Annotated in this window: 48 protein-coding genes and 3 tRNA genes (1 of these 51 cut by a window edge); 24 read left to right on the top strand and 27 right to left on the bottom strand. The window is 64.1% G+C overall.

Annotation, left to right across the window (positions count from 1 at the left end; translation table 11 throughout):
- On the bottom strand, positions 1-1,341 hold the 5' portion of the coding sequence (locus PSEWESI4_RS23625; RefSeq protein ID WP_187673687.1) for a fatty acid cis/trans isomerase. Its footprint begins 933 nt before the window's first position; only the first 1,341 of its 2,274 coding nucleotides appear in the window; it begins with the start codon at positions 1,339-1,341; the stop codon falls past the left edge of the window.
- A gap of 178 nt (positions 1,342-1,519) precedes the next feature.
- Here PSEWESI4_RS23625 and metH point away from each other — a divergent pair, with 178 nt between their 5' ends.
- On the top strand, positions 1,520-5,212 hold the full coding sequence (metH, locus tag PSEWESI4_RS23620; protein WP_187673686.1) for a methionine synthase: 3,693 nt from the start codon (positions 1,520-1,522) through the stop codon (positions 5,210-5,212).
- 50 nt (positions 5,213-5,262) lie between these two features.
- Here the strand turns inward: metH and PSEWESI4_RS23615 are convergent, their stop codons facing one another.
- On the bottom strand, positions 5,263-5,553 hold the full coding sequence (locus PSEWESI4_RS23615) for a DUF1883 domain-containing protein (protein WP_187673685.1): 291 nt from the start codon (positions 5,551-5,553) through the stop codon (positions 5,263-5,265).
- 80 nt (positions 5,554-5,633) lie between these two features.
- Between PSEWESI4_RS23615 and PSEWESI4_RS23610 the strand changes: the two genes are divergently transcribed.
- The 3 genes from PSEWESI4_RS23610 to PSEWESI4_RS23600 all read left to right on the top strand — a co-directional run bounded on the left by PSEWESI4_RS23610 (position 5,634) and on the right by PSEWESI4_RS23600 (position 7,523).
- Positions 5,634-5,963: a cupin domain-containing protein gene (locus tag PSEWESI4_RS23610; protein WP_187673684.1), complete on the top strand. Its 330-nt coding sequence runs from the start codon at positions 5,634-5,636 to the stop codon at positions 5,961-5,963.
- A gap of 56 nt (positions 5,964-6,019) precedes the next feature.
- Positions 6,020-7,060, top strand: a complete 1,041-nt coding sequence (locus tag PSEWESI4_RS23605) for an RNA methyltransferase (RefSeq protein WP_187673683.1) — start codon at positions 6,020-6,022, stop codon at positions 7,058-7,060.
- Between the two features lie 241 nt (positions 7,061-7,301).
- On the top strand, positions 7,302-7,523 hold the full coding sequence (locus tag PSEWESI4_RS23600) for a DUF2970 domain-containing protein (protein WP_187673682.1): 222 nt from the start codon (positions 7,302-7,304) through the stop codon (positions 7,521-7,523).
- Positions 7,524-7,528: 5 nt separating this feature from the next.
- On the opposite strand, the gene PSEWESI4_RS23595 is transcribed toward PSEWESI4_RS23600, so the two are convergent.
- Positions 7,529-8,614, bottom strand: coding sequence for an ABC transporter substrate-binding protein (locus PSEWESI4_RS23595; RefSeq protein ID WP_328821946.1), 1,086 nt, complete (start codon positions 8,612-8,614; stop codon positions 7,529-7,531).
- A 484-nt stretch (positions 8,615-9,098) separates the two neighbouring features.
- On the opposite strand from PSEWESI4_RS23595, the gene PSEWESI4_RS23590 reads away from it, so the two are divergent.
- Entirely contained in the window at positions 9,099-10,757 is a 1,659-nt protein-coding gene (locus tag PSEWESI4_RS23590; RefSeq protein WP_187673681.1) for a nitrite/sulfite reductase, read from the top strand.
- Complete coding sequence (locus PSEWESI4_RS23585) at positions 10,741-11,238, top strand: DUF934 domain-containing protein (RefSeq protein ID WP_187673680.1); 498 nt, start codon at positions 10,741-10,743, stop codon at positions 11,236-11,238. The genes PSEWESI4_RS23590 and PSEWESI4_RS23585 overlap by 17 nt, the downstream gene beginning before the upstream one ends.
- An 87-nt stretch (positions 11,239-11,325) precedes the next feature.
- Here PSEWESI4_RS23585 and PSEWESI4_RS23580 read toward each other — a convergent pair whose 3' ends face one another.
- The gene (locus PSEWESI4_RS23580) at positions 11,326-11,907 is read right to left on the bottom strand and encodes a TetR/AcrR family transcriptional regulator (protein WP_187673679.1); all 582 of its coding nucleotides are present in this window, start codon (positions 11,905-11,907) and stop codon (positions 11,326-11,328) included.
- A 107-nt stretch (positions 11,908-12,014) separates the two neighbouring features.
- Between PSEWESI4_RS23580 and PSEWESI4_RS23575 the strand changes: the two genes are divergently transcribed.
- Positions 12,015-12,452, top strand: coding sequence for a hotdog fold domain-containing protein (locus PSEWESI4_RS23575; RefSeq protein ID WP_187673678.1), 438 nt, complete (start codon positions 12,015-12,017; stop codon positions 12,450-12,452).
- Positions 12,453-12,507: 55 nt separating this feature from the next.
- Here the strand turns inward: PSEWESI4_RS23575 and PSEWESI4_RS23570 are convergent, their stop codons facing one another.
- Both PSEWESI4_RS23570 and sohB read right to left on the bottom strand, forming a co-directional pair.
- Complete coding sequence (locus PSEWESI4_RS23570) at positions 12,508-13,500, bottom strand: YhdH/YhfP family quinone oxidoreductase (protein ID WP_187673677.1); 993 nt, start codon at positions 13,498-13,500, stop codon at positions 12,508-12,510.
- An 18-nt stretch (positions 13,501-13,518) separates the two neighbouring features.
- Positions 13,519-14,538, bottom strand: a complete 1,020-nt coding sequence (gene sohB / locus PSEWESI4_RS23565; RefSeq protein ID WP_187673676.1) for a protease SohB — start codon at positions 14,536-14,538, stop codon at positions 13,519-13,521.
- 221 nt (positions 14,539-14,759) lie between these two features.
- Between sohB and PSEWESI4_RS23560 the strand changes: the two genes are divergently transcribed.
- From PSEWESI4_RS23560 to PSEWESI4_RS23545, 4 genes are all read left to right on the top strand, one after another.
- The gene (locus tag PSEWESI4_RS23560) at positions 14,760-15,467 is read left to right on the top strand and encodes a histidine phosphatase family protein (RefSeq protein ID WP_187673675.1); all 708 of its coding nucleotides are present in this window, start codon (positions 14,760-14,762) and stop codon (positions 15,465-15,467) included.
- Positions 15,468-15,523: 56 nt separating this feature from the next.
- Positions 15,524-15,838, top strand: coding sequence for an SCP2 sterol-binding domain-containing protein (locus tag PSEWESI4_RS23555; protein ID WP_187673674.1), 315 nt, complete (start codon positions 15,524-15,526; stop codon positions 15,836-15,838).
- A gap of 197 nt (positions 15,839-16,035) precedes the next feature.
- On the top strand, positions 16,036-17,103 hold the full coding sequence (locus tag PSEWESI4_RS23550) for a phosphotransferase family protein (protein ID WP_187673673.1): 1,068 nt from the start codon (positions 16,036-16,038) through the stop codon (positions 17,101-17,103).
- 23 nt (positions 17,104-17,126) lie between these two features.
- Entirely contained in the window at positions 17,127-17,894 is a 768-nt protein-coding gene (locus tag PSEWESI4_RS23545) for an SDR family oxidoreductase (protein WP_187673672.1), read from the top strand.
- Between the two features lie 211 nt (positions 17,895-18,105).
- Here PSEWESI4_RS23545 and PSEWESI4_RS23540 read toward each other — a convergent pair whose 3' ends face one another.
- Entirely contained in the window at positions 18,106-18,756 is a 651-nt protein-coding gene (locus PSEWESI4_RS23540; RefSeq protein WP_187673671.1) for a hypothetical protein, read from the bottom strand.
- Between the two features lie 100 nt (positions 18,757-18,856).
- Here PSEWESI4_RS23540 and PSEWESI4_RS23535 point away from each other — a divergent pair, with 100 nt between their 5' ends.
- A complete protein-coding gene (locus PSEWESI4_RS23535; protein ID WP_187673670.1) occupies positions 18,857-19,642 on the top strand; it encodes a TSUP family transporter in 786 nt (261 codons plus the stop codon).
- On the opposite strand, the gene nudC is transcribed toward PSEWESI4_RS23535, so the two are convergent.
- The 8 genes from nudC to PSEWESI4_RS23495 all read right to left on the bottom strand — a co-directional run bounded on the left by nudC (position 19,610) and on the right by PSEWESI4_RS23495 (position 29,589).
- Positions 19,610-20,443 carry an NAD(+) diphosphatase gene (nudC, locus tag PSEWESI4_RS23530; protein ID WP_187673669.1) on the bottom strand — a complete coding sequence of 278 codons (834 nt, stop codon included), beginning with the start codon at positions 20,441-20,443 and terminating at the stop codon, positions 19,610-19,612. The two genes, PSEWESI4_RS23535 and nudC, sit on opposite strands and share 33 nt — an antisense overlap.
- Positions 20,443-22,119 (bottom strand): ferrous iron transporter B, encoded by a 1,677-nt coding sequence (locus PSEWESI4_RS23525; RefSeq protein WP_187673668.1) that lies wholly within the window; start codon positions 22,117-22,119, stop codon positions 20,443-20,445. The genes nudC and PSEWESI4_RS23525 overlap by 1 nt, the downstream gene beginning before the upstream one ends.
- Before the next feature lie 55 nt (positions 22,120-22,174).
- Positions 22,175-22,987 (bottom strand): crotonase/enoyl-CoA hydratase family protein, encoded by an 813-nt coding sequence (locus PSEWESI4_RS23520; protein ID WP_187673667.1) that lies wholly within the window; start codon positions 22,985-22,987, stop codon positions 22,175-22,177.
- A gap of 211 nt (positions 22,988-23,198) precedes the next feature.
- Positions 23,199-24,551, bottom strand: coding sequence for an amino acid permease (locus tag PSEWESI4_RS23515; protein WP_187673666.1), 1,353 nt, complete (start codon positions 24,549-24,551; stop codon positions 23,199-23,201).
- A 16-nt stretch (positions 24,552-24,567) separates the two neighbouring features.
- Positions 24,568-26,823, bottom strand: a complete 2,256-nt coding sequence (locus PSEWESI4_RS23510; protein ID WP_187673665.1) for an Orn/Lys/Arg family decarboxylase — start codon at positions 26,821-26,823, stop codon at positions 24,568-24,570.
- Between the two features lie 802 nt (positions 26,824-27,625).
- The gene (gene dnaQ, locus PSEWESI4_RS23505) at positions 27,626-28,366 is read right to left on the bottom strand and encodes a DNA polymerase III subunit epsilon (protein ID WP_187673664.1); all 741 of its coding nucleotides are present in this window, start codon (positions 28,364-28,366) and stop codon (positions 27,626-27,628) included.
- Positions 28,359-28,811: a ribonuclease HI gene (gene rnhA, locus PSEWESI4_RS23500; protein ID WP_187673663.1), complete on the bottom strand. Its 453-nt coding sequence runs from the start codon at positions 28,809-28,811 to the stop codon at positions 28,359-28,361. Before rnhA ends, dnaQ begins: the two co-directional genes overlap by 8 nt.
- 19 nt (positions 28,812-28,830) lie before the next feature.
- The gene (locus PSEWESI4_RS23495) at positions 28,831-29,589 is read right to left on the bottom strand and encodes a class I SAM-dependent methyltransferase (RefSeq protein ID WP_187673662.1); all 759 of its coding nucleotides are present in this window, start codon (positions 29,587-29,589) and stop codon (positions 28,831-28,833) included.
- A gap of 68 nt (positions 29,590-29,657) precedes the next feature.
- On the opposite strand from PSEWESI4_RS23495, the gene gloB reads away from it, so the two are divergent.
- From gloB to fabI, 8 genes are all read left to right on the top strand, one after another.
- A complete protein-coding gene (gloB, locus tag PSEWESI4_RS23490) occupies positions 29,658-30,437 on the top strand; it encodes a hydroxyacylglutathione hydrolase (RefSeq protein ID WP_187673661.1) in 780 nt (259 codons plus the stop codon).
- Between the two features lie 100 nt (positions 30,438-30,537).
- A complete protein-coding gene (locus PSEWESI4_RS23485; protein WP_187673660.1) occupies positions 30,538-32,106 on the top strand; it encodes a LysM peptidoglycan-binding domain-containing protein in 1,569 nt (522 codons plus the stop codon).
- A 93-nt stretch (positions 32,107-32,199) separates the two neighbouring features.
- Positions 32,200-34,029: an extracellular solute-binding protein gene (locus PSEWESI4_RS23480; RefSeq protein WP_187673659.1), complete on the top strand. Its 1,830-nt coding sequence runs from the start codon at positions 32,200-32,202 to the stop codon at positions 34,027-34,029.
- A complete protein-coding gene (locus tag PSEWESI4_RS23475; protein ID WP_187673658.1) occupies positions 34,026-35,867 on the top strand; it encodes an extracellular solute-binding protein in 1,842 nt (613 codons plus the stop codon). The genes PSEWESI4_RS23480 and PSEWESI4_RS23475 overlap by 4 nt, the downstream gene beginning before the upstream one ends.
- Positions 35,868-36,953 carry a microcin C ABC transporter permease YejB gene (locus tag PSEWESI4_RS23470; RefSeq protein ID WP_187673657.1) on the top strand — a complete coding sequence of 362 codons (1,086 nt, stop codon included), beginning with the start codon at positions 35,868-35,870 and terminating at the stop codon, positions 36,951-36,953.
- A 1-nt stretch (position 36,954) separates the two neighbouring features.
- A complete protein-coding gene (locus tag PSEWESI4_RS23465) occupies positions 36,955-37,986 on the top strand; it encodes an ABC transporter permease (protein WP_187673656.1) in 1,032 nt (343 codons plus the stop codon).
- A 4-nt stretch (positions 37,987-37,990) separates the two neighbouring features.
- Positions 37,991-39,598 (top strand): ABC transporter ATP-binding protein, encoded by a 1,608-nt coding sequence (locus PSEWESI4_RS23460; protein ID WP_187673655.1) that lies wholly within the window; start codon positions 37,991-37,993, stop codon positions 39,596-39,598.
- Between the two features lie 18 nt (positions 39,599-39,616).
- The gene (gene fabI, locus PSEWESI4_RS23455) at positions 39,617-40,414 is read left to right on the top strand and encodes an enoyl-ACP reductase FabI (RefSeq protein WP_187673654.1); all 798 of its coding nucleotides are present in this window, start codon (positions 39,617-39,619) and stop codon (positions 40,412-40,414) included.
- Positions 40,415-40,504: 90 nt separating this feature from the next.
- On the opposite strand, the gene PSEWESI4_RS23450 is transcribed toward fabI, so the two are convergent.
- The 9 genes from PSEWESI4_RS23450 to PSEWESI4_RS23410 form a co-directional block, all read right to left on the bottom strand.
- Positions 40,505-42,379 carry a SurA N-terminal domain-containing protein gene (locus PSEWESI4_RS23450; protein WP_187673653.1) on the bottom strand — a complete coding sequence of 625 codons (1,875 nt, stop codon included), beginning with the start codon at positions 42,377-42,379 and terminating at the stop codon, positions 40,505-40,507.
- A gap of 208 nt (positions 42,380-42,587) precedes the next feature.
- Positions 42,588-42,860, bottom strand: a complete 273-nt coding sequence (gene hupB / locus PSEWESI4_RS23445) for a nucleoid-associated protein HU-beta (RefSeq protein ID WP_003282502.1) — start codon at positions 42,858-42,860, stop codon at positions 42,588-42,590.
- A gap of 136 nt (positions 42,861-42,996) precedes the next feature.
- Entirely contained in the window at positions 42,997-45,393 is a 2,397-nt protein-coding gene (gene lon, locus PSEWESI4_RS23440; RefSeq protein WP_187673652.1) for an endopeptidase La, read from the bottom strand.
- Between the two features lie 150 nt (positions 45,394-45,543).
- On the bottom strand, positions 45,544-46,824 hold the full coding sequence (clpX, locus tag PSEWESI4_RS23435) for an ATP-dependent Clp protease ATP-binding subunit ClpX (protein ID WP_187673651.1): 1,281 nt from the start codon (positions 46,822-46,824) through the stop codon (positions 45,544-45,546).
- 107 nt (positions 46,825-46,931) lie between these two features.
- Entirely contained in the window at positions 46,932-47,576 is a 645-nt protein-coding gene (gene clpP / locus PSEWESI4_RS23430) for an ATP-dependent Clp endopeptidase proteolytic subunit ClpP (protein ID WP_187673650.1), read from the bottom strand.
- A 90-nt stretch (positions 47,577-47,666) separates the two neighbouring features.
- Entirely contained in the window at positions 47,667-48,977 is a 1,311-nt protein-coding gene (gene tig, locus PSEWESI4_RS23425; RefSeq protein ID WP_187673649.1) for a trigger factor, read from the bottom strand.
- A 136-nt stretch (positions 48,978-49,113) separates the two neighbouring features.
- Positions 49,114-49,198, bottom strand: a tRNA-Leu gene (locus PSEWESI4_RS23420).
- 52 nt (positions 49,199-49,250) lie between these two features.
- A tRNA-His gene (locus PSEWESI4_RS23415) sits at positions 49,251-49,326 on the bottom strand.
- A gap of 37 nt (positions 49,327-49,363) precedes the next feature.
- Positions 49,364-49,440 (bottom strand) — tRNA-Arg (locus PSEWESI4_RS23410).
- A gap of 277 nt (positions 49,441-49,717) precedes the next feature.
- Here PSEWESI4_RS23410 and folD point away from each other — a divergent pair.
- Positions 49,718-50,572, top strand: coding sequence for a bifunctional methylenetetrahydrofolate dehydrogenase/methenyltetrahydrofolate cyclohydrolase FolD (gene folD / locus PSEWESI4_RS23405; RefSeq protein ID WP_187673648.1), 855 nt, complete (start codon positions 49,718-49,720; stop codon positions 50,570-50,572).
- Between the two features lie 123 nt (positions 50,573-50,695).
- Here folD and cysS read toward each other — a convergent pair whose 3' ends face one another.
- Complete coding sequence (gene cysS / locus PSEWESI4_RS23400; RefSeq protein WP_187673647.1) at positions 50,696-52,081, bottom strand: cysteine--tRNA ligase; 1,386 nt, start codon at positions 52,079-52,081, stop codon at positions 50,696-50,698.
- Complete coding sequence (locus PSEWESI4_RS23395; protein WP_187673646.1) at positions 52,081-53,766, bottom strand: glutamine--tRNA ligase/YqeY domain fusion protein; 1,686 nt, start codon at positions 53,764-53,766, stop codon at positions 52,081-52,083. The genes cysS and PSEWESI4_RS23395 overlap by 1 nt, the downstream gene beginning before the upstream one ends.
- Before the next feature lie 119 nt (positions 53,767-53,885).
- On the opposite strand from PSEWESI4_RS23395, the gene PSEWESI4_RS23390 reads away from it, so the two are divergent.
- Positions 53,886-54,377, top strand: a complete 492-nt coding sequence (locus PSEWESI4_RS23390; protein WP_187673645.1) for a peptidylprolyl isomerase — start codon at positions 53,886-53,888, stop codon at positions 54,375-54,377.
- A gap of 131 nt (positions 54,378-54,508) precedes the next feature.
- Positions 54,509-55,231 carry a UDP-2,3-diacylglucosamine diphosphatase gene (gene lpxH, locus PSEWESI4_RS23385; protein WP_187673644.1) on the top strand — a complete coding sequence of 241 codons (723 nt, stop codon included), beginning with the start codon at positions 54,509-54,511 and terminating at the stop codon, positions 55,229-55,231.
- A 10-nt stretch (positions 55,232-55,241) separates the two neighbouring features.
- Here lpxH and miaE read toward each other — a convergent pair whose 3' ends face one another.
- The gene (gene miaE / locus PSEWESI4_RS23380; protein ID WP_187673643.1) at positions 55,242-55,844 is read right to left on the bottom strand and encodes a tRNA-(ms[2]io[6]A)-hydroxylase; all 603 of its coding nucleotides are present in this window, start codon (positions 55,842-55,844) and stop codon (positions 55,242-55,244) included.
- Positions 55,845-56,002: 158 nt separating this feature from the next.
- Between miaE and PSEWESI4_RS23375 the strand changes: the two genes are divergently transcribed.
- Positions 56,003-56,866, top strand: a complete 864-nt coding sequence (locus PSEWESI4_RS23375) for a universal stress protein (RefSeq protein WP_187673642.1) — start codon at positions 56,003-56,005, stop codon at positions 56,864-56,866.
- Positions 56,867-56,971 lie beyond the last annotated feature (105 nt).

Here is a 56,971-nt window from a genome sequence, read left to right as displayed (position 1 = left end):
CAGCAGCGCGTTGTCGTTGCCGCTCCAGATATGCGACCAGTCGGGCGCCGGCGCGTCGGCATAGGTGTCCAGGCGCAGCTTCTCATAGGCGTTGCGCTTGTCGCGGTAGGTCCGCCACAGCCCCAGCAGGTCGCCGATCTCGTCGAACTGGCCGGGCATGGCCAGCAGCGGCGTGACCTTGGCGCGGTACTCGGCATCGGTGAGGTAGAGATCGTGCTCCGGGTCCTGGAACAGCGTCCAGAAGTTGTCGCGGATAACGTCGGTGGCGATCTGTCCGCGACAGACAGGGCCACGGATGAAGGTGCGCACGAAGTATTCGGCGTTATCCAGCATGAACTGGTAGCGCGCCCCAGCCGGGATCGCCTGGAAGGTCTCGAACGGGTTGGCGCGGCGCTGGGCGCCGTAGCCGGGCACCGCGTCGGCGGTCCAGTCGCCGCTGAAGAACAGTTCCCTGACACGCGCCAGCTTCTGCCTACTCAACGGATAGGTGATATGGGTCTTGTGGACGATCACCCCCTGGATCGGCCACAGCCGATAGTAGAACTCGCTGCCCGGATCGTCGTTGGGCCGCCGGGTGGCGATCGGGTCGATGGGCTGGCCGCTCGGCGTGCGCGAACGCACGAGCTGGAAGAAATGCCCGGCCTCGCCACCTTCGAAATACAGGTGGGCGAGGAACAGGTGCTCGAACAGCCAGCGGCCGACCAGCGCCTCGCGGGCGCCGGGCGCGTTGAGCAGCTTTTCCCACTCGGCGATCTGCCGCTGCTCGGCGGCGGTCGGTCGTAGCGCCTGTTCATCGACTGGCGCGCCCTCGGCCAACCATCGCTGCAGGGTTTCATATTCGGCGTCGCTCAGCCCGGCCACGGCGAACGGCATGCCGGCGTGGGCGAACTGCTTCGCGTAGGCGTCGAACTCGCCGGGCAGCGGGCACTGGTTTTCCCGGTTGATGGAAATCTCCAGGTCGGCCGGCAGCTTGGCATTGGGCGGCGGCGGGTTGGCGCGGCCGAGTTCCAGCATGCGTGCCATCAGCGAAGCCTGGCCGTCGAGCACCGAGTTGAAGCCCCTGCTCCGCCAGGCCTCCTCGCCGATGGCGTCGAAGTACAGGCGAGTGGTCTCCTGCGCCTTGGTACGCGCGCCGTCGTACACCGGCTGCTTGCTCGCCCCGCGCAGCACACCCTCGCCGCTGCCCAGGTTGAGCTGGCACGGCGCGTCGTAGCAGGCGTGGCAAGCCACGCACTTCTCGGTGAGGATCGGCTGAATGTCCCGACTGTAGGAAATCCCTTGCGCAAAGATCATGAAGGGCGCGAACAACAGCGAGAAAGCGACAAGCGCTCGTGACGACATGGGCAACTCCGGATCATCGGGACGGCTGGAGTCTAGCGGTCCAGGCGGTATCGAGACGAGCCCGGCGATCGCCACGAACATGAGCAGGATTCATGAACCTGGCGGCAAGGCTCGAAAAGACTAGGGTTTTGTTATCATCCCGGCCCTTTGTCACGCATCCCCTCAGGTAGCTCCTCCCATGTCCGATCGCGCCGCCCGCCTCCATGCTCTCCAGCAAGCCCTCAAGGAACGCATCCTGATCCTCGATGGCGGCATGGGGACCATGATCCAGAGCTACAAGCTCGAAGAGGCCGACTACCGTGGCGAACGCTTCGCCGACTGGCCGAGCGACGTGAAGGGCAACAACGACCTGCTGCTGCTGAGCCGCCCGGACGTCATCCAGGCCATCGAGAAGGCCTACCTCGACGCCGGCGCGGACATCCTGGAAACCAACACATTCAACGCCACCCAGGTGTCCCAGGCCGACTACGGCATGGAAGAACTGGTCTACGAACTGAACGTCGAAGGCGCGCGCCTGGCCCGCGAAGTGGCCGACGCCAAGACCGCCGAGACCCCGGACAAGCCGCGCTTCGTCGCCGGCGTGCTCGGCCCGACCAGCCGCACCTGCTCGATCTCCCCGGACGTCAACGACCCCGGCTACCGCAACGTCACCTTCGACGAACTGGTGGAGAACTACAGCGAAGCCACCCGTGGCCTGATCGAGGGCGGCGCCGACCTGATCCTGATCGAGACCATCTTCGACACCCTCAACGCCAAGGCGGCGATCTTCGCCGTTCAGGGCGTCTACGAAGAACTCGGCATCGAGTTGCCGATCATGATCTCCGGCACCATCACCGACGCCTCCGGCCGCACCCTGTCGGGACAGACCACCGAGGCGTTCTGGAACTCGGTGCGCCATGCCAGGCCGATCTCCGTGGGCCTGAACTGCGCCCTCGGCGCCAAGGACCTGCGCCCCTACCTGGAAGAGCTGGCCAACAAGGCCGAGACCTATGTCTCCGCGCACCCCAACGCCGGCCTGCCGAACGCCTTCGGCGAATACGACGAGACCCCGGCGGAAATGGCCGAGGTCGTCGAGGAGTTCGCCGCCAGCGGCTTCCTCAACATCATCGGCGGCTGCTGCGGCACCACCCCGGCGCACATCCAGGCCATCGCCGAGGCAGTGGCCAAGTACCCGCCGCGGGTGATCCCGGAAATCCCCAAGGCCTGCCGCCTGTCCGGTCTTGAGCCGTTCACCATCGATCGCAGCTCGCTGTTCGTGAACGTCGGCGAGCGCACCAACATCACCGGTTCGGCCAAGTTCGCCCGGCTGATCCGCGAGGAGAACTACACCGAGGCCCTGGAAGTCGCCCTGCAGCAGGTGGAAGCCGGCGCCCAGGTGATCGACATCAACATGGACGAGGGCATGCTCGACTCCAAGGCGGCGATGGTCAGGTTCCTCAACCTCATCGCCGGCGAGCCGGACATCTCCCGCGTACCGATCATGATCGACTCCTCCAAGTGGGAGGTGATCGAGGCGGGCCTCAAGTGCATCCAGGGCAAGGGCATCGTCAACTCCATCTCCATGAAGGAAGGCGTCGAGCAGTTCAAGCACCACGCCCGCCTGTGCAAGCGCTACGGCGCGGCGGTGGTGGTGATGGCCTTCGACGAGGCCGGCCAGGCCGACACCCAGGCGCGCAAGGAAGAAATCTGCCAGCGCAGCTACGACATCCTGGTCAACGAAGTGGGCTTCCCGCCGGAAGACATCATCTTCGACGCCAACATCTTCGCCGTGGCCACCGGCATCGAGGAACACAACAACTACGCGGTCGACTTCATCAACGCCTGCGCCTACATCCGCGACAACCTGCCCTACGCGCTGTCCTCGGGCGGGGTGTCCAACGTGTCCTTCTCGTTCCGCGGCAACAACCCGGTGCGCGAGGCCATCCACTCGGTGTTCCTCTACTACGCCATCAAGAGCGGCCTGACCATGGGCATCGTCAACGCCGGCCAACTGGAGATCTACGACGAGATCCCGAAGGAGCTGCGCGACGCGGTGGAGGACGTGATCCTCAACCGCACCCCGGAAGGCACCGAGGCCCTGCTGGCGATCGCCGACAAGTACAAGGGCGACGGCGCCGCCAAGGAAGTCGAGGACGAGGAGTGGCGCGCGCTGCCGGTGGACAAGCGCCTGGAACACGCGCTGGTCAAGGGCATCACCGCGTTCATCGTCGAGGATACCGAGGAGTGCCGGCAGCAGTGCGCGCGGCCCATCGAGGTCATCGAGGGCCCGCTGATGAGCGGCATGAACGTGGTCGGCGACCTGTTCGGCTCGGGCAAGATGTTCCTCCCGCAGGTGGTGAAATCCGCCCGGGTGATGAAGCAGGCGGTGGCCCACCTGATCCCCTTCATCGAGGCGGAGAAAGGCGACAAGCCCGAGGCCAAGGGCAAGATCCTCATGGCCACGGTGAAGGGCGACGTGCACGACATCGGCAAGAACATCGTCGGCGTAGTGCTGGGCTGCAACGGCTACGACATCGTCGACCTCGGCGTGATGGTGCCGGCGGAGAAGATCCTGCAGACCGCCATCGCCGAAAAGTGCGACATCATCGGCCTGTCCGGGCTGATCACGCCGTCGCTGGACGAGATGGTCCACGTCGCCAAGGAAATGCAGCGGCAGAACTTCAGCCTGCCGCTGATGATCGGCGGCGCCACCACCTCCAAGGCGCACACGGCAGTGAAGATCGACCCGCAGTACAGCAACGACGCGGTGGTCTACGTCACCGACGCCTCGCGCGCGGTGGGCGTGGCTACTTCGCTGCTGTCCAAGGAGCTCAAGGCCGAGTTCGTGCAGAAGACCCGCGAGGACTACGCCGTGGTCCGCGAACGCACCGCCGCGCGCAGCTCGCGCACCGAGCGCCTCTCCTACGCCGACGCGCTGGCCAACAAGCCGCAGTTCGACTGGGCCGGCTACAGAGCACCGAAGCCGAGCTTCACCGGCGTGCAGGTGCTCGAAGACATCGACCTGGAGACCCTGGCCCAGTACATCGACTGGACGCCGTTCTTCATCTCCTGGGACCTGGCCGGCAAATACCCGCGCATCCTCACCGACGAAGTGGTCGGCGAAGCGGCCACCTCGCTGTTCAACGACGCCCAGGCGATGCTGAAGAAACTGATCGGCGAGAAGCTGATCAAGGCGAAGGCCGTGTTCGGCTTCTGGCCGGCCAACCAGATCAATCATGACGACATCGAGGTACGCGACGACCACGGCAAGGTGATCGCCCACCTGCACCACTTGCGCCAGCAGACCATCAAGCCGGACAGCAAGCCGAACCTGTCGCTGGCCGACTTCGTCGCACCGAAGGAAAGCGGCATCACCGACTACGTCGGCGGCTTCATCACCACCGCCGGCATCGGCGCCGAGGAACTGGCCAAGGCCTACGAGGCCCAGGGCGACGACTACAACGCGATCATGGTCAAGGCCCTGGCCGACCGCCTCGCCGAAGCCTGCGCCGAATGGCTGCACGAGCGTGTGCGCAAGGAGTACTGGGGCTACGCGCCGGACGAGCACCTGGACAACGAGGCGCTGATCAAGGAGCAGTACAAGGGCATCCGCCCCGCGCCCGGCTACCCGGCCTGCCCGGACCACACCGAGAAAGGCACCCTGTTCAAGCTGCTCGACCCGCAGGGCGTCAGCGGCGTGACGCTGACCGAGCACTACGCCATGTTCCCCGCCGCCGCCGTCAGCGGCTGGTACTTCGCCCATCCCGAGGCGCAGTACTTCGCCGTGGGCAAGGTCGACAAGGATCAGGTGGAAAGCTACAGCAAGCGCAAGGAGCAGGACCTGAGCGTCAGCGAGCGCTGGCTGGCGCCGAACCTGGGCTACGACAACTGATGGTGGGCTGAAGCCCCGGTGGAAAACGCCAAAGGCTTTTCCACCGGGGCTCAAGCCTGCCGCCGCACCAGCCTGATCGAGTACTTGAAGTCCGGCTTGCGCGTCACGCTGATCGCCCGGCGGGTGACGGTATCGAGGGTGATGTTCCAGAAGCCGCTGGCCGGCACCCTGACTTTCGCCGGGAAGCGCACGAAGGCACCACCGTGGTAGCTGTGCCGCCCGCCGTTCTTGAAGGCGCGGAAGTTGGCGTCGTTCATCAGGCGGATATTGCAGGGCTGCGAGCACTCGATGACGACCAGATCGCCTTCGTTCAGTTGCTCGCGCTGGTGGATGAACTTCATCGGCCACTCCAGGCTGGGCAGGGACAAGGCGCGACGATACAGCACTATGCTTTCGACTTCGCGCCAAAAGAGAGAACAGGATGCCACCGCCCATCACCAACCTCTTCCTTCCGGCCGCCGGCGAACAGCCGGGCGAAACCTTTCACACGCTGCTGCAGGCGGCACGGGTACGCATCGAGCAGATCGTCTCGCGCGGCCAGGCCAGCCCACCGGGCTTCTGGTACGACCAGGACGATCCCGAATGGGTGGCGCTGCTATGCGGCCAGGCGATTCTCGCCTTCGACGACGGTGACCAGCCGCTACAGGCAGGCGACGCACTGCTGATTCCCGCCCATTGCCGGCACCGGGTCGCCAGTTGCTCCGACGACGCCGTGTGGCTGGCGGTGCATTTCCGTGACGCGGCCGAATGACGCCGCTCATCGCCGCCCTACGCCTTGTCCGCGCCCAGTGGTAGCATGCGCGCCCCATGCGTATCCATGACATCCACCAACGCCTCGCCGACCTCGGCGCCAAGCCACTGCACAGCCGGCGGATCGTCCGTGCCTGGCTGCACGGCCAGCCGCTGGACAGCGGCACCCGCCACCAGCCCAGCGAGAGCTTCCTGCCACTCGCCGTGCGCGAAGCCCTGCCTGCTCTGGGCGAGGAACTGGACGGCCTGGCTCGCCTGCGCTCCGAGCATCCGGGCTCCGACGGCTCGGCGCGCCTGCTGGTGGAGCTGGCCGACAAGCAGATGGTGGAAAGCGTGCTGCTGCCGCGCGACGGCCTGTGCGTGTCCACCCAGGTCGGCTGCGCGGTGGGCTGCGTGTTCTGCATGACCGGCAAGAGCGGCCTGCTGCGCCAGGTCGGCAGCGCCGAAATCGTCGCCCAGGTCGCCCTCGCCCGCCGCTTCCGAGCGGTGAAGAAAGTGGTGTTCATGGGCATGGGCGAGCCGGCGCACAACCTCGACAACGTGCTGGAGGCCATCGACCTGCTCGGCAGCGAGGGCAATATCGGCCACAAGAACCTGGTGTTCTCCACGGTCGGCGACCTGCGCGTGTTCGAGCGCCTGCCGCAGCAACGGGTCAAACCGGCCCTCGCCCTGTCGCTGCACACCAGCCGCGCCGACCTGCGCGCCGAACTGCTGCCCAAGGCGCCACGCATCGCCCCCGACGAACTGGTCGAACTGGGCGAGGCCTACGCGCGCACGGTCGGATATCCGATCCAGTACCAATGGACGCTGCTCAAGGGCATCAACGACAGCCGGGAGGAAATGGACGGCATCCTGCGCCTGCTCAAGGGCAAGTACGCGGTGATGAACCTGATCCCCTACAACAGCCTGGAAGTCGACGACTACCAGCGCCCGGACGGCGAACGGATCGTCGAGATGGTGCGCTACCTGCACAGCCGTGGCGTGCTGACCAAGGTGCGCAACTCCGCCGGCCAGGACGTCGAAGGCGGCTGCGGCCAGTTGCGCGCCCGCGCGGTGGATGTGGTGAATACCCGGCGTTTGCGCAAACCTGCGCACTGACACCCGCCATCAGGTTCTGTACGAAAAGTCGTCGAGCGAAGGTCAGGCAAGGCAAAAAGCGGCGAGAAAGCGGCGTTTACGGTTGTAAATGAGCATGACTCGCTTCGCTCACCCCTTCGGGGCCGCCCTGAAGGGCGTTAGCCGCAAGCGGCTTCCGAGCCGCTTTTTAACGCAGCATCACCGAGCGCAGGCACTTTTCGTACAGAACTAGCGACTAAGCTGAAGACAACAGGAGGTGTCCATGAGCGACCAGCAGAACGACGACAAGCCCCTCACCTTCGGCCAGATGCTGCACAGCGTGCTGGCCGCGGCCTTCGGCGTGCAGAGCGGCAAGAACCGCGCGCGGGACTTCAGCAAGGGCAGGCCCAGCCAGTTCATCCTGCTCGGCCTGCTGTTCACGGCGATCTTCGTGGTGGTGCTGTTCGGGGTGGTGAAGCTGGTGCTGCACCTGGCCGGTGTCTGACGGCATCAATCCAGCAGCGGCTGCACCGAGAAGCGGTAGTCCCGCATCCCCTTGCGGCCAACGGCACTGAAGCGCCGGAAATCCAGATCGGCGCCCCGCCCCTGCACGAGCCGCAGCAGCTTCCTGGCCTGCTTCTCGTCGAACAGCGCAAACAGACGCTCCTGGCGATCCTTGCCGCCACGCTCGGCGAAGTCCAGCCCGGCATGGTGGTCGTGCAACAGCACCATGGCCCACGCACCCAGGGTGAAATGACCGCTGGCCAGCGCCGAGACACGCCCATCGATGCGCGCCTCGAGCACTTCCGGCGAGTTGTTCAAGGCCGAGAACAGCACGTCCCGCCCCGGCTGTCCGCCCAGTTCCCGCAAGGCGCGCATGGCGCCGAAGGCCATCTCGTCGTTGGCCGACCAGACCAGCCGTACATCCGGATACCGCTGCAGCAGCAACTGCGCCTGCTCGTAGGCACGCGGCTCGCTCCAGTCGCCCTGCACCACCTGTCGCAGTCGAACGTCGGCGTGCTCGGCCAGCGCCTTGTGCATACCCCGCTCACGGGCCTGGCTCGCCGGGGTATTGCGCATGCCGGCGAAGGCCAGCATCTCCACCGGACCATCGCCATGTCGGGCCCGGTGCTCGCGGATCAGCTCCGCCGCCATCAGGTAGCCCGCCTCCTCGTCGTTGGCCACCAGGCTGCCGATCCAGTCGGGGTATTTCTCGCGGGAAGCACCCAGCCGCTTCTGCTGGTCGGCGGTCAACCGGTTGTGCAGCATGAACAGCTTGACGCCGCTGTGCTCGGCCAGCCGCAGGATTTCCGGCGCGGCGTATTCCTCGTTGACCAGCACCAGGTAGTCGGGACGTTGCACCCCGGTCACCACCTGCCTGGCCTGGCTGATCATCCGCTCGCGGTCACGCTCAGCGTAGATGACCTGCAATTCCATGCCCAGGCTGCTGGCCGCCGCCTGCATGAACTGCGCATAGGTCACCCAGAAGGTTTCGTCGGAACGACCGGGGTTGAGGAACACGACGCTCGCCGCCTGCGCCAAGGCGGCACCGCAGAAACACCAGAGAACCAGCCCCAACCGAAGCACCGCTTTCAATTTCGAGCATCCGCGCTATAAATGGCGGCGCATTATAACCGTCCAACTGATAGCAGATTGACGCCTTTCATCCCTCCTCTCGCAAAAACGCCGTGACCGCCCCTCGGACGGTCACGGCGTCCTGGCCCGCGACGGTTACTGGTGGCTGACCCAGTACACCGCCGTAGCCACTACCAGCAGGATCAGTACGAAAATGGCGCGCGCATCGACAATGCTGTCGCGATCATGGTCATCGGGCCCGGAATGTTCGGACATGGCTTCCCCCTTATTGTGATTATCGGTGGCTTGCCCTTGCAGTTAAGACCAGCCCGGAGCCCTGCTCAAGCATGGAAACGGCGCCGCGCGTGCTTATCACCATGAGTTTGATTCATATGCTAAAACTTCACTTTTGCGCATATTCCCGAACTGGTATCTTGCCCGGCTCCGCCAGGAGTGCGCGGCCGTGCGCGTATTTCAGCAGCAAGTAGCCTGAGAACAGGAATATATGTACGTATACGACGAGTACGATCAACGGATCGTCGAGGACCGCGTCAAGCAGTTCCGCGATCAGACCCGCCGCTATCTGTCTGGCGAGCTGAGCGGCGAAGAGTTCCGCCCGCTGCGCCTGCAGAACGGCCTCTATATCCAGCGCTACGCGCCGATGCTGCGGATCGCCGTTCCCTACGGCCTGCTGAACTCCACCCAGGTCCGCAAGCTGGCCCAGATCGCTCGCGACTACGACAAGGGCTACGCCCACATCAGCACCCGGCAGAACGTGCAGTTCAACTGGCCGGAACTGGAAGACGTGCCGGAAATCCTCGCCGAACTGGCCACTGTACAGATGCACGCCATCCAGACCAGCGGCAACTGCATCCGCAACACCACCACCGACCAGTTCGCCGGCGTGGCCCGCGACGAGATCGTCGACCCACGTCCCTGGTGCGAGATCATCCGCCAGTGGTCGACCTTCCACCCGGAATTCACCCATCTGCCGCGCAAGTTCAAGATCGCCGTCAACGGCGCAGCGGGCGACCGCGCGGCCATCGAGGTGCATGACATCGGCCTGGAAGCGGTGAAGAACGCCGCCGGCGAGCTGGGCTTCCGCGTCGCTGTCGGTGGCGGCCTGGGCCGTACCCCGATCGTCGGCAGCTTCATCAACGAATTCCTGCCCTGGCAGCACCTGATCAGCTACCTCGACGCCATCCTCCGCGTGTACAACCGCTATGGCCGTCGCGACAACAAGTACAAGGCGCGCATCAAGATCCTCGTCAAGGCGTTGACCCCGGAAGTCTTCGCCGAGAAGGTCAATGCGGAGTGGGCCCACCTGAAGGACGGCCCGACCACCCTGACCGAGGCCGAAGTCCAGCGCGTCGCCCAGCACTTCGTCGACCCGGTCTACAAGGCCCTGGAAGACCAGGACACCGCCCTCGCGGCCCTCGACGCCGAGCACCCGGGCTTCGCCCGCTGGCGTCAGCGCAACACCTTCGCCCACAAGAAGCCCGGCTACGTCGCCGTGACCCTGTCGCTGAAGCCCACCGGCGTGGCGCCGGGCGATGTCACCGACAAGCAACTGGACGCCATCGCCGACCTGGCCGACCGCTACAGCTTCGGCGAAGTGCGCAACAGCCATAACCAGAACATCATCCTCGCCGACGTCGAGCAGAGCGAACTGTTCACCCTCTGGGGCGAACTGCGCGAGCTGGGCTTCGCCACCCCCAACGTCGGCCTGCTCACCGACATCATCTGCTGCCCGGGCGGCGATTTCTGCTCGCTGGCCAACGCCAAGTCGATCCCGGTGGCGGAAGCCATCCAGCGCCGCTTCGACGACCTTGACTACCTGTTCGACATCGGCGAGCTCGAGCTGAACATCTCCGGCTGCATGAACGCCTGCGGCCACCACCACGTCGGCCACATCGGCATCCTCGGCGTGGACAAGAAGGGCCAGGAGTTCTACCAGGTGTCCCTCGGCGGCAACTCCGGCCGCGAGGCCAGCCTGGCGCAGATCCTCGGCCCATCCTTCGCCCAGGAGGAAATGGCCGACGTGATCGACAAGATCATCCGCGTCTACGTCGAACAGCGCACCGAGGACGAGCAGTTCCTCGACACCTTCCGCCGCATCGGCATCGACCCGTTCAAGGAGCGCGTATATGCAGCGAATCATTAAGAATGGCCAGGTGATCGACGAAACCTGGCACCTGCTGCCGAAGGACGCGACCCTCGACGGACTGAGCAACAGTGACGACGTCATCGTGCCGCTGGCCCTGTGGCGCGAACACAGCCACGCCCTGAAAGCCCGCGACGGCGGCCTGGGCGTATGGCTGGACGCCGACGAGGAGATCGAGGAGATCGCCGATGAGCTGGAGCACTTCCAGGTCATCGCCCTGAACTTCCCGGCCTTCACCGACGGCCGCCACTACTCTACCGCCGCCCTGCTCCGCCAGCGCTACGGCTACAAGGGAGAAGTACGCGCCATCGGCGACGTGCTGCGCGACCAGTTGTTCGCCATGCGCCGCTGCGGCTTCGACGCCTACGCCCTGCGCGAGGACAAGGACCCGTACGACGCGCTCAAGGCCTTCGAGGACTTCTCCGAGGTCTACCAGGCCGCCGTCGACCAGCCGCTGCCGCTGTTCCGCCGCCGCGCCTGACCGGCAGGCACAGGCACACAAGAACGCCGCGCTCCCTCATCGGAGGCGCGGCGTTCTGCTGCAAGGTGCCTTTTCCATGGTTCGCATCTACCCCGCTCTGACGCTTTCCCAAGCCACCTGCGCGAACAGCTCGCGACACTCTCGCAGATCGCTCTGCGTACGCCCCGCCAGCCAGTTGCGGGCGAAATCCTGCGACGGCCCGATCACGATCGAGGCGAAACAATCCTCCGGCAGCGGCCTGAGCAGCCCCTGCTCGCGGTAACCGGCCAGCGCCTGGAGGATTCGCCCATAGTGCAGTCGGTTCGCCTCGCGCAACTGATCGCCCAGCTCTCCCGCCTCCACCCGCCCGCGACTGTGCAGGACGAAACGCGCCCAGTCGGGATTGGCCGCAACCCAATCGATGTAGCTGGTCACCAGCAGCTTCACGCACGCCTCGGCGCTGTCCGCCGTCCGGAAACCCTCGTCCAGCATCCCGGCGTACTCACCGACACCCGCGAGGTAGAGCGCGCCGATGATGCGCTCCTTGTTGCCGAAATGGTGATACAGGCTACCGATGCTGGCCCCGGAGCGGTCGCGGATCATCTCGATGGTGGTGGCATCCACGCCATGCTCGGTGAAGCAGGCCAGAGCGGCCTGGAGGATTTCATGCTTGCGGGAAGGACGGCCCATGGAGTTCCTTGTGAATTTCTAGAATATTTTTCTAGAATTAATTTCTAGTCTTCGTATACTGCCCAGGCGCGCGCTCATCTTCAATCCCGAAGCCATTGGAGTTCTTCATGAGTCAGATGATGCAGATGTACCAGCAAGCCGGCCCGGAGCAGTTCAGCGCCCTGATCGGCCAGGTCGCGCCCTACTTCGCCAGCATCGCGCCGAAGTTCGTCGAGCTGCGCCCCGGCTACGCCGAAGTCACCTTTCCCAAGCGCCGCGAGGTGCTCAACCATATCGGCACCGTGCATGCCATCGCCCTGTGCAACGCCGCGGAACTGGTGGCGGGCACCATGACCGACGTGTCCATTCCCACCGGCCGCCGCTGGATTCCACGCGGCATGACGGTGGAGTACCTGGCCAAGGCCTCCGGCGACGTGCGCGCCGTGGCGGATGGTGGCGAAGTGGACTGGAACGTCGTGGGCGACATCAAGGTCCCGGTGCGGGCCTACGTCGATGACAAGCCGGTGTTCCGCGCGGAAATCACCATGTACGTCAGCGAGGCGTGAGCATCCGTCCCTCACCCTGCCCATCTTCCAAGGGGAGAGGGCCAGGGTGAGCGACTCAGTCCAGCCGTACCAGCACCCGCCCGACCTGCTGGCCGGCGAGTATCTTGTCGATCTCCCCGGGCAGTTCGTCCAGGCCGACTTCGCGCGCCAGGGATTCCAGGTTGTCGAGCTTCCACTGCAGCGACAGGCGATCCCACATAGACGCCTTGACCACCAGCGGCAACTCCACCGAGTCGACGCCGAGCAGATTCACGCCGCGCAGGATGAAGGGCAGCACGCTGGCCTGGAAACCCGTGCCGGCGGTCAGACCGCAGCAGGCGACGCTGGCGCCGTAGCGCAGCGACTTGACCACGTTGAACAGGATGTCGCCGCCGACCGTATCCACCGCGCCGGCCCATTGCTCCTTGAGCAACGGACGCTCGACGCCCTCCTCCAGGGTCGCTCGCTCGACGATCTGGCTGGCGCCCAGCCTGCGCAGGAAGTCCGCCTGGTCGGCCTTGCCGGTGGCCGCCGCGACCTGATAGCCGAGGCGCGACAACAGGGCCACCGCGACGCTGCCCACGCCACCGGTGGCGCCGGTAACCAGTACCGGACCGGCCGCCGCGTCGAGCCCGGCCTGTTCCAGCTTGTCGACGCACAGTGCGGCGGTCAGGCCCGCGGTGCCGAGCAGCATGGAATCGCGCAGGCCCAGCCCTTCCGGGCGCTTGATCGCCCAGGCGGCCGGTATGCGGATGTACTGGCCGAAACCGCCGGAGGTGTTCATCCCCAGGTCGTAGCCGGTGACGATCACCTCGTCGCCCGGCGCGAACTCCGCCACCGAGGACTCGGCGACCACGCCGGCGGCGTCGATGCCCGGCGTGTGCGGATAGTTCCTAGTGACGCCACGGTTGCCGCTGGCGGACAGCGCGTCCTTGAAGTTCAACGAGGAGTAGCGCACACGGATCAGCAACTCACCGGCCGGCAGCTCGGCAGCGTCTCGCTCGACCACCTGGCGAATGAATGTTCCGGACTCGTCCTGACTGGCCAACAGGGCCTTGAACTTGCTCATCTAGCCTCCTCGAATGATTTACCAGAACCGCTGGTTGAGCCGGCTCACCCAGTTCAGCAACAAACGGTCGACCGCCAGGCTGGCGGCCAGGCCAACGCGTTCCTGCAGGGACTTCTTCTGTACGTAATGCAACTGGAACAGCTCCGCCGTCCTGGCCTTCTCGGCCAGGTACTCGTCGCTGGTCTTGAGTTCGTCCACCAACTGCTTGCCGAGGGCTGCCTGGCCGAGCCAGACCTCGCCGGTGGCGATCTCGTCGATCGACAACTGCGGCCGATAGTGGGCGACGAAATTCTTGAACAGCCGGTGAGTGGTTTCCAGGTCTTCCTGGAACTTCTCCCGCCCCTTGTCGGTGTTCTCGCCGAACACCGTCAGCGTGCGCTTGTACTCGCCGGCGGTGAGCACCTCGAAATCCACCGCGTGCTTCTTCAGCAACCGGTGGACGTTGGGCAACTGCGCCACCACGCCGATCGAACCGAGGATGGCGAAAGGCGCGGAAATCACCTTGTCGCCGATGCACGCCATCATGTAGCCGCCGCTGGCGGCGATCTTGTCGATGCACACGGTCAGCGGCACGCCGGCCTGGCGGATGCGCGCCAGTTGGGAAGCGGCCAGGCCGTAGCTGTGGACCATGCCGCCGCCGCTTTCCAGGCGCAACACCACCTCGTCCTTGGGCGTCGCCATGCTCAGCACGGCAGTAATCTCGTGGCGCAGGTGATCGGTGGCCGACGCCTTGATGTCGCCATCGAAATCCAGCACGAACACCCGTGGCTTGTGCTCGCCGGCCTTCTTCGCCGCCTTGGCGAGCCTGGCTTCGTTCTTGTGCGCCAGCTTCAGGCGCGCCTTGTCCAGCACCGCCTGTTCCAGGCGATGGTGCAATCCTTTGTAGAACTCATTGAGCTTGTGCACCTCCAGGTGCCCGCTGCCCTTGCCGCGCCCCTTGCTGCGCAGTGCGGCGACGGCCGCCAGGATCACCAGGGCGGCCACGACCACAGTCACTGTCTTGGCCAGGAAGCCCGCATAGTCGGCTAGAAACTCCACGCTTTTCCCCTTCTGTCGACGCCGCTCGCCGGCGCCCTCGCGACGCCCAAGCATACCCACGTGCCTGGCTCGCGACCAGCGCCGGGCAAGGCTGCGTCCGGGCGCGAGCGCCTCATATGAAAGGCTTGCGCCGATTCAAACAAGCGTATGTTTTTTCGTTGACAGTCCCTATCTATCCTCATACCCTCGCGAAACTTTCACCTTCTAAGGATGAGCCGGACGTGGGCAGCATCTACCTGATTCGACACGGTCAAGCCTCGTTCGGTGCCGATGACTACGATGTCCTCTCGGCCACCGGAATTCGCCAGGCCGAAATACTGGGCAAGCACCTCGCCCAGCTCGGCGTCAGCTTCGACCGCTGCCTGAGCGGCGACCTGCGCCGCCAGCGGCACACGGCGCAGTCCGCCCTGGCCCAGTTCGGCGCCGCCGGCCTGCCGGCCCCGGAAGTCGAGACCGACCCGGCATTCAACGAATTCGACGCCGACGCGGTGATCCATGCCCTGCTCCCCGGGCTGCTGGCCGAAGAACCCGGCGCCCTCGACGTGCTGCGCAACGGCGCGCAGAACCGCGCCGAGTTCCAGCGCCTGTTCGCCCTGCTCATCGGCCGCTGGACCGCCGGCGAGCACGACGACAACCTGACGAGCTGGCAGAGCTTCGTCGACACCGTCCGCGACGGCCTCGAACGCATCCTCACCCAGGCCGACAACCGGCAGAACATCGCCGTGTTCACCTCCGGCGGCACCATCACCGCCCTGCTCCACCTGATCACCGGCGTGCCGGTGAACCAGGCCTTCGAGCTGAACTGGCAAATCGTCAACACCTCGCTCAACCGCCTGAAGTTCCGCGGCAGCGACGTGACCCTGGCTTCTTTCAACAGCTACGCGCACTTGGAGTTGTTGAAGGCCCCGGAGCTCATCACCTACCGCTGAGCCCACCCCCTGGCCCCCAAGGCCGCTGGAACCCCAAAACTACAAAGGATAAAACCATGACCACCGTTGCTGACATCGTCAAAACCATGCAGTCCAAGTTCAACGCCAGCGCCGCCGCCGGTCTGGACCTGGTCTTCCAGTTCAACATCGAAGACGGCGAAAACCACTACCTGGTCGTCAAGGATGGCACCTGCGACGTGCAACAAGGCGACGCCGCCAACCCGAACGTCACCCTGATCATGGACAGTGAGACCCTGAAGGGCATCACCAGCGGCGAAACCGACGGCATGCAGGCTTTCATGGCCGGCAAGCTGCGCGCCGAAGGCGACATGATGCTGGCCATGAAGCTGGGCGAACTGTTCCCCGTCTAAGCTTTCCAGGCGGCATGAAACACCGAAAACCGGAGTCGCTCGACTCCGGTTTTTTTTCGCCCGCAAAGAGCGATCAGGCAGGTTGATCAAGCGGCAACACGCTCGCCAATAAGAGCACGTGCGGCTTGTGAGGCCTAGGTAGCGGAATTAGATTAGCCAATGATCTAAGCCCCTCATCATAATCAAAAGGGATAAGCATGGCGCTTACTGACCAGTCCACCCGCATCCGCGAGGGCGAAGAGCTCGACGCAGCGGTGATCGACGCCTATCTCAAGCAGCACATCCCCGGCCTCGGCGGAACACCCCGGATCAGCCAGTTCCCGGGTGGAGCCTCGAACCTGACCTACCTGCTGGAATACCCGGAGCAGGAATTCGTCCTGCGCCGCCCTCCGTTCGGGCACAAGGCCAAGTCCGCCCACGACATGGGCCGCGAATTCCGCATCCTCAACCAGCTCAACAGTGGCTTCCCGTACTGCCCGAAAGCCTACGTGCACTGCACCGACGAGTCGGTGATCGGCTCCGAGTTCTATGTCATGGAACGGGTCAAGGGCATCATCCTGCGCGACAAGCTGCCGCCGGATCTCAGCCTGGATGCCGACCAGACCCGTACGCTGTGCAAGAGCTTCATCGACCGCCTGGTCGAATTGCACAACGTCGATTACACCGCCTGCGGCCTGGCCGACCTGGGCAAGCCGGAAGGCTACGTTCAGCGCCAGATCGGCGGCTGGAGCGACCGCTATGAAAAGGCCATGACCCCCGATGCCCCGCACTGGAACGAGATCAAGGCCTGGCTGAAAGACAAGATGCCGGCGGACCATCACAAGCCGGGCATCGTTCACAACGACTACCGCTTCGACAACGTGATCCTCGACCCGAACGACCCGCTGAAGATCATCGGCGTGCTCGACTGGGAGCTGACCACCATCGGCGACCCGCTGATGGACCTGGGCAACACTCTGGCCTACTGGATCGAGGCCAATGACCCGCAGCCGCTGCACATGATGCGCCGCCAACCCAGCCACCTGCCGGGCATGCTGACCCGCCGTGAGTTCGTCGACTACTACGCCGAGCGCGCCGGCATCCGGATCGACAACTTCGACTTCTACTACACCTACGGCCTGTTCCGCCTGGCCGGCATCATGCAGCAGATCTACTACCGCTATTACCACGGCCAGACCAAGGACCAGCGTTTCGCCCAGTTCATCCACGGGAACAAGACGCTGGAACAGTTCAGCCTGCAGATCATCGAAAAGTCCCGGCTGTAATCGCCCATAACAAGGGGAACCCCATGTCCAAGACCCATCTGTTCGACCTCGACGGCAAGATCGCCTTCGTCTCCGGCGCCAGCCGTGGCATCGGCGAAGCCATCGCCAAACTGCTGGCCCAACAGGGCGCCCACGTGATCGTCTCCAGCCGCAAGATCGACGGCTGCCAGGCGGTTGCCGACGCGATCATCGCCGAAGGCGGCAAGGCCACCGCCATCGCCTGCCACATCGGCGAGATGGAGCAGATCCAGAGCGTGTTCGCGCAGATCCGCGAGCAGTTCGGTCGCCTCGACATCCTGGTCAACAACGCCGCCACCAACCCGCAATTCTGCAATGTGCTGGACACCGACCTGTCGGCCTTCCAGAAGACCGTCGACGTCAACATCCGCGGCTACTACTTCATGTCCATCGAAGGCGCCAAGCTGATGAAGGAGAACGGCGGCGGCAGCATCATCAACGTCGCCTCGATCAACGGCGTCTCGCCCGGCGAGTTCCAGGGCATCTACTCGGTGACCAAGGCGGCGGTGATCAGCATGACCAAGGTGTTCGCCAAGGAGTGCGCGCAGTTCGGAATCCGCTGCAACGCCCTGCTGCCGGGCCTCACCGACACCAAGTTCGCCTCGGCCCTGGTGAAGAACGACGCCATCCTCAACCACGCCCTGCAGCGCATCCCGCTCAAGCGCGTGGCCGACCCGAGCGAAATGGCCGGCGCCGTGCTGTACCTGGCCAGCGACGCCTCCAGCTACACCACCGGCGTGGCGCTGAACGTGGACGGCGGCTTCCTTTCCTGAAGCCTTCGCGCCCATGAAAAAGGGACCCTGCGGGGTCCCTTTTCTTTGTCGAGTCTCCCCGTCACCCCCGCGAACGCGGGAGCCCAATAACCTAACACCCAGGCACCAACCCCGGTTTCTGGGTCCCCGCGTTCGCGGGGACGACGAAGGTTCGGGGAGCCTGGCAGCCAGCAGGATGGGTCCAGCGCAGCGATACCCATCCTACGGAGGTTCAGCGCCACTCCTTCAGGGCCTGCTCGGCGGCCTTGTTCACCGGCTGGGCGAGCAGCCCGGTCGGCGTCAGGCTCACCGCATAGACGGCGCCATCGACCATCGGCAGGTAGGTGACCCGCAAGGCCTGCGCGTCGAACACCAGCAGGTCACGCTGCCCCATCCGCAGCCAGCGCCACAAGTCGATGCCATAGGGGCTCTGCGCCAGGGTCGCCTGGGCATGCTGGGCCATTTCCTGCTGTTCGATGGCGAGGAACCGGCCGGACAGCTTCTCCAGCCGGTAGCCCGGGTCGAGGCCTATCAATGCCGCCAAGCCTTTCCAGCGGAACATCCGCGCATCCAGTTGCCAGAGATCTCCCTCCAGGGTCACGCTGCGCTCCTCGCCCCCTTCCAGCAGGCCGACCCGGTAACGCTGCGGTCCTTCGGCCTGGAAGCTCAGGGTCACCACCGGCTTGCCTTGCGGTAGCGCGCTGTAGCTCATCAGGTCGTAGGCGACCACGCCCACCAGCGCGGCCAGGGCGAGAAACGCCAGGCCGAAGGTGCCACGCAGCCAACCGAGGAACCAATGGCGATTGAAGAGAATGCGCGCAGCAACCAACAAGGCCAGCAGTGCAAGCAATGCGATGCACCAGGCCAAACCGTCATACTGCATAAGCCCATTTCCTTGCGCTGAAAATAGCCGGCATTATGCGCAGCGAGCAGCACAGCGACTAGCTGCCGCACCCCACAATCGGACACAAGTCGAACTTTTTATGCCCTTCCCCTTCGAGCTCGCCATCGACCCTCTCACGTTGGCGATTCTCGCCGGCGTCGCCTTCCTTGCCGGCTTCATCGATGCCATCGCCGGAGGCGGTGGCCTGCTGACCATTCCCGCCCTGCTCACCGCCGGTCTGCCACCGCACCTGGTGCTGGGCACCAACAAGCTGTGCGCCACTTTCGGCTCGGCTACCGCCGGCTACACCTTCTACCGGCGCAAGTTGTTCGACCCTCACCAGTGGCGCAACGCCTTGTTCGCCACCCTCATCGGCGCCTTGCTCGGCGCACTGGTGGCCCATTCGCTGCCAGCCTCCTGGCTGAACCAGATGCTGCCGGTGGTGGTGTTCGCCTGCGGCCTGTACCTACTGTTCAGCCGCACACCCACGGCTCCGCTGGTCTCCGACAAGCCGATCGCCCGTGGCAGGCAATGGCCGCAAGGTTTCGGCCTGGGCTTCTACGACGGGGTCGCCGGGCCGGGCACCGGTGCGTTCTGGACGGTCAGCAGCCTGCTGCTCTACCCGCTAGACCTGCTCAAGGCGAGCGGCGTGGCGCGCAGCATGAACTTCGTCAGCAACGCCGCGGCGCTGGCGGTGTTCATCGTCGCCGGCCAGGTGGCCTGGGTACTTGGGATCTGCATGGGCCTGGCGCTGATGGCCGGCGCCTTCCTGGGCGCGCGCACGGCGATCCACGGCGGTGCGAAGTTCATCCGCCCGGTGTTCATCCTGGTGGTGTTGGCGCTGACCGCGCGCCTAGCGTGGCAGCACTGGTTCGGGATGGCCTAGACGACGCGCCAGGTAGAGGTCGATCAGGTAACGGGCGATGGAGCGCGGCATCGGCAGCGGCGGTAACTGCTCGATGTGGAACCAGCGCGCATCCTCGATCTCGTCGACCTGCGGGGTGATGTCGCCCCCGGCGTATTCGGCATGGAAGCCGAGCATCAGCGAATGCGGGAACGGCCAGCCCTGGCTGCCCAGGTACTGCAGGTCGCTCACCTCGACCCCGACTTCCTCGCGCACTTCGCGCGCCACGCACTCCTCCACCGATTCGCCGGGCTCGACGAAACCGGCCAGGGTGCTGTACATGCCCGGCACGAAGCGCGGCGAACGGGCCAGCAGGATTTCATCGCCACGGGTGACCAGCACGATCATGCTCGGCGAGATCCGCGCGTAGCTGTCCAGGCCACATTCCGGGCAACGCATGCAGCGCTCGCCGGGAACCTGCCGGTTGCGGCTGCCGCAACGTCCACAGAAACGGTGATTGCTGCTCCAGCTACCGATCTGCTCGGCGAAGGACAGCATGCGGAAGGTCGGGTAGTCGGCCTGCAACATGAACTGTCGCAGCCCCTGCCAATGGCAGCCCGGCACATCGGCCGGCTGGTCCAGCACCAGCAACCAGACCGGTTCGCCATCGAAATAGCCCAGGCCATGCTCGGCTACATGGGGCAGCTCCTGGCGTTTCAGCCACTCGCGGGGAAACAGCACACCGTTGCTGTCGGCCAGGAATCCTTGCGAGCAGCGGGCCAGTACCCAGCCGCCCGGCTGGGCGTTGTCGAGCGGCGGCGTGGTCTGCCAGCCCGCCGTCATCAGGCCGCCACCGGCAGGCCCAGCGCGCGCACGCTCTCGGCAGCGAGATCGAGCACGCTTGGGGTGGTTTCCGGCCGCAATACAGCGCCGCCCTCGAGGTAGTACTCGAGGCTGGTCAGTGCGTCGGCCAGGGTTTCGAGCATCTGCTCGGACGGCATCTGCGAGTTTTCCAGCATCTGCTTCTGGATGTAGTCGGCGCACGCACCGATCAGTTCGGCGGCACGTTCCTGGCCGAGGAACCACAGTCCGCCGCGTACCGCTTGCAGGCTGAAGGGCACATTGGCCAGGTGCAACTTGTCACCACCGGCTTCCAGGTAGGAGGTGATCGCCCGCTTGGCCAGCGCCAACCCGGCCCGGGCCTCGTCCACCACCACGATGCGCGCCTCGATCAACTGGTGCTGGGCGAAGGACTCCACCTCGTCGCCCATGACCGCCGTCTGCCGGGCCTCGCGCCGCTCTCCACGTTCGAGATTGCCCACCATGCTTTCCACGAACAGGACAGCATCGGCCAGCTTGTTCATCGCCGGGAAATCCGCTGCCTGCGTCTCGATCCAGCCACTGACCGTCGGCAACTGCCCGCTGAGTGCGGAGCTGGCCGAACTCAGGCCAACCATGCCCAGGGTCTTGCTCAGCTTGGCCAGTTGGGCGTGCAGGGAAACGAAGCTGTCCGCCCCCGTGGTGCCGCGCTCGATCAGGTCGACCAGATCCTTGACGCTGGCCAGCTCCTCGCGAATCGCCGACGACAGCGAGCGCATCACCGCTTGCCCAGGCCCGGAAAGACGCTGGTACTCCTCCTCCAGCAACTGGTCGGTGAACGGCAACGGCGCCAGGCCGAACACGCCGCGCACTTCGTTCGCCAGAGGGCCGTGGCTGTCGGCCAGGGCGACCAGGTAGAGCAGCTCCTTGAGCAGGTTGCGCGGCGCCTCGTATTGGGCATTGCCGAGCAGTTGCTTGAGTTCGCGGTCCAGGCGCGAGAACAGTTGCTTGCGCGACTTGCGCGGCAGCAGTTGGCCGTCGCGCTGGGCTTCGAGCGCCGCCGCGGCAATCCAGATCAGGCGGCCGCCCGGCTCGCTGGCGAACAGGCTGTCCAGCCGGGCAAACGCCCGTGCCATCAGCTTGATGCCTGCCTGTGGGTTCTGGTCGCGCAGGAAGCCCAGCAGGCCGACCTGGTACATATGGCGCAACTGCCGCACCTGGGCGGCACGGACGGCGGCATCGACCTTCCTGGCGGCGACCGGCGGACGAACCTGGTCGAGGCGCGCACTGAAGAAGAAGCTTTCCGGCAGCGGTGCCTGGCCACCGGCCTGGCGCAGATCGTTGATCGCCGGCAGCAGCAGCTCGGGCAACTCCTGGCGATGGCTCTCGATGTTCTCCAGATAACGGCGCAGCACATGCAGGGCATTGCTCAGCGCGGCCAACTGGCCATCACGCTCCTCGCCGGCACCGGCGGGAATGTCCGTGGCTTGCTGGAGGATTTCCTGGGCCAGCAGCTCGGCACCGGCCAACTCGATCAGGCTCAGGATGCCGCGCACCTGCTGCAGGTTATCCACCGCCTGCTGCAACGGTGCGCCATTGTGCCGTTCGGCAATGAACTGTTCGAGACTCTGCTCGGCCTCATCCATGGTGGCGAACAGCTCGTCACGCACCAAACTCAGGGATGTAGCTCCAGAAACCATGCCTAGTGCGCCTCCCGCGCGGGATTGACGGATTGCAACGGATGCCCTGAACGACTCAATCGGCAAAATCCGGCTTCTGCTTGCTCATGAATGCGGCCATGGCCACCCGCACGTCGGCGGATTGCAGCATGGCCGCGTTCCAGGTGGCGACGTACTCCAGGCCGTCGTCGATGCTGTGGTCACGCATGAAGGACAGCATGCGCTTGGTGCCACGCACGGCCACCGGCGATTTGCCAGCGATCTCCCCGGCGATTTCGAAAACGCCATCGATCAAGGCGTCGTAGTCGGCGTAGGTGCGGTTGACCAGCCCGATGCCGCGCGCCTCTTCACCGCCGATGGTACGGCCGGTGTAGGCCAGTTCGCGCGCCAGACCGTCACCGATGATCCGCGGCAGGCGCTGCAGGGTTCCGACGTCGGCGGCCAGGCCCATGTCGACCTCGCGGATGGAGAGCTGTGCGTCGACGGTGGCGTAACGCATATCGCAGGCGGTTATCAGGTCGATCCCGCCGCCCAGGCAGTAACCGTGGACCGCCGCGAGCACCGGCTTGCGGCAGTTGTCGACGGCGTTGAACGAGCCTTGCAGCTCGAGGATCCGTCGACGCATCAGGTCGGCGTTACGCGCGGCATCCGGACCGAACTTCGTTGCGGTCTGGGCCAGCATGGCCACGTCGATACCGGAAGAAAAGTGCTTGCCCGCGCCGGAGATGACCACCACCCGAACCTCGTCGGTGTCGTCGACCCAGCGGAAGATATCGATGATTTCCGTCCAGAAATCGGCGTTCATGGCGTTGAGCTTGTCCGGACGGTTGATCACCACGTGGGCGATCTTGTCCTTCAGCTCGACACGAAAGGCTTTGTAATCAGACATGACGCATCCTCGAACAGCGCGGGCGCGATAGACATTGTTATAGGTAGGGTCTGCTGACGTTTCGTCACGGCCGCGACGGACCCCGGAACCGCTCAACTATAACAAGCAGGCCATAAATGTCGATGCCGGCAACTGTGATGCAGGACACGCCGCACAATTCATGTGGGATATTGGCTTCAGTCGTTAACTAGTTGATCTGACAGGAAGCCGCCTAGAGAGGATGCCCCAGCGCCTCGGCTTCCAGCCGATTCTTCCATTGCCGCCAGGTATACAGCGGGATGCCGGCGACCAATACCAGGAAGCCCCAGAAGATCGCCTGTTCGCCGGTGCCGTAGAGCGCCCACATCGAATAGACGAAGCCGAGGATGCCCAGCAAGGCCACCGCGCTGCGCTCGCGGGCCTTGAAGTTCTGCGGGGAGACCGCGAGCATCTGCAGCAACGCCGCGGTACAGAAGGCATAGGGCACCACCCCGGTCATGGTGCCGAGCAGGATGATCACGTTGAACACATCCACCAGGTCGCCCTGGCCATCGATCAGCACCAGCGCGGTGACCAGCACGGCGGAAACCAGCAGGCCGTTGGCCGGCACGTTGTACTTGTTGGTCTTGGCCAATGACTTGGGCAGCAGACCATCGCGCGCCGTGGCCATGGGGATCTGCCCCTGCAGCAGCACCCAGCCGTTCAGCGCGCCGAGGCAGGCCACCACGGCACCGCCCGCCACCAGATAGTAGCCCCAGGGCCCGAGCAGGACCTGGGCGGCATCGGCGAACGGCGCACTGGAGCGCGACAGCACCTCGGGCGCCAACACCCCCTGCACCGCTGTGATCGACAGGATGTAGACGCCCGCCGCCACCAGGGTGCCGAACACCGTGGCGCGCGGAATCGTGCGTTTCGGGTCACGCACGTGCTCGGCCGGCACCGTGGCCGATTCCAGGCCGATGAACGACCACAGCGTCAGTGCCGCGGTGGTGGCAATCGCCTGGGCGTATCCTCCTCCGGGAATGTCCTGGGGCTCGGGTATCGCCAGGTATTCCGGGTGGAAAGAAAACCAGCCGAGCACGCCGATCAGCAGCAGCGGCAGGAGCTTGAGGACCGTGAGGATGTTCTGCGCCAGGCCGAAGGCGCCGATTCCGCGCAGGTTGATGAAGGTGCACAACCAGATCGAGCCGATGGCAGTGGACACCGACAACACCGGGTCCCTGAGCGCGGGAATGAACACCGTCAGGTAGCCGACCAGCGTCACGGCGATCGCCGCGTTGCCGATCCAGGCGGCTTTCCAGTAGGTCCAGGCGCACAGGTAGCCGGCGAAGCTGCCGAAACCGTCGCGGGTGTAGGCATAGGGGCCGCCGGCACCGGGGTTGAGCCGGGAAAGACGCGCGAAGGTCAGCGCCAGGATCACCGCCCCCACGCTGGAGACCAGCCAGCCGAACAGGCTGAGTCCGCCGAAGGCGGCCAGAGTGGCCGGCAACAGGAACACCCCGGACCCCACCATGTTGCCGACCACCAACGCGGTGCAAGTCCAGAAGCCCATGGTTCCCGCCTTGCCCGCTGATCCTTGAGTCATGTTTTCCCCGGCTTGGCTACTCCCTGATGCAATCAACTGTATAGCAGCGCTCGCCGTTTAGTTCCTCATGCTGCAAGCCATGAACGTCCGCGTCGAAGCCGGGGAAGCAGCTATCGAAGGCCCGGGCGAACTCCAGATAGTCGATGATCGAGCGGGTCGCCTGGGTGAAACGCTCGCCCGGCATGATCAGCGGGATGCCCGGCGGATAAGGCACCAGCATCACCGCGGCGATGCGCCCTTCCAGGCGGTCGATCGGCACCGCCTCCACTTCGCCACGCACCAATTGGTCGTAGGCATCGGCGGGTTTCATCGCCACTTCGGGGAGTATCGTGTACATGCGCTTGAGCGCCTTGGCCGTGGCGTTCTCGCGGTAGCAGGCGTGCAACTCCTCGCAGAGGTCGCGCAGCCCCATCCCGACATAGCGCGAACCACCGGCCCTGGCGATGCTCGGCAGGGCTTCGGCGAGCCCCACGTTGGCATCGTAGAGGCGCTTGAATTCGAGCAGTTCGGTCAGCAGCGTGCTCCACTTGCCCTTGGTGATGCCCATGGAGAACAGCACCAGGAAGGAATACAGGCCCGTCTTCTCCACCACTAGGCCGCGCTCCCAGAGGAACTTGCTGACCACGGCGGCGGGGATGCCGTGCTCGTCCAGCTTGCCGCCGGCAGTCAGGCCGGGGGTGACCAGGGTTACCTTGATCGGATCGAGCAGCACGTAGTCGTCGGCCACCTCGCCGAAACCGTGCCAGTCGGCATTCGGCTCCAGCACCCAGTCCTGGGTGGCGATGCTCTCGGCGCCCTCGGTGCGCGGCGGCTGCCAGATATCGAACCACCAATCATCCGCCGGCAGGTTCTGCCGCAGGTTGGCCAGCGCGCGGCGGAAGCTCAGCGCCTCGTCGAAGGTCTCCTGGATCAGCGAGCGTCCCGCCGGGCCCTCCATCATCGCCGAGGCCACGTCCAGCGAGGCGATGATGCTGTACTGCGGCGAAGTGGAGATGTGCATCATGAAGGCTTCGTTGAAGCGATGGCGGTCCAGGCTACGCATTCCGCCATCCTGCACGTGGATCATCGACGCCTGGCTGAAGGCCGCCAGCAGTTTGTGGGTCGAGTGGGTGGTGAATACCATCGGCGAGTTCGGCTCGCGACGGGTGCCCATGCCGTAGCGACCCTCGTAGAACTCGTGGAAGGCGGCATAGGCGTACCAGGCCTCGTCGAAATGCAGCACCTCGACGCTGTCGCCAAGCGCCTGCTTGACCATCTCCGCGTTGTAGCAGAGGCCGTCGTAGGTGGAGTTGGTCACCACCGCCAGCTTGACCTTCGGCTCGCGCCCCTTGGCCAGCGGGCTGGCGTCGATCTTGGCCTGGATCGACTCGCGGGAAAACTCACTGAGCGGGATCGGCCCGATGATCCCCAGCTCGTTGCGTTCCGGACACAGGTACAGCGGGATCGCGCCGGTCATGATGATCGAGTGGAGGATCGACTTGTGGCAGTTGCGGTCGACCAGCACCAGGTCGTCGCGGCCGACCATCGAATGCCAGACGATCTTGTTGGCCGTCGAGGTGCCGTTGATCACGAAGTAGGTGTTGTCGGCGCCGAAATTGCGCGCGGCCCGGGCCTCGGCCTCGGCCAGCGGCCCGGTGTGGTCGAGCAGCGAGCCCAGCTCGGGCACCGATACCGAGAGATCGGAACGTAGCGTGTTCTCACCGAAGAACTGGTGGAACGCCTGCCCTACCGGGCTCTTGCGGTAGGCCACCCCACCACCGTGGCCCGGCGTGTGCCAGGAGTAGTTGGACTGCGCGGTGTGCTCGACCAGGGCGCGGAAGAACGGCGGCAGCAGCCTTTCCAGATAGCCGCGAGCGGCACGCGCCACCTGGCGGGCCAGGAATGGCACGGTGTCCTCGAACAGGTAGAGCAGCCCGCGCAACTGGTTGAGGTCGGCCATCGCCTCGGCCGGCGCATTCTCGATGGTCACCTGCTCGCCGAGGGCGAAGATCGGCAACTGCGGCGCCCGGACCCGTGCCACGCGGATCAGCTCGACCACGTCCTGCAACAGCCGCTGGTTCTCCCCCGCCCCCTCGGCGGCAACCAGGATACAGGCCAGTCCGTGGTGGGTGGAGGCGACGATGCGCCCCTCGGTGGAATTGGCCGTGGAAAGAATGCTGAAGCCATCCCGCTCCAGCTCGCGCGCGATCTCGCGGACGCGGTCGCCAGCCACGGTATCGGCCTTGATGTCGCGGTGAACGATGAGAATGGGGAATTTGAGATCTTTGTACATTGTCCGCCCCTGAAGCGGGCGACCACAGAAGCGGGCCGCCGATCACCTCAGGGTAGAGCGCCGAACCCGATGGACGGAACCCCCGTGGCTTGCGCTTGTAAGAAAAGGTCGCAATTCAGGCTGGAGGCTGGACAGGGTTCTTCGCTGTCAAACCTTTTTTCGCAGCCATCATCGCCTCGGTGCCGACCTGTAGGAGCCAGCTTGCTGGCGATCCCCGGCAACGCAAAAGCATCGCCAGCAAGCTGGCTCCTACAAAGGCGAACCAGTAACTCGGATGTAATCCAGGGAAGTCCTCTCGGATTACATCCGGGCTACGTGGCTGGCCATGCGCCTTCTACGTCAACCCTTTTTCGCAGCCATGGGCCGCTCCTACAAACATGGCCTCGATGCTGACCTGTAGGAGCGCGCCATGCGCGCGACTCGTGGCCATGGTTGTTTACTGGGTCCCCGCGTGCGCGAGGATGGATGACGGTTCGACTATCCCCCGTCATTCCCGCGCACGCGGGAATCCAATAAACACGTAGGAGCGAGGGGGACGCCCAGTTCTCTGCTCGCGATCCCCCACAACGCCCAAGGCATCGCCAGCAAGCTGGCTCCTACAAAAGTGCCACGGTGGGCTGAAGCCCCCCTACCCGGAGCACGCAGAGGACTCTCGAGTAGGGTGCGCCGTGCGCACCGATCCGAGGCCAACATCCATGTTTCCGGCAAAGCACTCTGCTGGCGCCAGGGTAAACGGTGCGCACAGCACACCCTACAAAAAGCTGACCGTTTTTTCGTCCAGCCTCCAGCGCTTTTTTCGGCCTTATTGAGTGTCCGTTTCCAACCGCGCCCACAGCGCCGGTCCGCCGGCGGACTTCTCGATAGCCGCCAGGCGCGCTGCATGCGCGGCCAGTTCCTCGGCGCTGGCCTGAAGCACCCGCGTACGCACGCGGTCGGCCGGTAGACGACGGATCTCACTGACCTGCCCTGCACCGCTGGACCCTGCACCATCGGAAGAGTTGCCAGCCAGCGACAGGCTGGTCTGGCCACCGGTCATCGCCAGGTAGACGTCGGCGAGGATCTCGGCGTCGAGCAATGCGCCGTGCAGTTCGCGACCGGAGTTGTCGACCCCATAGCGCTTGCACAAGGCGTCGAGGTTGTTGCGCTGCCCCGGATGGCGCTCGCGGGCCATCAGCAGGGTATCGAGCACCGAGCAGTAATCGCTGACATCGGCACGCTCGCTCTGCCCCAGCAAAGCGAACTCGTTATTGATGAAGCCGACGTCGAACGCCGCGTTGTGGATGATCAGTTGAGCATCCTTGATGAACTCGAAGAATTCATCGGCGACCTCACGGAAACGCGGCTTGCCAACCAGGAATTCGTTGGTGATGCCGTGCACCGCGATGGCGCCTTCGTCCACCTCGCGATCCGGTTGCAGATAGACGTGGAAATGCCTACCGGTCAGGCGTCGCCCCATCAGCTCGACACAACCGATCTCGATGATGCGGTGACCATCGGTGACCGGCATACCGGTCGTTTCGGTATCCAGAACCACGCTACGCATGCTTGCTTCTCCTCACTTCATCCACGCCACGGTTGGCCAGTTGGTCGGCGCGTTCGTTACCGGCGTGTCCGGTATGGCCGCGCACCCATTCCCAAGTCACCTTGTGGCGATTGACCTGCTCGTCCAGTTGCTGCCAAAGGTCGGCGTTCTTCACCGGTTGCTTGGCCGCCGTCTTCCAGCCGCGTTTCTTCCAGTTCGGCAACCACTCCTGGACGCCGCGCATCACGTACTCGGAGTCGGTCACCAGGCGCACCTCGCAGGTACGCTTGAGCTCGGCCAGGGCGCGGATCGCAGCGGTCAGCTCCATGCGGTTGTTGGTGGTTTCCGCCTCGCCACCCCACAGCTCCTTTTCCACGCCCTTATAGATGAGCAGTGCCCCCCAGCCACCCGGGCCGGGATTACCCTTGCAGGCACCGTCGGTGAAGATTTCGATCAATTCAGACATTCTCGTGGTTCGGCTGTGACTATTCGGAATCCCGCCGACTGATCTTGGCCACCGGCAACGGCACCAGCTTGCCCATGGGCACGCGTTGCGGTTGGCGCAACGGGCGCAGGCCAACCACTATCTTGCGCGCCACCAGCAGGTAGAAGCCGGCACCGAACGGTTGCTGCCAGCGTCCACCCCAGTGTTCGAGGCGAGCCAACCGCGACTGCCAGACGGCGGAGGAAAGCGGCGGACGATAACACCCGAAGCGGCGTTTCTCCAGCGCGAATCCGAGCAGGTTGAGCCAGTCGCCGATCCGCGCCGGGGCGATGCAGCGCGCGTCGCGGAAACCGTCGCGGGCGAACCAGTGACGTGTACCCCAGGCACTCCAGGGGTTGATGCCGAGGATCAGCAGATGGCCTCCCGGCCGCACGCAGCGGGCCGCTTCGCGCAGCAGGCCATGGGGCGACAGACAGAAATCCAGGCCGTGTTGCAGCAGCACCACGTCGGCGGCATGCTCGCTGAGCGGCCAGGCCTGTTCTTCGCAGACGATCTCGACACCGGGCAGGTTGGCGCCCAGGTGCACCCGGCGCTGGATCTGCCCGGCTCCCATGGCCCGCTCGGGGGATGGCCCGTAATGCACCAGGTAGCCACCGAACAGCCGCGCCAGCTCCTCATCCAGCAACAGGCGCTCCTGCTCCAGCAACTGCTGGCCGAGCGGTCCCGCGAGCCAGGCGCGCGCGCCACGGATCAGGGCCAGTCGTTCGGCATCGGTTTCGGAAAAGAGGGAATCGGTCATAGCAAGTACCTGCCTGGCGACCATTGCGCCTAAGATGCCTCATTGTTTACAGCTTAGCGACTCTAGCCATGATACAGATCGATGCCCTGCCCGCCTTCAACGACAACTATCTGTGGTTGTTACAGGAGACTGCCGCCCGCCGCTGCGCCGTCGTCGACCCCGGCGATGCCGCGCCAGTGCTCGACTGGCTCGCTGCGCACCCGGGCTGGCAACTCGTCGACATCCTGGTCACCCACCACCACTTCGACCACGTCGGCGGCGTCGAACAGTTGAAGCAGGCCACCGGGGCGACCGTCTACGGGCCGGCCAACGAGCGGATTCCCGGCCGCGACGTGGCGCTCGGCGAAGGTGACCATGTCGAGGTGCTCGGCCTTGGCTTCGACATCATGGAAGTGCCGGGACATACCCTCGGCCACATCGCCTATTACCACTCCGACACCCGGCAGCCGCTGCTGTTCTGCGGCGACACCCTGTTCGCCGCCGGCTGCGGCCGGCTGTTCGAGGGCAGTCCGGCGCAGATGCACGACTCGCTGACGCGCCTCGCCGCCCTGCCAGACAACACCCAGGTCTACTGCACCCACGAATACACCCTGTCCAACCTGCGCTTCGCCCAGGCGGTCGAGCCGGACAACCCGGATATCGCCCGGCGTCTCGCCGAAGTCAGCCAATGGCGCGCGTCCGGACGCATCAGCCTGCCCTCCAGCATCGCCCTGGAGCGGGCCACCAACCCCTTCCTGCGCAGCCACGAACCGGCCGTGGCGAAAAAAGCCGACGAGCGGGACGGCCCGCTCGAGCCTGCGCCCAGCGCCGTGTTCGCCAGCCTGAGAGCCTGGAAGGACCGGTTCTGACAGTGCGCGCGAGCGCACAGAAAAACGCTCAAAACTTGACCACCATAAGGGCGGTTCCTAGAATCGCCCGACCTTTTCGCCTGGAATAACCGCCCAGCCAATGTGGTCATATTCTTCTAAAAAGCGCAGTACAGAGGGCTCGGTGCGGGCGGCACGGGTGCTTCTGGCGGCGTTCGCCCTCGTTCTGGCCGGTTGCCAGAACATGGGCAGCCAGGTCGCGCCCCCCAGCCAGGACAGCGTTCGCGCCGTCGCCCCCGAACGGCAACCCGAGTGGCTCGAAGCCGCCGAACCGGAACCGCCGCAGGACATCTGGGACCGGATGCGCGCCGGCTTCAAGCTTCAGGACGAGATCGACACCAACCCGCGCATCGAGCGCCAGCGACTGTGGTTCGCCAGCAAGCCCTCCTACCTGGAGACGGTCAGCGGCCGCGGCAGCCTGTACGTGCATTTCGTGGTGGAAAGCCTGGAACAGCGCAACATGCCGCTGGAGCTCGCGCTGCTGCCCGTGATCGAAAGTGCCTACGACCCCTTCGCCTATTCACGCAGCCATGCCGCCGGGCTCTGGCAGTTCATTCCCACCACCGGCCGCTACTACAACCTGCAACAGACCAACTGGTACGACGGACGCCGCGACATCACCGCCTCGACCAGCGCCGCGCTCGACTACCTGACCCGCCTGCACGAGATGTTCAACGGTGACTGGCTGCTCGCCCTGGCCGCCTACAATGCCGGCGAAGGCACTGTCAGCCGGGCCATCGAGCGCAACCAGAAACTCGGCCTGCCGACCGACTACTGGAACCTGCCGCTGCCCCAGGAAACCCAGGACTACGTGCCCAAGCTGCTCGCTCTGTCGCAGTTGGTGAATGCGCCCGAAGCCTACGGCATCAACCTCCACCCGATCGCCAACGAACCCTATTTCGAAGTGGTCGAGATCAAGCAACGCATGGACCTGACGCGTCTCGCCGCCCTGGCGAACGTCGACGCCGACGAGCTGTACCAGCTCAACCCCGCCTTCAAGAAGCGCATCACCTACGGCGGCCCGCAACACCTGCTGGTACCGGTCGACAAGGCCGAGCTACTCACCGCCAACCTGTCGACGCTGAAGCCCCAGGATCTCAAGGTGGACTGGCAGGAATACAAGGTCCGCAGCGGCGACAGCCTGCACGCGATCGCCAAGCGCCATCAGGTGACGGTGGCGGAGCTGAAGGAGATCAACCACCTTTCCGGCAACCACCTGCGTGCCGGCCAGACCCTGACCCTGCCGCTGCGCGCCGGCGAACGGGTTCAGCAGCCGGCGACGCAGGTCGCCAGCAGGGCCAGCACCAGCAAATCCCGCACCTACCGGATCAAGCCTGGCGACAACCTGTGGCAGATCGCCAAGGCCCACAACGTCACGGTTGCCGAACTCAAGCGGCTGAACAAGCTGTCCAGCTACGGCCTGAAGGTCGGCCAGGTGCTCAGCCTGCCAGCCGGCTCGACCAGCCTGGCGGCCAACCAGGCCGGGCAACGCCAGAACGTCACCTACTACAAGGTCCGCAAGGGCGATTCGATGTCGCAGATCGCCAAGCGCTTCAACGTCGAGATGAAACGCCTGCAGGACTGGAACCCGCACAGCAGCACATTCCTGAAACCGGGCCAGACCCTGACGCTGTATCTGACCAATCGCTGATCCGTCGGACAGAGCAGGTCAGCTTTTTCCTGCCAGGACAAGCTGTTACTCTCGCCAGAACGCCAAGCTGCTACGGATCGGATTCCCCGCCAGATGCGTCCCCTGCTCCTGCTGCTCTTCAGCCTGGTCTCCAGTCTCGACGCACTGGCCTCCATTACCGAACGCCACGGTTATGCCCAGTTCGGCGAACTGAAGTACCCGGCCACCTTCACCCATTTCGACTGGGTCAATCCCGACGCGCCCAAGGGTGGGACCCTGCGCCTGATGGCGCTTGGCACCTTCGACACCCTCAACCCCTATACCTTCAAGGGCACCAGCCCGGCCGCCACGGCGAACTTCCTGCAGTACGGCGCGAGCGAGCTGAACGAGACACTGATGGCCGGCACTGGCCAGTACGATCCGTCCGGCGACGAACCGGCCTCCAGCTATGGGCTGATCGCCAGGAGCGTGGAATACAGCGAGGATCGCAGTTGGGTCGTGTTCAACCTGCGCCCCGAGGCCCGCTTCCACGACGGCGTGCCGATCACCGCCTACGATGTCGCCTTCTCCTACCGCCTGCTGCTCAAGGACGGTCACCCGCAATACCGGACCAACCTGCAGGAAGTGAAGCGCGTCGACATCCTCAATCGCCACCGCATCCGCTTCGTGCTCAAGCGCGCCGGCAACCCGCTGCTGATCCTGCGCCTCGGAGAGCTGCCGGTCCTGCCGCAGCATTACTGGAAGAATCGCGACTTCAAGGCCACCACCTTCGTGCCGCCGCTGGGCAGCGGTCCCTACCGGATCACCAGGGTGGTGCCTGGCCGGGAGCTGGTGTTCGAGCGGGTCAGGAACTGGTGGGGCAAGGACCTGCCGGTGAATCGCGGCAAATACAACTTCGACCGCGTCGAGGTGGAGTTCTATCGCGACAACGACATCGCCTTCGAGGCCTTCAAGGCCAACGAATTCGACATCTACATCGAGCATCGGGCGAAGAACTGGGCCGGCGGCTATCGCTTTCCCGCCGTGTTGAGCGGCTCGGTGATCCGCGCCGAGATCACCCACCAGATACCCACCCAGACCCAGGCGCTGTTCATGAACACGCGCCGCGCGGTGTTCGTCGATCGCCGGGTGCGCGAAGCGCTGGGGTTGATGTTCGATTTCGAGTGGAGCAATCGCGCGCTGTTCAACGACGCCTACATTCGTAGTCGCAGCTACTACCCGAACAGCGAGTTCAGCGCCACCGGCAAGCCCGAGGGGCACGAATGGCTGCTGCTGTCCCCTCACCGCAAGCAGCTCCCGCCACAGTTGTTCACCGAACCGTTCACCCTGCCGCAGACCGACGGCCGTGGCATTCCCCGGGAAACCTTGCGCCGCGCCCTCGGTCTATTGCGCGAGGCCGGCTGGACGCTGTCCGGCCAGCAACTGGTCAACAGTCGCGGCGAGCCATTCCGTTTCGAGATACTCCTGGTCAACCCCAGTCTCGAGCGTATCCTCCGCCCCTACAGCGCCAACCTTGCCAGCATCGGCATCCAGGCCAGCCTGCGCACGGTGGACCGCGCCCAGTACAAGCAACGCCTCGATCACTTCGATTACGACATGGTGCTGATGACCCTGCCGCAGACCCTGAGCCCCGGCCTGGAACAATGGCAGTATTTCCATTCCAGCCAGCTTCAGGTCAAAGGCAGCAAGAACTATGCGGGCGTAGCCGACCCCGTGGTCGATCAACTGTTGAACAAACTGCTTTCCGCCCAGACTCGCGACGAGCAGATCGCCGCCGCCCGCGCCCTGGACCGGGTCTTGCTTTGGCAGCACTACAGCATTCCCAACTGGTACCTCAACTATCACCGCCTGGCGTACCGCAACCGGTTCGCCTTCGTCACCACGCCGCCCTATACCCTGGGCCTGCGCGCCTGGTGGCTGAAGCCTACGGAGAACGCCCCATGACCCATCCACTGCGCGCCCTGCTCCACGGCGCCAGCCTGTTGTTGCTCGGCTTCACCAGTCTGGCCCAGGCCGCCCCGCAGCACGCTCTCACCCTGTACGGCGAGCCGCCCAAGTATCCGGCCGACTTCCAGCACTTCGACTACGTCAACCCGGACGCACCGAAAGGAGGCACGTTGCGGCTGGCCAACTACGGCGGCTTCGACAGCCTCAACCCGTTCATTCCCAAGGGCAACGTGGAGAGCCGGATCGGCCTGGTCTACGACAGCCTGACCTATCACTCGCCGGACGAACCCTTCACCGAATACGGTCTGCTGGCCGAAAAGATCGAACAGGCCCCGGACAACAGCTACGTGCGCTTCCACCTCAACCCCAAGGCGCGTTTCCATGACGGAGAACCCGTCACCGCCGAGGACGTGAAGTTCACCTTCGAGGCCCTGATCGAGCACGGCGACCCGATGTACCGCCACTACTACGCGGACGTCTCCGAGGTGGTCATCGAGGATCCGCTGAAGATACGTTTCGACTTCAAGCACCAGAACAACCGCGAGCTACCGCTGATCCTCGGCCAACTGCAGATCCTGCCGAAACACTGGTGGGCCAATCGCGACTTCGCCAAGACCAGCCTGGAGCCCCCGCTCGGCAGCGGCCCCTATCGGGTCGCCAAGCTGGAATCCGGCCGCACCATCCGCTACGAGCGGGTCAAGGACTGGTGGGGCCAGGACCTGCCGGTCAATCGTGGCCAGTACAACTTCGACGCCATCGTGATCGACTACTATCGCGACATGTCGGTTGGGCTGGAAGCCTTCAAGGGCGGCCAGTTCGACCTGAACCTCGAGTATTCCGCCAAGGACTGGGCCACCGGTTATGAGTCCGCCGCGCTACGCGACGGCCGGATGATCAAGGAGGCGTTCCCCAACCACAATCCTGTCGGCATGCAGGCCTTCGCCTTCAACATCCGCCGGCCAATTTTCCAGGACCGCCGCGTGCGCGAGGCGATAGGCCTGCTGTTCGATTTCGAATGGTCGAACAAACAGTTGTTCTTCGGCGCCTACAAACGCACCAGCAGCTTCTTCGAAAACTCGGAGATGGCCGCCCACCAGTTGCCTGACGAAGAAGAACTGAAGATTCTCGAGCCGCTGCGCGACCAGTTGCCGCCGGAAGTGCTCACCGAGGTCTACCGTCCGCCGGTGACCAAGGGTGACGGCATCATCCGCGAGCAGAAGCGACGCGCCTACCAACTGCTTCAGGAGGCCGGCTACCGCATCGAAAACGACCGCATGGTCGGCCCGGATGGCACACCACTGACCTTCGAGTTCATGCTGTTCCAGACCAACATGGAACGCATCCTGCTGCCCTACAAGCGCAACCTCAGCGAGCTCGGCATCGACATGCAGATCCGCCGCGTCGACGCTTCGCAGTTCGTCAATCGCCTGCGCAACCGCGACTTCGACATGACCAGCGCCACCTGGGGCCAGTCCAATTCGCCGGGCAACGAGCAGCGCGAGTTCTGGCACTCCAGCAGCGCCGACAACCCGGGCAGCCGCAACCTCATCGGCCTGCGCGACCCGGCCATCGACCAACTGGTGGAAGGCCTGATCCGCGCCGACTCGCGGCAAAGCCTGATCGCCCACGCCCGCGCGCTCGACCGCGCTCTGCAATGGGGCTTCTACGTGGTCCCCAACTACTACGTGGACACCTGGCGCATCGCCTACTGGAACAAATTCGGCCATCCAGACAAGACGCCGCTGTACGACTACGGGTTGATGACCTGGTGGCACAAGAGCGACAAGGCCGAAGCCCGGCCGGCACAAGCCGCTTCCGCCGGGGATAGCCAATAAATGCTGGCCTATATCCTGCGGCGACTGCTGCTGATCATCCCTACCCTGTTCGGCATCCTGCTGATCAACTTCATCATCATCCAGGCCGCGCCCGGCGGCCCGGTCGAGCAAATGATCGCCAAGCTGGAAGGCTTCGACTCGGCCGCCGGCGGCGCCACCGGACGGATTTCCGGCGGCGGCGGCGAAGTTTCGGTGGCCGGTTCCAACTACCGGGGCGCCCAGGGTCTCGACCCCGAGCTGGTCAAGGAGATCGAGCGCATGTACGGCTTCGACAAGCCGGCGCCCGAACGCTTCTGGATAATGCTGAAGAACTACCTGCGCCTCGACTTCGGCAGCAGCTTCTTCCGCGACGCCAAGGTCACCGACCTGATCGTCGAGAAGATGCCGGTGTCCATCTCCCTGGGCCTGTGGAGCACCCTGATCATGTATCTGGTGTCCATCCCCCTGGGGATCGCCAAGGCCACCCGCCACGGCAGCACCTTCGACCTGTGGACCAGCACGGCGATCATCGTCGGCTACGCGATCCCCGCCTTCCTGTTCGCCATCCTGCTGATCGTGCTGTTCGCCGGCGGCAGCTACTGGGACTGGTTCCCGCTGCGCGGCCTGACCTCGAACAACTTCGACGAGCTGAGCCTGGGCGGCAAGATCCTCGACTACTTCTGGCACCTGACCCTGCCGGTCACCGCGCTGGTGATCGGCAACTTCGCCACCCTCACCCTGCTGACCAAGAACAGCTTCCTCGACGAGATCAACAAGCAATACGTGGTCACCGCCCGCGCCAAGGGCCTGACCGAGCGGCGCGTGCTCTACGGCCACGTGTTCCGCAACGCCATGCTGATCATCATCGCCGGCTTCCCGGCGGCCTTCATCGGCATCTTCTTCACCGGCTCGCTGCTCATCGAGGTGATCTTCTCCCTCGACGGGCTGGGGCTGATGAGCTTCGAGGCAGCGATCAACCGCGACTACCCGGTGGTATTCGGCACCCTGTTCATCTTCACCCTAGTCGGACTGCTGGTGAAGTTGATCGGCGACATCACCTACACCCTGGTCGATCCGCGCATCGACTTCGAAAGCCGGGAGGGCTGAGATGGGCTTCGCACTCAAGCTATCGCCACTCAACCGCCGCCGCTTCGAACGCTTCAAGGCGCACAAGCGCGGCTGGTGGTCGCTGTGGCTGTTCCTCGCACTGTTCGGCCTCAGCCTCGGCGCCGAGCTGGTCGCCAACGACAAGCCGCTGGCGGTGCGCTACGACGGCGAATGGTACTTCCCGGTATTCAAGCGCTATCCGGAAACCACCTTCGGCGGCGAGTTCCCCCTGGAGGCCAACTACAAAAGCCCCTACATGGAGGAGCTGATCGCCGAGAAAGACGGCTGGATGCTCTGGCCACCGATCCCATACAACTACTCGACCATCAACTACGAGCTCACCGTACCCGCCCCCTCGCCGCCCTCCACCGAAAACTGGCTGGGCACCGACGACCAGGGCCGCGACGTGCTGGCGAGGGTGATCTACGGCTTCCGTATCTCGGTGCTGTTCGCCCTGGTGCTGACCCTGCTCAGTTCGCTGATCGGCGTGATCGCCGGCGCCCTGCAAGGCTTCTACGGCGGCTGGGTCGACCTGTTCGGCCAGCGCTTTCTCGAGGTCTGGTCCGGCCTGCCGGTGCTCTACCTGCTGATCATCCTGGCCAGCTTCGTGCAACCCAACTTCTGGTGGCTGCTCGGCATCATGCTGCTGTTCTCCTGGATGAGCCTGGTGGACGTGGTGCGCGCCGAGTTCCTGCGCGGGCGCAACCTCGAGTACGTGCGTGCGGCCCGCGCGCTGGGCATGCAGAACGGCGCCATCATGTTCCGCCACATCCTGCCCAACGCGATGATCTCGACCATGACCTTCATGCCGTTCATCCTAACCGGGGCGATCGGCACCCTCACCGCCCTGGACTTCCTCGGCTTCGGCCTGCCGCCCGGCTCTCCGTCGCTGGGCGAGCTGGTCGCCCAGGCCAAGTCCAACCGCCAGGCGCCCTGGCTGGGAATCACCGCGTTCCTGGTCCTTGGCGTCATGCTCAGCCTGCTGGTGTTCATCGGCGAGGCCGCGCGCGATGCCTTCGACCCGAGGAAATGACGCCATGACCGAGAACCTCATCGAAGTACGCGATCTCGCCGTGGAATTCGTCGCCGGCGACCAGGCCCAGCGCGTGGTCGAGGGCGTCAGCTTCGACATCCGCCGCGGCGAGACCCTGGCACTGGTGGGCGAAAGCGGTTCGGGCAAATCGGTGACCGCCCACTCGATCCTGCGCCTGCTGCCCTACCCGCTGGCCCGCCATCCCGTCGGCAGCATCCGCTACGGCGGCCAGGATCTGCTCACCCTCCCCGACGCCAAGCTGCGCTCCATTCGCGGCAACCGCATCGCCATGGTCTTCCAGGAGCCGATGACCTCGTTGAACCCACTGCACAGCATCGAGAAGCAGATCAACGAGATCCTCGCCCTGCACAAGGGCCTGACCGGCAAGGCGGCCACCGCGCGCACCCTGGAACTGCTGGAGATGGTCGGCATCCCCGAGCCGCGCAAGCGTCTCAAGGCCTTTCCCCACGAACTGTCCGGCGGCCAGCGGCAACGGGTGATGATCGCCATGGCCCTGGCCAACGAACCCGAGCTGCTGATCGCCGACGAACCGACCACCGCCCTGGACGTCACCGTCCAGCTCAAAATCCTCGAATTGCTCAAGGACCTCCAGCAACGCCTGGGCATGGCGCTGCTACTGATCAGCCACGACCTCAACCTGGTACGAAGAATTGCCAGCCGAGTATGTGTCATGCAGCGCGGTCGGGTCGTCGAACAAGCGTCGTGTGAAGAATTGTTCCATGCGCCGCAGCATCCCTATACCCGGGAACTGCTCGGTGCCGAGCCCAGCGGCGAACCGGCGCACAACCCGGTCGGCCCGCCGCTGCTGGAAGTCGACGACCTGCGCGTGTGGTTCCCGATCAAGAAAGGGCTGCTGCGTCGCACCGTCGACTACGTGAAAGCCGTGGACGGCATCCGCTTCAGCCTGCCCAAGGGACAGACCCTCGGCATCGTCGGCGAGAGCGGCTCCGGTAAATCCACACTGGGCCTGGCGATCCTGCGACTGCTCGGCAGCCGGGGTTCCATCCGCTTTCAGGGCCAGGCGCTGAATGGTCTCTCGCAGCGCGAAGTACGTCCGCTGCGCCGGCAGATGCAGGTGGTGTTCCAGGACCCGTACGGCAGTCTCAGTCCGCGCATGTCGGTCGGGCAGATCGTCGGCGAAGGCCTGAACATCCATCGGATCGGGAGCGAGGCGGAGCAGGAACAAGCAATCATCGACGCACTCCTGGAGGTGGGCCTGGACCCGGAAACCCGGCACCGCTACCCCCACGAGTTTTCCGGCGGGCAACGGCAGCGTATCGCCATTGCCCGGGCCTTGGTCCTGAAACCGGAGCTGATCCTGCTGGACGAGCCGACTTCCGCGCTCGACCGGACGGTTCAGCGCCAGGTGGTGGAATTGCTGCGCTCGTTGCAGGCCAAGTACAACCTGACCTACCTGTTCATCAGCCATGATCTGGCGGTGGTCAAGGCTCTCAGCCACCAGTTGATGGTGGTCAGGCACGGTCAGGTCGTCGAACAGGGGTCGGCGGAGGACATCTTCTCCGACCCGCAACACCCTTACACCCAGCAGCTGCTGGAGGCTGCCTTCTTGGCCCCCGCCGCTGTCGATTAACCAGAAGAGGAAGAAGACATGGGTTTTCTCGCCGGTAAGCGCGTCCTGATCGTAGGTGTCGCCAGTAAACTGTCCATCGCATCCGGCATCGCCGCCGCCATGCATCGCGAGGGCGCACAGCTTGCCTTCACCTACCAGAACGACAAGCTCAAGGGCCGCGTCGAGGAGTTCGCCGCGGGCTGGGGTTCCAGCGCCGACCTGTGCTTCCCCTGCGACGTCGCCAGCGACGAGGACATCGCCAAGGTGTTCGAGGAACTGGGCAAGAAGTGGGACGGCCTGGACTGCATCGTCCACTCGGTGGGCTTCGCTCCCGGCGACCAACTGGATGGCGACTTCACCGAAGTCACCACCCGTGAAGGCTTCCGCATCGCCCACGACATCAGCGCCTACAGCTTCGTCGCCCTGGCCAAGGCCGGTCGCGAGATGATGAAAGGCCGCAACGGCAGCCTGCTGACCCTCTCCTACCTGGGCGCCGAGCGCACCATGCCGAACTACAACGTCATGGGCATGGCCAAGGCCAGCCTGGAAGCCGGCGTGCGCTACCTGGCCGGCAGCCTCGGCCCGGAAGGCACCCGCGTCAACGCCGTCTCCGCCGGCCCGATCCGCACCCTGGCCGCCTCCGGCATCAAGAGCTTCCGCAAGATGCTCGCCGCCAACGAAGCCCAGACCCCGCTGCGTCGCAACGTGACCATCGAGGAAGTCGGCAACGCCGCCGCCTTCCTGTGCTCCGACCTGGCCTCGGGAGTCAGCGGCGAGATCATGTACGTCGACGGCGGCTTCAACACCACCGCGATGGGCTCGCTCAACGAGGAATAAACCTCGCCAGGAAAACAAGAAAGGCCGCTGATGCGGCCTTTCTTGTTTCTCGGAGACGACTGTGGAGCGGCCAAGGCCGCCCCACGACTATCAGCGTCGCTCGATCTTCGCCTGGCGCTCCAGCGCATTGCGGAAAGCGGAGAAGTCCTGCTGGCCGCTGCGCGAAGCCAGGAACTGCCGATACATGTCCCGCTCGTCCGCCGCCAGCTCACCTTCGGGCTCGCTGACGCCTTTCAGTTGCAGGATCACATAATCGCCGTTGGCGAGGGTCACGCCGGTGAAAGTCGGCTTGCCATCGGCCTGCGGCCTGGGCATGCGGAACAGCGCCTGCAGGAGCACCGGCTCGACGCCGTCCTGACTGCGGGTCGCGGCTTCCACCTGATGCCAGGTCTGCCCGTCCTCCGCCAGAGCGACCGGAGTCTTGCCCTCGCGCAGGCCGGCCAGCAGCGCCTCGCCTTCGGTCCTGGCCTGCTCAGCGGCCCGTTCTTCGGTCAGATGCTCGCGAATGGTCGCGGCCACCTGATCGAATGGAAGCTGTTCCGGCTTCTTGTGCTCCTTCACGCGCAGCACCACGACGGTATCAGGGTCCAGCTCCAGGGCGCTGCTGTTGGCCCCCTCCTCCAGCACCTCGGGGCTGTAGGCCGCCTGGATGACCTGGCTATTGGCGGTCAGCCCCTCGCCACCTTCACGTCCGAAGGGTGCGGTGGTCTGGACCTGCAGGCCGAGATCCTGTGCGGGCTGCGCCAGGTCGGAAGCTTCGAAGGCCGCATCCTCGAGCGCCTTGGTCGCCTCGACGAAACGCTGCTCGACCTGCTGGGTCTTGAGCTCGCGCACCAGTTTCTCTTTCAGGCTGTCGAAGCTGGGCACCTCGGGAGCCTGCACGCCCAGCAGCTTGATCAGGTGCCAGCCGTAGGGCGAGCGGACTGGCTGGGAAATCTCGCCGTCCTTCAGCGCGTACAGGACTTCCTCGAACTCCGGATCGTAGACGCCCGGCCCGGCATAACCCAGCTCGCCGCCGTTATCGGCCGAGCCCGGGTCTTCGGAGAACTCCTTGGCCAGAGCCGCGAAATCCTTCCCTTCATCGAGTTGCTTGCGAATCTCCTCGATCCTGGCCTTGGCCTGCGCCTCGTCGACCTTGTCGTTCACCTCGATGAGGATGTGCGCGGCATCGCGCTGCTCGGCCAGATTGGATATCTCCCGCTGATAGAGCGCCTGCAGCTCCTCGTCATTGACGGTGACCTTGTCGAAGAAGGCATCCTTCTTCAGCTCGATGTACTCCACGACCACCTGCTCGGGGCTCATGTACTGGGCGGCGTGCTCCTCGTAATAGCCCTTGGCCTCATCGTCGGAAACCTCGACCTTGGCCTTGTCGGCCTCGATGGTGAGGCTGGCGAAGTCGCGGGTCTGCCGCTCGAGCCGGGCGAATGCCTGGACTTCCTCGTCGGTCACGAAACCGCTGCCGGAAATGCCTGCCCGAAGCTGGCCGATCAGCATTTCCTGCTCGAGCATCTGGCGGAATTGCAGGCGGGTGTAACCCATCTGGCGGATGACCTGGTCGAACAGGTCCGCATTGAACTTGCCATCGATCTGGAACTCGGGCGTTTGCAGGATCACCTGGTCGAGCAATGCCTGCGAGAACACGAAATTCGCGTCATTGGCGCTTTGCAGCAGCAATCTCCGCTCGATCAGCCCCTTCAGCGCTGCCTCGCGCAGCAGGTTGTCGTCGAGTCGAGAGGCATCGAAATCCTTGCCCAGGCGCTGGATCAACTGGCGGCGCTGCAAGTCCACGGCCTGGCTCAGCTCGTTCCGGGTGATTTCGTCGCCATTGACCTCGGCCGCGACCTGGTCCTGGTTCATCGTGTTGACGATCGCATCGAAGCCGGTCAACGCCATCAGGACGACGATGACACCGATAATGGTCTTGGCGATCCAGCCTTGTGAATTATCCCTGATGTTCTGCAGCATGCTTGCCCCCGAAAACGGCTGAACCGAACAACACAGCCGCGGAGTGTAGGTAGACCAAATATAAGAAAGGCGCATCCGAGGATGCGCCTTCGATTTACTGCTGGAGCGGTCGAGCCGCGCGCTAACGCTACTCAGGGCTGTCGGTTGACCGACCGGTTACCGCTCCATGCCCAGGACGAGGCCTGGTAGGGCAAGGCCCGAAGAGCGCTTAGTTGACAGCGTCTTTCAGGGCTTTACCAGCTTTGAAGCCAGGGATCTTGGCAGCAGCGATGTTGATCGGCTTGCCAGTCTGCGGGTTGCGGCCAGTGCGGGCAGCGCGCTCTTTGACAGCGAAGGTGCCAAAGCCAACCAGTACGACAGAGTCACCAGCCTTCAGAGCGCCAGTAACGGATTCGATCACTGCATCCAGCGCACGGCCAGCGACAGCTTTCGGGATATCAGCGGATGCAGCGATAGCATCAATCAGTTCCGACTTGTTCACTCTTAAGTCCCCTTATTCCTGTTGAGTTTGTTTCTTAATTTTTGGTGTAAGCAAAGCGGGCGCCGAATGGCCTGCCGACACAATAAGAGCCGCTTTATATCAAGGGCTTTAAAAATGTGTCAAGGAAGCCCCTCGGCTAATGCGTGCTGATTCGCTCCTTGGAATCAGACTCGCGTTTGTCATCCTTTGCAACCATCTCCGGAGCCGCATCGGGCAAGGGCTCCGGGGCGTATTGCAGCGCAATTTGCAGGACCTCGTCAATCCATTTAACCGGTTTAATCTGCAGGTCTTGCTTAATATTTTCAGGAATTTCCTTAAGATCGCGGACATTTTCTTCAGGAATGATCACGATCTTGATTCCGCCCCGATGAGCCGCCAGCAGTTTTTCCTTGAGCCCGCCAATTGCCAGCACTTGGCCACGCAAGGTGATTTCCCCGGTCATGGCGACATCCGCCCTCACCGGGATCTGCGTCAAGGCGGAAACCAGCGCCGTGCACATGCCGATACCCGCGCTCGGCCCGTCCTTCGGCGTGGCGCCTTCGGGCATGTGGATGTGGACATCGCGCTTCTCGTGGAAGTCCGCCGCCACCCCCAGGCTCTGCGCCCGGCTGCGCACCACGGTCAGCGCCGCAGTGATCGACTCGACCATCACATCGCCCAGCGAACCGGTCTTGATCAACTGCCCCTTGCCCGGGACGACGGCAGCCTCGATGGTCAGCAACTCGCCGCCCACCTGGGTCCATGCCAGGCCGGTGACCTGGCCAATCTGGTCCTGCTGCTCCGCCAGCCCATAGCGGTACTTCCTGACGCCGAGGTAATGCTCGAGCGAATCAGCGGTCACCGTTACCTTGAAGCGCTTCTCGCTCACGTGCTCCTTGACCACCTTCCGGCACACCTTGGCGATCTGCCGCTCGAGCCCGCGCACGCCCGCCTCGCGGGTGTAGTAGCGGATCATGTCGCGGATCGCTTCGGGGTCGAAGTCCAGCTCGCCCTTCTTCAGGCCGTTGGCCTGGGTCTGCTTCGGTGCCAGGTACTTCACCGCGATGTTGATCTTCTCGTCCTCGGTGTAGCCCGGCAGACGGATGACCTCCATGCGGTCCAGCAGTGGTGCCGGGATGTTCATGGAGTTGGCGGTGCAGAGGAACATCACGTCCGACAGGTCGTAGTCGACCTCCAGGTAGTGATCGTTGAAGTTGTGATTCTGCTCCGGGTCGAGCACCTCGAGCAGCGCCGAGGCCGGATCGCCACGCATGTCCTGCCCCATCTTGTCGATTTCATCGAGCAGGAACAGCGGGTTGCGCACGCCGACCTTGGTCATCTTCTGGATCAGGCGGCCCGGCATGGAGCCGATGTAGGTGCGACGGTGACCGCGAATCTCGGCCTCGTCCCGCACCCCGCCCAGCGCCATGCGCACGAACTTGCGGTTGGTCGCATGGGCGATGGATTCCGCCAGGGAGGTCTTGCCCACCCCGGGCGGGCCCACCAGGCACAGGACCGGCCCTTTCACGCTCTTGACCCGCTTCTGTACGGCGAGGTATTCGAGGATGCGTTCCTTGACCTCTTCGAGGCCATAGTGGTCGGCGTCCAGGATCGACTCGGCCCGGGACAGGTCGAGCCGCACCTTGCTCTCGGCCTTCCACGGAACGTTGACCAGCCAGTCGATGTAGGAGCGCACCACGGTCGCTTCGGCAGACATCGGCGACATCTGCTTGAGCTTGTTCATCTCGGCCTGCGCCTTCGCATAGGCCTCCTTGCTCATGCCGGCGTTCTCGATGCGCTTCTTCAGCTCCTCGAGTTCGCTGTGCCCTTCGTCGCCATCCCCAAGTTCTTTCTGGATGGCCTTCATCTGTTCGTTCAGGTAGTACTCGCGCTGGCTGCGCTCCATCTGCTTCTTGACGCGGCCACGGATGCGCTTCTCCACCTGTAGCAGGTCGATCTCCGCGTCCAGCAGGGCCAGGACGTGCTCGACCCGCGCCGGAAGCTCGGTGATTTCGAGTATTTCCTGCTTCTGCTCGATCTTCAGCGCCATATGCGCCGCCATGGTGTCGACCAGACGGCCCGGCTCATCGATGCTGTTCAGCGACGACAGCACTTCGCTGGGCACCTTCTTGCCCAACTGCACGTACTGCTCGAACTGGCTGAGCAGGCTGCGGGTAAAGACTTCGGACTCGCGTTCGGCAACTTCCGGCTCGTCGATCAGCGACACTTCGACGCGGTAATGGCCGTCCACTTCGACGAAACGCTCGACCGAGGCGCGCTGCTCGCCCTCGACCAGGACCTTGACGGTGCCGTCCGGCAGTTTGAGCAATTGCAGCACGGTCGCGACAGTGCCCACACGATAGAGCGCTTCCTCGCCCGGATCGTCGTCGGCCGGGTTCCTTTGGGCCAGCAACAGGATCTGCTTGTCGCCGGTCATGGCAGCTTCCAGGGCTTCGATCGACTTTTCGCGGCCGACGAACAACGGGATGACCATGTGCGGATAGACCACCACATCGCGCAGCGGCAAAAGAGGCAATTCGACTGTTGTCTTCATGATTTCGGCTCTACGGCGGCCATTCGGCCGTGGAAGGATGGGCAATGCCCTTGCCCCTAAGATGGAGGCAGGGGGAGGAAAAAACAAGCATTGCGGAAGGAAATGAAAAGGGGCCGCATGGGCCCCTTTCATGGTCGAACGAAAGACCGATCAGGCCTCGGGAGCCGCCTTGGCGGGCTGCTCGCTGTTTTCGTAGATCAACAGCGGCTTCGAGGTGCCGGCGATCACGCTTTCGTCGATGACGACCTTGCTGACATCGCTTTGCGACGGGATGTCGTACATGGTGTCGAGCAGTACGCCTTCCAGGATCGAGCGCAAGCCGCGCGCGCCGGTCTTGCGCTCCAGAGCGCGCTTGGCCACCGCACGCAGGGCGTCCACGCGGAACTCCAGGTCCACGCCCTCCATCTCGAAGAGCTTGGCGTATTGCTTGGTCAGCGCGTTCTTCGGCTCGGTGAGGATCTGCACCAGGGCAGCCTCGTCCAGCTCGTCCAGGGTGGCGATGACCGGCAGGCGACCGACGAACTCGGGAATCAGGCCGAACTTGACCAGATCGTCCGGTTCCACCTGGCGCAGCGACTCGCCGACCTTCTTGCCTAGGTCAGGGCTGCGAACCTCGGCATTGAAGCCGATGCCGCCCTTGCTGGAACGGTTCTGGATGACCTTCTCCAACCCCGAGAACGCCCCGCCGCAAATGAACAGGATGTTGCGGGTATCGACCTGCAGGAACTCCTGTTGCGGATGCTTGCGGCCACCCTGCGGCGGCACGGACGCCACGGTGCCCTCGATCAGCTTCAGCAGCGCCTGCTGCACGCCTTCGCCGGAGACGTCGCGGGTGATGGAAGGATTGTCCGATTTGCGCGAGATCTTATCGATCTCGTCGATGTAGACGATGCCCATCTGGGCCTTCTCCACATCGTAATCGCACTTCTGCAACAGCTTCTGGATGATGTTCTCGACGTCCTCGCCGACATAACCCGCCTCGGTCAGGGTCGTCGCATCGGCGATGGTGAACGGTACGTTGAGCAGGCGCGCCAGGGTCTCGGCGAGCAACGTCTTGCCCGACCCGGTGGGGCCGATCAGCAGGATGTTGCTCTTGCCCAGCTCGACGTCGTCCTTCTTGTCACGCTGGTTCAGGCGCTTGTAGTGGTTGTACACCGCTACCGCCAGAATCTTCTTCGCACGCTCCTGACCGATGACATATTGATCGAGGATGCTGCTGATTTCCTTGGGCGCTGGAAGTTTGTGCGCATTGCTTTCGGCCTGGGCTTCCTGCACCTCCTCGCGGATGATGTCGTTGCACAGGTCGACGCACTCGTCGCAGATAAAGACCGAGGGGCCGGCAATCAACTTGCGCACTTCGTGCTGGCTTTTGCCGCAGAAGGAACAATAGAGCAGCTTGCCGTTATCCTCGCCGTTGCGGGTATCAGTCATTCGATCAATCCAATCCGGTAGGCTTGAAACACAAGATGAAGGCAAATGCGGGCATTTTCAAGCCCGCGCAACGGCCGGCCAGCGGCCGACCGCAAGGGGTGGATGGCTTAGCCGGCGATCTGGCGCCGGGTCAGCACTTGGTCGATGAGGCCGTACTTGACGGCTTCCTCGCCACTCATGAAGTTGTCGCGGTCGGTATCGCGGGCGATCACGTCGATCGGCTGGCCACAATGCTCGGCGAGGATCTTGTTCAGGCGCTCGCGGATGGTGAGGATCTCGCGGGCATGGATCTCGATATCCGAGGCCTGACCCTGGAAGCCGCCCAGCGGCTGGTGGATCATCATCCGCGAGTGCGGCAGGCAGTAGCGCTTGCCCGCGGCGCCGCCGGCCAGCAGCAAGGCGCCCATGCTGCAGGCCTGGCCGATGCAGATGGTCGATACGTCGGGCTTGATGAACTGCATGGTGTCGTAGATCGACATGCCCGCGGTCACCGAGCCGCCCGGCGAGTTGATGTACAGGTGAATGTCCTTGTCCGGGTTCTCGGCCTCGAGGAACAGCAACTGGGCCACCACGAGGTTGGCCATGTAGTCCTCGACCTGGCCGACCAGGAAGATCACCCGCTCCTTCAACAGGCGCGAATAGATATCGTAGGCGCGTTCGCCGCGAGCAGACTGCTCGATCACCATCGGCACCAGGCCACCAGCGGCCTGGATATCGGGCATTTGCTGCATAAAAAGAGGATTACGGGACATGTCGTGCGATCGCTCCCTAACTTGTCATGTCTCAGATACACATAAGCCAGCGCGGAGGCTGGCTTATGGAGTGCTCTAACAGCGGTTCGGTCAGGCAGCTTTTGGAGCTTCAGCCGGCTTGACCGCTTCCTCGTAAGAGACCTGCTTATCGGTCACTTGGGCCTTCTGCAGGACAGTATCTACAACTTGTTCTTCCAGCACAACCGAACGCACTTCGTTCAGTTGCTGGTCGTTCTTGTAGTACCAGGCCACCACTTGTTCCGGCTCCTGGTAAGCCGAGGCCATCTCCTGGATCAGCTCGCGAACACGTGCTTCGTCCGGCTTCAGCTCGAACTGCTTGACCACTTCGGCGACGATCAGGCCCAGCACGACACGGCGCCTGGCCTGCTCTTCGAACAGCTCGGCCGGCAGTTGGTCGGGCTTGATGTTGCCACCGAACTGCTGGACGGCCTGCACGCGCAGACGGTTCACTTCGTTGCCGATCAGCGCCTTCGGCACTTCGATCGGGTTGGCGGCCAGCAGGCCGTCCATCACCTGGTTCTTCACCTTGGACTTGATGGCCTGGCGCAGCTCGCGCTCCATGTTCTTGCCGACCTCGGCGCGGAAACCTTCGAGACCGCCTTCCTTGATGCCGAACAGGGCGAAGAACTCGTCGTTCAGCTCGGGCAGCTTGGCCTCGGAAACGCTGTTGACGGTGACGGTGAACTCGGCGGACTTACCGGCCAGGTCCAGGTTCTGGTAGTCGGCCGGGAAAGTCAGGCTGAGCACGCGTTCCTCACCCGCCTTGGCGCCGACCAGGCCTTCTTCGAAGCCCGGGATCATGCGACCGGAGCCCAGCACCAGGGCAGTTCCCTTGGCCGAACCGCCAGCAAAGGCTTCGCCGTCGATCTTGCCGACGAAGTCGATGTTCAACTGGTCGCCGTCCTGGGCTTCACGCTCGACCTTCTCGAAACGGGTGTTCTGCTTGCGCAGGATTTCCAGCATGTTGTCCACGTCGGAGTCCTGGACATCGGCCTGCAGGCGCTCGACGGCGATACCTTCGAAACCGGCCACCTGGAACTCGGGGAACACTTCGAAAGTGGCGACGTACTCCAGGTCCTTGCCCTTCTCGAAGGTCTTCGGCTCGACGGACGGCGCACCGGCCGGGTTGAGCTTCTGCTCGACGACCGCTTCGTAGAAGGTTTCCTGGATCAGGTCGCTCAGGGCTTCCTGGCGCGCGGCGCCTTCGTAGCGCTGGCGAATGACGCTCATGGGCACTTTGCCCGGGCGGAAACCTGGGATCTTGGCGCGGCGGGCAGTCTGTTGCAGACGCTTGTCGACTTCGGTCTCGATACGCGCGGCCGGGACGCCGACAGTCATGCGGCGCTCAAGAGCGGAAGTGTTTTCAACAGAAACTTGCATGGATATTCCTCGTTGCACAGACGTTAGCCGGCCGTTACCAGCCCTAGAATCAAGGGCAAGCATTCTAGTAGGTGATTTCGCAGAAGTCACCCTGCCGGACGCAGGTTAAATAAGGAGGGAAATAACACGGGAAAGGTGGTGCGGACGGAGAGACTCGAACTCTCACACCTTGCGGCGCCAGAACCTAAATCTGGTGTGTCTACCAATTTCACCACGTCCGCAGACTAGCTCTAAAGCAAGACGCCAGGCTTGAACCTGGCGTCTTGTGGAATATGGGGTGGACGATGGGAATCGAACCCACGACAACAGGAATCACAATCCTGCGCTCTACCAACTGAGCTACGCCCACCATATTGCATCTTGCATCGCTTGCCTGAACTGCCGAATGGCGCACCCGGCAGGACTCGAACCTGCGACCATCCGCTTAGAAGGCGGATGCTCTATCCAGCTGAGCTACGGGCGCTTGATCATCGGCACTTCGGTTGAAGCACAGATTAAAAGCCCTGGCTTTTGCGAACCACACATGGACTCGCATTCGCCTTCTAACCCCGCGCTAGCCGTGCTCGACAAGCGGGGCGAATCTTAATGGGGCGCTTCAGGCACGTCAACTATAAAACGTAAAAAATTCAGCGAGATAAATGAGTTACGGGAAAACCGCACGCCTCCGCCTTTGCCCGCTCCTCCGGTCATGCGAGAATGCGCGTCCTTTTTCAATCCTTTCCAATGGTTAACCACGCGTCATGACCGCACAATTGATCGACGGCAAAGCGATCGCCGCCAACCTCCGCCAGCAGATCGCCCAGCGCGTCGCCGAACGCAGCCAGCATGGCCTGCGCACTCCTGGCCTGGCGGTAATCCTGGTCGGCACCGACCCCGCCTCCCAGGTCTATGTCTCGCACAAGCGCAAGGACTGCGAGGAAGTGGGCTTTCTGTCCCAGGCCTACGACCTGCCGGCCACCACCAGCCAGCAGGAGCTGCGCGAGCTGATCGACAGCCTGAATGACGACCCGAACATCGACGGCATCCTGGTCCAGCTTCCTCTGCCGGAGCATCTGGATGCCTCGCAACTGCTCGAACGCATTCGCCCGGACAAGGATGTCGACGGTTTCCACCCTTATAACGTCGGCCGCCTCGCCCAGCGCATCCCGCTGCTGCGTCCCTGCACGCCGAAAGGGATCATGACCCTGCTGCACAGCACCGGGGTGAACCTGTACGGTATGCACGCGGTGGTGGTCGGAGCCTCCAATATCGTCGGCCGCCCGATGGCGCTGGAACTGTTGCTGGCCGGCTGCACCGTCACCGTGACCCACCGCTTCACCAAGGACCTGGCCAGCCACGTCGCCAGCGCCGACCTGGTGGTGGTGGCCGTCGGCAAGCCCGGGCTGGTCAAGGGCGAGTGGATCAAGCCCGGCGCAGTGGTCATCGATGTCGGCATCAATCGCCAGGAAGACGGCAAGCTGGTGGGCGACGTGGTCTATGAGACCGCCCTGCCCCGCGCCAGTTGGATCACCCCGGTTCCCGGCGGCGTCGGCCCGATGACCCGCGCCTGCCTGCTGGAGAACACGCTCTATGCGGCGGAGCACCTGCATTCGTAAGATGTTCGACGAAAACAGGAAAGGCCGCATTCGCGGCCTTTCCTGTTTCTGGCGGTAATTTTTGATGGGCTGTCACCCCACCCTGCCTGGGGTCCGCAGGATGGGTGGCAACCCCAGCGGCATCTACTCAGCCAGGCGCCAGGTGGTGCCGGCCTTGCCATCTTCCAGCACCACCCCCATGGCGGTGAGCTGGTCGCGGATGCGGTCGGATTCGGCCCAGTTCTTCTCGGCACGGGCAGCAAGGCGCGCCGCGATCAAGGCTTCGACCTCGGCGGCATCGACCTTGCCGGAAGCTCCAGCCTGGAGGAAGGCCTCGGGCTCCAGTTGCAGCACACCGAGCAGGCCGGCCAGTTCCTTGAGGCGGGCGGCCAGGCCAGCGGCGGCTTGCAGGTCGCTGTCGCGCAGGCGGTTGGCCTCACGAGCCAGCTCGAACAGCACGGCGCAGGCTTCCGGGGTATTGAAGTCGTCGTCCATCGCCACCGCGAAACGCTCGACGAACGCCTCGCCACCCGACGGCGCGGCCTCCGGCAGCCCCTTGAGGGCATGGTAGAAGCGCTCCAGCGCCCCCTTGGCCTCTTTCAGGCTGTCCTCGGAGTAGTTGATCGGGCTGCGGTAGTGGCTGGCCACCAGCAGGTAGCGCACCACTTCCGGGTGGTACTTCTCCAGCACTTCGCGGATGGTGAAGAAGTTGCCCAGCGACTTGGACATCTTCTCGCCGTCGACGCGCACCGCGCCGGCGTGCATCCAGGTGGCCGCGTAGGGCTTGCCGGTGGCCGCCTCGCTCTGCGCGATCTCGTTCTCATGGTGGGGGAACACCAGGTCCGGGCCGCCGCCATGGATGTCGAAGGTATCGCCCAGGCAGCAGGTGGACATCACCGAGCATTCGATATGCCAGCCCGGCCGCCCCGGCCCCCAGGGCGAGTCCCAGCTCGGCTCGCCGGGTTTGGCACCCTTCCACAGAACGAAGTCGAGCGGGTCTTCCTTGATTTCGTCCACCTCGATGCGCGCACCGATCTTCAGGTCCTCGATCTTCTTGCGCGACAGCTTGCCGTAGCCGGCGAACTTACCGACCCGGTAGTAGACGTCTCCATTGCCCGGCGCGTAGGCGTAGCCCTTGTCGATCAGGGTCTGGATCATCTGGTGCATGCCGGCGATGTGGCCGGTGGCGCGCGGCTCGATGTCCGGGCGCAGCACGGCCAGGCGGGCCTCGTCCTCATGCATCGCGGCGATCATGCGTTCGACCAGGGCCTCGAACGGCTCGCCGTTCTCGTTGGCGCGCCTGATGATCTTGTCGTCGATGTCGGTGATGTTGCGCACGTAGGTCAGGTCGTAGCCGCCATATCGCAGCCATCGAGCGATCACGTCGAAAGCCACCATCACCCGCGCATGGCCGATATGGCAGAAGTCATAGACGGTCATGCCGCATACGTACATGCGCACCTGGTTGTCGACCAGCGGCTTGAAGGCTTCCTTGGTCTTGCTCAGCGTGTTGTAGATCGCCAGCGCCATTATTGGCCACCCCAGGAATCACGCAGGGTGACGGTACGGTTGAACACCGGGGCGCCCGGCTTGCTGTCCTTGAGGTCGGCGCAGAAATAGCCTTCGCGCTCGAACTGGAAGCGGTCCTCAGGCTGCGCCTGGGCCAGCGACGGCTCGGCGCGGCAGCCCTTCAGGACGAGCAACGACTCGGGGTTGATGTTGTCGAGGAAGCTGCCGCCCTCTTCGGCCTTCTCCGGGTTCGGCGAGCGGAACAGGCGGTCGTACAGGCGCACTTCGCACTCGATACTGCCTTCGGCCGGCACCCAGTGGATCACACCCTTGACCTTACGGCCTTCGGGGTTCTTGCCCAGGGTGTTCTCGTCATAGGAGCAGCGCAGCTCGACGACATTGCCGGCTTCGTCCTTGATCGCCTCATCGGCACGGATCACGTAGCTGCCGCGCAGGCGCACTTCGCCACCGGGCACCAGGCGCTTGTAGCCGGCCGGCGGGTTTTCTTCGAAATCGCCGGCATCGATGTACAGCTCGCGGGAGAACGGCAGCATGCGCACGCCCATGTCCTGCTTGGGATGACGCGGCAGCTCGAGCTGCTCGACCTTGCCCTCGGGATAATTGGTGATCACCACCTTGAGCGGCTTGAGCACGCACATGGCGCGCGGCGCGGTGGCATCCAGGTGGTCGCGGATGGCGAACTCCAGCATGCCGATGTCGACCACGCCGCTGGCGCGGTTGACGCCGATCATCTCGCAGAAGTTGCGGATCGATTCCGGGGTGTAGCCACGACGGCGGTAACCGGACAGGGTGGACATGCGCGGATCGTCCCAGCCGGCCACGTGCCCTTCGTCCACCAGTTGCTTGAGCTTGCGCTTGCTGGTGATGGTGTAGTTCAGGTTGAGGCGCGAGAACTCGTACTGGCGCGGCTTGCACGGCACAGGCAGGTTGTCCAGGAACCATTCGTAGAGCGGGCGATGATCCTCGAACTCCAGGGTGCAGATGGAGTGGGTGATGCCCTCGATGGCGTCCGACTGGCCATGGGTGAAGTCGTAGCTCGGGTAGATGCACCACTTGTCACCGGTCTGGTGGTGATGGGCATGGCGGATGCGATAGAGGATCGGGTCGCGCAGGTTCATGTTCGGCGACGACATGTCGATCTTCGCGCGCAGCGACCTGGTGCCGTCCGGGAACTCGCCGGCACGCATGCGGGCGAACAGGTCCAGGTTCTCCTCCACCGAACGGTCGCGGAACGGGCTGTTCTTGCCCGGCTCGGTCAGGCTGCCACGGTACTCGCGCGCCTGCTCGGGCGACAGGTCGCAGACGAAGGCCTTGCCGGCCTTGATCAGCTCGACGGCCCAGTCGTGCAACTGGTCGAAATAGTCGGAGGCATAGTGCGGCTCGCCGGCCCACTGGAAGCCCAGCCACTTCACGTCGTTCTCGATGGCGTCGATGTATTCCTGGTCTTCCTTGGCCGGGTTGGTATCGTCGAAGCGCAGGTTGCACTCGCCACCGAACTCCTGGGCGAGGCCGAAGTTCAGGCAGATCGACTTGGCATGACCGATGTGCAGGTAGCCGTTGGGCTCCGGCGGGAAGCGGGTGACGATCTTGCCGTGCTTGCCGCTGTCCAGGTCGGCCTGGACGATGGGGCGGAGAAAATTGGCGGCTGCGGTGCCTTCTTTGGTTTCGACGCTGGGCTTGCTCATGGGGTCCTTGATCGCGCTGGTGCGGCTCAGGGTAGGCCGCTCAAATCAAAGCGCTTATCATAGCCGAAGCTGTCAACCCCCTGACAGGCCTTCGATTTTCCCGATAGAGCGATTTCACCATGATCAAATTGCACACCAACTACGGCGTCATCACCCTGCAACTGTTCGCCGACAAGGCCCCGGAAACCGTGGCCAACTTCGAGGAGTACGTTAAGGCCGGTCACTACGACAACACCATCTTCCACCGCGTGATCAACAACTTCATGATCCAGGGCGGCGGTTTCGAGCCCGGCATGAAGCAGAAATCCACCCGCTCGCCGATCAAGAACGAGGCCAACAACGGCCTGTCCAACAAGGTCGGCACCGTCGCCATGGCCCGCACCATGGAACCGCACTCGGCCAGCGCGCAGTTCTTCATCAACGTCGCCGACAACAACTTCCTCGACCACAGTGCGCCGACCGTGCAGGGCTGGGGCTACGCGGTGTTCGGCGAAGTGGTCGAGGGCATGGACGTGATCAACAAGATCAAGGGCGTGGCCACCACCATGCGCTCCGGCCACCAGGACGTGCCGGTGGATGATGTGGTGATCGAGAAAGCCGAAATCGTCTGACAGGCCGCTGAAAACCACTGCGCTCGGCCAGGCGGCGTTGAAGACAGACCCGGACCACTCATTTACAACTGCGCCCTCGTCTGTCTTCGCCCTGCCTGGCCTTCGCTCGCTACCCTTTCAACGGCCTGCCCATGATCCTGCTGATCTCTGACCTGCACCTGGAAGAAGAACGCCCGGACATCAGCCGGGCGTTTCTGCATTTTCTCGAGCGACGCGCCTCCCGGGCCGAAGCGCTGTACATCCTTGGCGACTTCTTCGAAGCCTGGATCGGCGACGATGCCATGACGCCCTTCCAGCGCGGCATCGCCAAGGCCCTGCGCAAGCTGAGCGACAGCGGCACGAAAATCTTCCTGATGCACGGCAACCGCGACTTCCTGATCGGCCGCGAATTCTGCCGCGAAGCCGGCTGCACCCTGCTCGCCGACCCGACGCGGGTGGAGATGAACGGCGAACCGGTGCTGCTGATGCACGGCGACAGCCTGTGCACCCGCGACGAGGCCTACATGCGCCTGCGCCGCTGGCTGCGCAATCCGGTCACGTTGTGGATCCTGCGCCACCTGCCGCTGGCCACCCGCCACGAGCTGGCGCGCAAGCTGCGCAAGGAAAGCCGCGCGCAGACCAGCATGAAGGCCAGCGAGATCACCGACGTCACATCGGATGAAGTGCCGCGAGTCATGGCCGCCCATGGGGTGCGGACGCTGATCCATGGCCACACCCATCGCCCGGCCATCCACGACCTGCAGGTGAATGGCCAACCCGCGCAACGCATCGTTCTCGGCGACTGGGACAAACAGGGCTGGGCCCTGCAGGTGGACGAACGGGGCTTCCACCAGGCGCCATTCGAGCTCGACTGACGCCCGCCCTTCAGGCAGCCGCTCCGCTGTGGAAGCGGAACTCCGCATCGGGCGTCAGGATCGCATCGCGCTCGATCCCGGCGAAGAACGCCACGCGCTCGTCGATCGACTCCTCGGCATAGCCCTGGGCCATCTGCAGATAACCCTGGTAATGCCGCGCCTCGGATTTGAGCAGCGAGCGGTAGAACCCGCCCAGCTCCTCGTCCAGATACGGCGCCAGGCGATGGAAACGCTCACAGGAGCGCGCCTCGATGAAGGCGCCGACGATCAGGGTATCCACCAGCTTGTGTGGCTCGCTGCTGCGAATATGCTTGTGCAGGCGCTGCGCGTAGAGTGCGGCGCTGACCGGCCGGTAGCGAATGCCGCGCTTTTCCATCAGCGCCGCCACCTGCTCGAAATGGCGCAGCTCCTCACGGGCCAATCGCGACAATTTGTATTGCAGATCGGCCTTTTCGACATAACGGAACAGCAAGGTCAGCGCGGTCGATGCCGCCTTCTTCTCGCAGTTGGCATGGTCGATCAGCAGCAGATCCTGGTTCTGCAGCGCCTGGGCGATCCACGCATCTGGCGTGGGGCAAAGCAGGAAAGATTCGATTTCCGGGAGCAGGGACATGGACTCACAAAGGGCGTGCAAAGGATTGGAGGCTGGGCATTATACGAATGCATGTCGCGAGGACCAGCGATCACCATTGATCCAGCTCAAGAATCGTTCTATCCACTAACAACTACAGTTGTAGCCAGGCATACGCAATGTTCAGGGAGGTGGAAACCATGCAAGCCATACGCAGCATTCTGGTGGTAATGGAACCCGACCAGCCGGAAAGCCTCGCGCTGAAGCGGGCCAAGCTGATCGCCAACGTAACCCAGTCGCACCTGCACCTGCTGGTCTGCGACAAGAAAGAGGATCACTCGGCCTATCTCGACGGCATCAGCGCTACCCTCCAGCAGGAAGGCTTCAGCGTCTCCAGCCAGCAGGCCTGGCACGAAACCCAGCACGAGACCATCATCACCGTGCAGCAGGCCGAGGGCTGTGGGCTGGTGATCAAGCATCACCTGCCGGACAACCCGCTGAAGAGAGCCCTGCTCACCCCGGACGACTGGAAACTGCTGCGCTACTGCCCTGGCCCGGTGCTGATGGTGAAGACCGAAAGGCCCTGGACCGGCGGCACCATCCTCGCCGCGGTCGACGTCGGCAATGCCGATGGCGAGCACCGCACCCTGCACGCCACCATCATCAGCCACGCCTACGATATCGCCGGCCTGGCCAAAGCCGACCTGCACGTCATCGCCGCGCACCCCTCGCCGATGCTGTCCGCCTCCGATCCGGTGTTCCAGCTCAAGGAAACCATCGAGGCCCGCTACCGCGAGCAGTGCAAGAGCTTCCAGACCGAGTACGGCTTCAGCGACGAGCAATTGCATATCGAGGAAGGCCCCGCCGACGTACTGATCCCGCACGTGGCGAACAAGCTGGGAGCCGTCGTCACGGTGATCGGCACGGTCGCCCGCACCGGCCTGTCCGGCGTGCTGATGGGCAATACCGCCGAGGTGGTGCTGGATACGCTGGAAAGCGACGTCCTGGTCCTCAAGCCGGAGGCGATCATCGATCACCTGGAGGAACTGGTGGCGCAGCGTTGATGGATTCCCGCGTTCGCGCACTACTGTCCGGAATATTTTCGAGGGGGCGTCTGGAGGGCTTGCGGGGGCTGAAGGCACGGGTTAAACCGTTGAGCGCCAACTCAA

The organism is Zestomonas carbonaria (genome assembly GCF_904061905.1).
Taxonomy (GTDB): domain Bacteria; phylum Pseudomonadota; class Gammaproteobacteria; order Pseudomonadales; family Pseudomonadaceae; genus Aquipseudomonas; species Aquipseudomonas carbonaria.
This window is presented reverse-complemented; position numbering and strand designations above follow the sequence as displayed.

What these genes read in the sequence shown, in the direction of transcription:
- metH (WP_187673686.1), top strand. Translation starts at nt 1,520, where the DNA reads ATGTCCGATCGCGCCGCCCGCCTCCATGCTCTCCAGCAAGCCCTCAAG.
- PSEWESI4_RS23615 (WP_187673685.1), bottom strand. Translation starts at nt 5,553, where the DNA reads ATGAAGTTCATCCACCAGCGCGAGCAACTGAACGAAGGCGATCTGGTC.
- PSEWESI4_RS23610 (WP_187673684.1), top strand. Translation starts at nt 5,634, where the DNA reads ATGCCACCGCCCATCACCAACCTCTTCCTTCCGGCCGCCGGCGAACAG.
- PSEWESI4_RS23605 (WP_187673683.1), top strand. Translation starts at nt 6,020, where the DNA reads ATGCGTATCCATGACATCCACCAACGCCTCGCCGACCTCGGCGCCAAG.
- PSEWESI4_RS23600 (WP_187673682.1), top strand. Translation starts at nt 7,302, where the DNA reads ATGAGCGACCAGCAGAACGACGACAAGCCCCTCACCTTCGGCCAGATG.
- PSEWESI4_RS23590 (WP_187673681.1), top strand. Translation starts at nt 9,099, where the DNA reads ATGTACGTATACGACGAGTACGATCAACGGATCGTCGAGGACCGCGTC.
- PSEWESI4_RS23585 (WP_187673680.1), top strand. Translation starts at nt 10,741, where the DNA reads ATGCAGCGAATCATTAAGAATGGCCAGGTGATCGACGAAACCTGGCAC.
- PSEWESI4_RS23580 (WP_187673679.1), bottom strand. Translation starts at nt 11,907, where the DNA reads ATGGGCCGTCCTTCCCGCAAGCATGAAATCCTCCAGGCCGCTCTGGCC.
- PSEWESI4_RS23575 (WP_187673678.1), top strand. Translation starts at nt 12,015, where the DNA reads ATGAGTCAGATGATGCAGATGTACCAGCAAGCCGGCCCGGAGCAGTTC.
- PSEWESI4_RS23570 (WP_187673677.1), bottom strand. Translation starts at nt 13,500, where the DNA reads ATGAGCAAGTTCAAGGCCCTGTTGGCCAGTCAGGACGAGTCCGGAACA.
- PSEWESI4_RS23555 (WP_187673674.1), top strand. Translation starts at nt 15,524, where the DNA reads ATGACCACCGTTGCTGACATCGTCAAAACCATGCAGTCCAAGTTCAAC.
- PSEWESI4_RS23550 (WP_187673673.1), top strand. Translation starts at nt 16,036, where the DNA reads ATGGCGCTTACTGACCAGTCCACCCGCATCCGCGAGGGCGAAGAGCTC.
- PSEWESI4_RS23545 (WP_187673672.1), top strand. Translation starts at nt 17,127, where the DNA reads ATGTCCAAGACCCATCTGTTCGACCTCGACGGCAAGATCGCCTTCGTC.
- PSEWESI4_RS23540 (WP_187673671.1), bottom strand. Translation starts at nt 18,756, where the DNA reads ATGCAGTATGACGGTTTGGCCTGGTGCATCGCATTGCTTGCACTGCTG.
- PSEWESI4_RS23535 (WP_187673670.1), top strand. Translation starts at nt 18,857, where the DNA reads ATGCCCTTCCCCTTCGAGCTCGCCATCGACCCTCTCACGTTGGCGATT.
- nudC (WP_187673669.1), bottom strand. Translation starts at nt 20,443, where the DNA reads ATGACGGCGGGCTGGCAGACCACGCCGCCGCTCGACAACGCCCAGCCG.
- PSEWESI4_RS23525 (WP_187673668.1), bottom strand. Translation starts at nt 22,119, where the DNA reads ATGGTTTCTGGAGCTACATCCCTGAGTTTGGTGCGTGACGAGCTGTTC.
- PSEWESI4_RS23520 (WP_187673667.1), bottom strand. Translation starts at nt 22,987, where the DNA reads ATGTCTGATTACAAAGCCTTTCGTGTCGAGCTGAAGGACAAGATCGCC.
- PSEWESI4_RS23515 (WP_187673666.1), bottom strand. Translation starts at nt 24,551, where the DNA reads ATGACTCAAGGATCAGCGGGCAAGGCGGGAACCATGGGCTTCTGGACT.
- PSEWESI4_RS23510 (WP_187673665.1), bottom strand. Translation starts at nt 26,823, where the DNA reads ATGTACAAAGATCTCAAATTCCCCATTCTCATCGTTCACCGCGACATC.
- dnaQ (WP_187673664.1), bottom strand. Translation starts at nt 28,366, where the DNA reads ATGCGTAGCGTGGTTCTGGATACCGAAACGACCGGTATGCCGGTCACC.
- rnhA (WP_187673663.1), bottom strand. Translation starts at nt 28,811, where the DNA reads ATGTCTGAATTGATCGAAATCTTCACCGACGGTGCCTGCAAGGGTAAT.
- PSEWESI4_RS23495 (WP_187673662.1), bottom strand. Translation starts at nt 29,589, where the DNA reads ATGACCGATTCCCTCTTTTCCGAAACCGATGCCGAACGACTGGCCCTG.
- gloB (WP_187673661.1), top strand. Translation starts at nt 29,658, where the DNA reads ATGATACAGATCGATGCCCTGCCCGCCTTCAACGACAACTATCTGTGG.
- PSEWESI4_RS23485 (WP_187673660.1), top strand. Translation starts at nt 30,538, where the DNA reads ATGTGGTCATATTCTTCTAAAAAGCGCAGTACAGAGGGCTCGGTGCGG.
- PSEWESI4_RS23480 (WP_187673659.1), top strand. Translation starts at nt 32,200, where the DNA reads ATGCGTCCCCTGCTCCTGCTGCTCTTCAGCCTGGTCTCCAGTCTCGAC.
- PSEWESI4_RS23475 (WP_187673658.1), top strand. Translation starts at nt 34,026, where the DNA reads ATGACCCATCCACTGCGCGCCCTGCTCCACGGCGCCAGCCTGTTGTTG.
- PSEWESI4_RS23470 (WP_187673657.1), top strand. Translation starts at nt 35,868, where the DNA reads ATGCTGGCCTATATCCTGCGGCGACTGCTGCTGATCATCCCTACCCTG.
- PSEWESI4_RS23465 (WP_187673656.1), top strand. Translation starts at nt 36,955, where the DNA reads ATGGGCTTCGCACTCAAGCTATCGCCACTCAACCGCCGCCGCTTCGAA.
- PSEWESI4_RS23460 (WP_187673655.1), top strand. Translation starts at nt 37,991, where the DNA reads ATGACCGAGAACCTCATCGAAGTACGCGATCTCGCCGTGGAATTCGTC.
- fabI (WP_187673654.1), top strand. Translation starts at nt 39,617, where the DNA reads ATGGGTTTTCTCGCCGGTAAGCGCGTCCTGATCGTAGGTGTCGCCAGT.
- PSEWESI4_RS23450 (WP_187673653.1), bottom strand. Translation starts at nt 42,379, where the DNA reads ATGCTGCAGAACATCAGGGATAATTCACAAGGCTGGATCGCCAAGACC.
- lon (WP_187673652.1), bottom strand. Translation starts at nt 45,393, where the DNA reads ATGAAGACAACAGTCGAATTGCCTCTTTTGCCGCTGCGCGATGTGGTG.
- clpX (WP_187673651.1), bottom strand. Translation starts at nt 46,824, where the DNA reads ATGACTGATACCCGCAACGGCGAGGATAACGGCAAGCTGCTCTATTGT.
- clpP (WP_187673650.1), bottom strand. Translation starts at nt 47,576, where the DNA reads ATGTCCCGTAATCCTCTTTTTATGCAGCAAATGCCCGATATCCAGGCC.
- tig (WP_187673649.1), bottom strand. Translation starts at nt 48,977, where the DNA reads ATGCAAGTTTCTGTTGAAAACACTTCCGCTCTTGAGCGCCGCATGACT.
- folD (WP_187673648.1), top strand. Translation starts at nt 49,718, where the DNA reads ATGACCGCACAATTGATCGACGGCAAAGCGATCGCCGCCAACCTCCGC.
- cysS (WP_187673647.1), bottom strand. Translation starts at nt 52,081, where the DNA reads ATGGCGCTGGCGATCTACAACACGCTGAGCAAGACCAAGGAAGCCTTC.
- PSEWESI4_RS23395 (WP_187673646.1), bottom strand. Translation starts at nt 53,766, where the DNA reads ATGAGCAAGCCCAGCGTCGAAACCAAAGAAGGCACCGCAGCCGCCAAT.
- PSEWESI4_RS23390 (WP_187673645.1), top strand. Translation starts at nt 53,886, where the DNA reads ATGATCAAATTGCACACCAACTACGGCGTCATCACCCTGCAACTGTTC.
- lpxH (WP_187673644.1), top strand. Translation starts at nt 54,509, where the DNA reads ATGATCCTGCTGATCTCTGACCTGCACCTGGAAGAAGAACGCCCGGAC.
- miaE (WP_187673643.1), bottom strand. Translation starts at nt 55,844, where the DNA reads ATGTCCCTGCTCCCGGAAATCGAATCTTTCCTGCTTTGCCCCACGCCA.
- PSEWESI4_RS23375 (WP_187673642.1), top strand. Translation starts at nt 56,003, where the DNA reads ATGCAAGCCATACGCAGCATTCTGGTGGTAATGGAACCCGACCAGCCG.